General features: G+C 59.2%; 57 protein-coding genes, 2 tRNA genes and 1 riboswitch (2 of these 60 only partly in view). Of the genes, 32 read left to right on the forward strand and 27 right to left on the reverse strand.

What is annotated here, in order from left to right; all coding sequences use genetic code 11:
• A protein-coding gene (locus KGA82_RS02955; RefSeq protein WP_008034959.1) for a glutamine synthetase family protein crosses the window boundary here: on the reverse strand, window positions 1–812 show its 5' portion. It extends 571 nt beyond the left edge of the window; the window shows 812 of its 1383 coding nt (coding positions 1–812); the start codon lies at window positions 810–812; its stop codon lies off the left edge, out of view.
• A 539-nt stretch (window positions 813–1351) separates the two neighbouring features.
• Between KGA82_RS02955 and KGA82_RS02960 the strand changes: the two genes are divergently transcribed.
• From KGA82_RS02960 to KGA82_RS02970, 3 genes are all read left to right on the forward strand, one after another.
• Window positions 1352–2536 carry a cyanate transporter gene (locus KGA82_RS02960; protein WP_223449586.1) on the forward strand — a complete coding sequence of 395 codons (1185 nt, stop codon included), beginning with the start codon at window positions 1352–1354 and terminating at the stop codon, window positions 2534–2536.
• A gap of 15 nt (window positions 2537–2551) precedes the next feature.
• On the forward strand, window positions 2552–3472 hold the full coding sequence (locus KGA82_RS02965) for a DMT family transporter (protein ID WP_223449587.1): 921 nt from the start codon (window positions 2552–2554) through the stop codon (window positions 3470–3472).
• A gap of 105 nt (window positions 3473–3577) precedes the next feature.
• Complete coding sequence (locus KGA82_RS02970) at window positions 3578–4513, forward strand: LysR family transcriptional regulator (protein ID WP_223437295.1); 936 nt, start codon at window positions 3578–3580, stop codon at window positions 4511–4513.
• Window positions 4514–4516: 3 nt separating this feature from the next.
• On the opposite strand, the gene KGA82_RS02975 is transcribed toward KGA82_RS02970, so the two are convergent.
• The 3 genes from KGA82_RS02975 to KGA82_RS02985 all read right to left on the reverse strand — a co-directional run bounded on the left by KGA82_RS02975 (window position 4517) and on the right by KGA82_RS02985 (window position 6204).
• Window positions 4517–4882, reverse strand: coding sequence for a 5-carboxymethyl-2-hydroxymuconate Delta-isomerase (locus KGA82_RS02975; RefSeq protein WP_192228700.1), 366 nt, complete (start codon window positions 4880–4882; stop codon window positions 4517–4519).
• Between the two features lie 57 nt (window positions 4883–4939).
• Window positions 4940–5866: a LysR family transcriptional regulator gene (locus KGA82_RS02980; protein ID WP_008034933.1), complete on the reverse strand. Its 927-nt coding sequence runs from the start codon at window positions 5864–5866 to the stop codon at window positions 4940–4942.
• Between the two features lie 146 nt (window positions 5867–6012).
• A complete protein-coding gene (locus KGA82_RS02985; RefSeq protein ID WP_008034931.1) occupies window positions 6013–6204 on the reverse strand; it encodes a YegP family protein in 192 nt (63 codons plus the stop codon).
• A 486-nt stretch (window positions 6205–6690) separates the two neighbouring features.
• Here KGA82_RS02985 and KGA82_RS02990 point away from each other — a divergent pair, with 486 nt between their 5' ends.
• Entirely contained in the window at window positions 6691–7353 is a 663-nt protein-coding gene (locus KGA82_RS02990) for an acetyltransferase (RefSeq protein ID WP_223449588.1), read from the forward strand.
• A 29-nt stretch (window positions 7354–7382) separates the two neighbouring features.
• Complete coding sequence (locus KGA82_RS02995) at window positions 7383–8249, forward strand: 3-hydroxyacyl-CoA dehydrogenase family protein (protein WP_223449589.1); 867 nt, start codon at window positions 7383–7385, stop codon at window positions 8247–8249.
• 527 nt (window positions 8250–8776) lie between these two features.
• Here KGA82_RS02995 and KGA82_RS03000 read toward each other — a convergent pair.
• The 5 genes from KGA82_RS03000 to dapA all read right to left on the reverse strand — a co-directional run bounded on the left by KGA82_RS03000 (window position 8777) and on the right by dapA (window position 12467).
• A tRNA-Ser gene (locus tag KGA82_RS03000) sits at window positions 8777–8866 on the reverse strand.
• An 84-nt stretch (window positions 8867–8950) separates the two neighbouring features.
• Window positions 8951–9664 carry a phosphoribosylaminoimidazolesuccinocarboxamide synthase gene (gene purC / locus KGA82_RS03005; protein ID WP_008034929.1) on the reverse strand — a complete coding sequence of 238 codons (714 nt, stop codon included), beginning with the start codon at window positions 9662–9664 and terminating at the stop codon, window positions 8951–8953.
• A 28-nt stretch (window positions 9665–9692) separates the two neighbouring features.
• Window positions 9693–10451 carry an MBL fold metallo-hydrolase gene (locus KGA82_RS03010; protein WP_008034928.1) on the reverse strand — a complete coding sequence of 253 codons (759 nt, stop codon included), beginning with the start codon at window positions 10449–10451 and terminating at the stop codon, window positions 9693–9695.
• Between the two features lie 4 nt (window positions 10452–10455).
• Entirely contained in the window at window positions 10456–11571 is a 1116-nt protein-coding gene (gene bamC, locus KGA82_RS03015; RefSeq protein WP_008034927.1) for an outer membrane protein assembly factor BamC, read from the reverse strand.
• 17 nt (window positions 11572–11588) lie between these two features.
• Window positions 11589–12467, reverse strand: coding sequence for a 4-hydroxy-tetrahydrodipicolinate synthase (gene dapA, locus KGA82_RS03020; protein WP_008034926.1), 879 nt, complete (start codon window positions 12465–12467; stop codon window positions 11589–11591).
• A 329-nt stretch (window positions 12468–12796) separates the two neighbouring features.
• Here dapA and KGA82_RS03025 point away from each other — a divergent pair, with 329 nt between their 5' ends.
• Together KGA82_RS03025 and KGA82_RS03030 are read left to right on the forward strand one after the other, a co-directional pair.
• Window positions 12797–13357 carry a glycine cleavage system protein R gene (locus KGA82_RS03025; protein ID WP_008034925.1) on the forward strand — a complete coding sequence of 187 codons (561 nt, stop codon included), beginning with the start codon at window positions 12797–12799 and terminating at the stop codon, window positions 13355–13357.
• Window positions 13358–13367: 10 nt separating this feature from the next.
• Window positions 13368–13841 (forward strand): peroxiredoxin, encoded by a 474-nt coding sequence (locus KGA82_RS03030; protein WP_008034924.1) that lies wholly within the window; start codon window positions 13368–13370, stop codon window positions 13839–13841.
• 108 nt (window positions 13842–13949) lie between these two features.
• Here KGA82_RS03030 and KGA82_RS03035 read toward each other — a convergent pair whose 3' ends face one another.
• Complete coding sequence (locus KGA82_RS03035) at window positions 13950–15020, reverse strand: AI-2E family transporter (RefSeq protein ID WP_008034923.1); 1071 nt, start codon at window positions 15018–15020, stop codon at window positions 13950–13952.
• 31 nt (window positions 15021–15051) lie between these two features.
• Window positions 15052–15291 carry a sulfurtransferase TusA family protein gene (locus KGA82_RS03040; protein ID WP_008034921.1) on the reverse strand — a complete coding sequence of 80 codons (240 nt, stop codon included), beginning with the start codon at window positions 15289–15291 and terminating at the stop codon, window positions 15052–15054.
• Window positions 15292–15389: 98 nt separating this feature from the next.
• Between KGA82_RS03040 and KGA82_RS03045 the strand changes: the two genes are divergently transcribed.
• Window positions 15390–16823, forward strand: a complete 1434-nt coding sequence (locus tag KGA82_RS03045) for a M48 family metalloprotease (protein WP_008034920.1) — start codon at window positions 15390–15392, stop codon at window positions 16821–16823.
• Window positions 16824–16889: 66 nt separating this feature from the next.
• On the opposite strand, the gene KGA82_RS03050 is transcribed toward KGA82_RS03045, so the two are convergent.
• The 4 genes from KGA82_RS03050 to rpoE form a co-directional block, all read right to left on the reverse strand.
• Window positions 16890–18320: a DegQ family serine endoprotease gene (locus KGA82_RS03050; RefSeq protein ID WP_008034918.1), complete on the reverse strand. Its 1431-nt coding sequence runs from the start codon at window positions 18318–18320 to the stop codon at window positions 16890–16892.
• 181 nt (window positions 18321–18501) lie between these two features.
• Window positions 18502–19458 carry a MucB/RseB C-terminal domain-containing protein gene (locus KGA82_RS03055; protein WP_008036016.1) on the reverse strand — a complete coding sequence of 319 codons (957 nt, stop codon included), beginning with the start codon at window positions 19456–19458 and terminating at the stop codon, window positions 18502–18504.
• A gap of 8 nt (window positions 19459–19466) precedes the next feature.
• Window positions 19467–20054: a sigma-E factor negative regulatory protein gene (locus tag KGA82_RS03060; RefSeq protein WP_008036015.1), complete on the reverse strand. Its 588-nt coding sequence runs from the start codon at window positions 20052–20054 to the stop codon at window positions 19467–19469.
• 30 nt (window positions 20055–20084) lie between these two features.
• Window positions 20085–20666, reverse strand: a complete 582-nt coding sequence (rpoE, locus tag KGA82_RS03065) for an RNA polymerase sigma factor RpoE (RefSeq protein ID WP_007944079.1) — start codon at window positions 20664–20666, stop codon at window positions 20085–20087.
• A 558-nt stretch (window positions 20667–21224) separates the two neighbouring features.
• On the opposite strand from rpoE, the gene nadB reads away from it, so the two are divergent.
• Window positions 21225–22841, forward strand: a complete 1617-nt coding sequence (gene nadB / locus KGA82_RS03070; protein ID WP_008034915.1) for an L-aspartate oxidase — start codon at window positions 21225–21227, stop codon at window positions 22839–22841.
• On the opposite strand, the gene KGA82_RS03075 is transcribed toward nadB, so the two are convergent.
• Window positions 22810–23262, reverse strand: a complete 453-nt coding sequence (locus tag KGA82_RS03075; protein ID WP_223449590.1) for a protein YgfX — start codon at window positions 23260–23262, stop codon at window positions 22810–22812. The two genes, nadB and KGA82_RS03075, sit on opposite strands and share 32 nt — an antisense overlap.
• A complete protein-coding gene (locus tag KGA82_RS03080; protein ID WP_007944081.1) occupies window positions 23246–23500 on the reverse strand; it encodes a succinate dehydrogenase assembly factor 2 in 255 nt (84 codons plus the stop codon). Before KGA82_RS03080 ends, KGA82_RS03075 begins: the two co-directional genes overlap by 17 nt.
• Before the next feature lie 150 nt (window positions 23501–23650).
• Between KGA82_RS03080 and KGA82_RS03085 the strand changes: the two genes are divergently transcribed.
• Complete coding sequence (locus tag KGA82_RS03085; protein ID WP_223449591.1) at window positions 23651–24592, forward strand: YgfZ/GcvT domain-containing protein; 942 nt, start codon at window positions 23651–23653, stop codon at window positions 24590–24592.
• Between the two features lie 35 nt (window positions 24593–24627).
• Window positions 24628–25449, forward strand: coding sequence for an HDOD domain-containing protein (locus KGA82_RS03090; RefSeq protein ID WP_008034910.1), 822 nt, complete (start codon window positions 24628–24630; stop codon window positions 25447–25449).
• A gap of 88 nt (window positions 25450–25537) precedes the next feature.
• Here the strand turns inward: KGA82_RS03090 and KGA82_RS03095 are convergent, their stop codons facing one another.
• Together KGA82_RS03095 and KGA82_RS03100 are read right to left on the reverse strand one after the other, a co-directional pair.
• Window positions 25538–26926, reverse strand: coding sequence for a sensor histidine kinase (locus tag KGA82_RS03095; protein ID WP_008036011.1), 1389 nt, complete (start codon window positions 26924–26926; stop codon window positions 25538–25540).
• Window positions 26919–27590 (reverse strand): response regulator, encoded by a 672-nt coding sequence (locus KGA82_RS03100; protein ID WP_223449592.1) that lies wholly within the window; start codon window positions 27588–27590, stop codon window positions 26919–26921. The genes KGA82_RS03095 and KGA82_RS03100 overlap by 8 nt, the downstream gene beginning before the upstream one ends.
• Window positions 27591–27980: 390 nt before the next feature.
• On the opposite strand from KGA82_RS03100, the gene KGA82_RS03105 reads away from it, so the two are divergent.
• From KGA82_RS03105 to KGA82_RS03120, 4 genes are read left to right on the forward strand one after another with little or no spacing between them, the layout of a single operon-like run.
• Entirely contained in the window at window positions 27981–28958 is a 978-nt protein-coding gene (locus KGA82_RS03105) for a Bug family tripartite tricarboxylate transporter substrate binding protein (RefSeq protein ID WP_008036010.1), read from the forward strand.
• A gap of 58 nt (window positions 28959–29016) precedes the next feature.
• Complete coding sequence (locus KGA82_RS03110) at window positions 29017–29475, forward strand: tripartite tricarboxylate transporter TctB family protein (protein WP_008034905.1); 459 nt, start codon at window positions 29017–29019, stop codon at window positions 29473–29475.
• 1 nt (window position 29476) lies between these two features.
• Complete coding sequence (locus tag KGA82_RS03115; RefSeq protein WP_008034898.1) at window positions 29477–30991, forward strand: tripartite tricarboxylate transporter permease; 1515 nt, start codon at window positions 29477–29479, stop codon at window positions 30989–30991.
• Entirely contained in the window at window positions 30984–32024 is a 1041-nt protein-coding gene (locus KGA82_RS03120) for an AbrB family transcriptional regulator (protein ID WP_223415215.1), read from the forward strand. The genes KGA82_RS03115 and KGA82_RS03120 overlap by 8 nt, the downstream gene beginning before the upstream one ends.
• An 88-nt stretch (window positions 32025–32112) precedes the next feature.
• Here KGA82_RS03120 and ung read toward each other — a convergent pair whose 3' ends face one another.
• A complete protein-coding gene (gene ung, locus KGA82_RS03125; protein WP_008025785.1) occupies window positions 32113–32805 on the reverse strand; it encodes a uracil-DNA glycosylase in 693 nt (230 codons plus the stop codon).
• Between the two features lie 132 nt (window positions 32806–32937).
• Here ung and KGA82_RS03130 point away from each other — a divergent pair, with 132 nt between their 5' ends.
• Window positions 32938–34041: an enoyl-CoA hydratase/isomerase family protein gene (locus KGA82_RS03130; RefSeq protein ID WP_223449593.1), complete on the forward strand. Its 1104-nt coding sequence runs from the start codon at window positions 32938–32940 to the stop codon at window positions 34039–34041.
• A 124-nt stretch (window positions 34042–34165) separates the two neighbouring features.
• Here KGA82_RS03130 and KGA82_RS03135 read toward each other — a convergent pair whose 3' ends face one another.
• Window positions 34166–34633, reverse strand: a complete 468-nt coding sequence (locus tag KGA82_RS03135) for a hypothetical protein (protein ID WP_008025782.1) — start codon at window positions 34631–34633, stop codon at window positions 34166–34168.
• Window positions 34634–34800: 167 nt separating this feature from the next.
• Window positions 34801–35046, reverse strand: coding sequence for a hypothetical protein (locus KGA82_RS03140; protein ID WP_223449594.1), 246 nt, complete (start codon window positions 35044–35046; stop codon window positions 34801–34803).
• 276 nt (window positions 35047–35322) lie between these two features.
• Window positions 35323–35423, forward strand: a riboswitch (guanidine-I (ykkC/yxkD leader).
• A gap of 61 nt (window positions 35424–35484) precedes the next feature.
• Between KGA82_RS03140 and KGA82_RS03145 the strand changes: the two genes are divergently transcribed.
• From KGA82_RS03145 to KGA82_RS03220, 16 genes are all read left to right on the forward strand, one after another.
• Window positions 35485–36552, forward strand: a complete 1068-nt coding sequence (locus KGA82_RS03145; protein ID WP_008025779.1) for a putative urea ABC transporter substrate-binding protein — start codon at window positions 35485–35487, stop codon at window positions 36550–36552.
• Between the two features lie 15 nt (window positions 36553–36567).
• Window positions 36568–37383 carry an ABC transporter permease gene (locus tag KGA82_RS03150; RefSeq protein WP_223449595.1) on the forward strand — a complete coding sequence of 272 codons (816 nt, stop codon included), beginning with the start codon at window positions 36568–36570 and terminating at the stop codon, window positions 37381–37383.
• Window positions 37380–38168 carry an ABC transporter ATP-binding protein gene (locus KGA82_RS03155; protein WP_223449596.1) on the forward strand — a complete coding sequence of 263 codons (789 nt, stop codon included), beginning with the start codon at window positions 37380–37382 and terminating at the stop codon, window positions 38166–38168. Before KGA82_RS03150 ends, KGA82_RS03155 begins: the two co-directional genes overlap by 4 nt.
• A gap of 13 nt (window positions 38169–38181) precedes the next feature.
• Window positions 38182–38907: an urea amidolyase associated protein UAAP1 gene (locus KGA82_RS03160; RefSeq protein WP_008025773.1), complete on the forward strand. Its 726-nt coding sequence runs from the start codon at window positions 38182–38184 to the stop codon at window positions 38905–38907.
• Window positions 38908–38918: 11 nt separating this feature from the next.
• Entirely contained in the window at window positions 38919–39560 is a 642-nt protein-coding gene (locus tag KGA82_RS03165) for an urea amidolyase associated protein UAAP2 (protein ID WP_017336948.1), read from the forward strand.
• A 291-nt stretch (window positions 39561–39851) separates the two neighbouring features.
• A complete protein-coding gene (uca, locus tag KGA82_RS03170; RefSeq protein WP_223449597.1) occupies window positions 39852–43478 on the forward strand; it encodes an urea carboxylase in 3627 nt (1208 codons plus the stop codon).
• 25 nt (window positions 43479–43503) lie between these two features.
• Window positions 43504–45270, forward strand: a complete 1767-nt coding sequence (gene atzF, locus KGA82_RS03175; RefSeq protein ID WP_223449598.1) for an allophanate hydrolase — start codon at window positions 43504–43506, stop codon at window positions 45268–45270.
• A gap of 193 nt (window positions 45271–45463) precedes the next feature.
• Window positions 45464–46951, forward strand: coding sequence for a sensor domain-containing diguanylate cyclase (locus KGA82_RS03180; protein ID WP_008036200.1), 1488 nt, complete (start codon window positions 45464–45466; stop codon window positions 46949–46951).
• A 6-nt stretch (window positions 46952–46957) separates the two neighbouring features.
• A complete protein-coding gene (locus KGA82_RS03185; protein WP_008025763.1) occupies window positions 46958–47152 on the forward strand; it encodes a cysteine-rich CWC family protein in 195 nt (64 codons plus the stop codon).
• Window positions 47153–47209: 57 nt separating this feature from the next.
• Window positions 47210–47902, forward strand: a complete 693-nt coding sequence (locus KGA82_RS03190) for a pseudouridine synthase (RefSeq protein WP_008025762.1) — start codon at window positions 47210–47212, stop codon at window positions 47900–47902.
• Window positions 47903–48215: 313 nt separating this feature from the next.
• Entirely contained in the window at window positions 48216–49100 is an 885-nt protein-coding gene (locus KGA82_RS03195) for an alpha/beta fold hydrolase (protein ID WP_008025760.1), read from the forward strand.
• 174 nt (window positions 49101–49274) lie between these two features.
• A tRNA-Gly gene (locus KGA82_RS03200) sits at window positions 49275–49348 on the forward strand.
• A 314-nt stretch (window positions 49349–49662) separates the two neighbouring features.
• A complete protein-coding gene (locus KGA82_RS03205; protein WP_008036198.1) occupies window positions 49663–50208 on the forward strand; it encodes a PAAR domain-containing protein in 546 nt (181 codons plus the stop codon).
• Window positions 50209–50218: 10 nt separating this feature from the next.
• Window positions 50219–51001 carry a hypothetical protein gene (locus tag KGA82_RS03210; RefSeq protein WP_008036197.1) on the forward strand — a complete coding sequence of 261 codons (783 nt, stop codon included), beginning with the start codon at window positions 50219–50221 and terminating at the stop codon, window positions 50999–51001.
• Window positions 50986–51351, forward strand: coding sequence for a hypothetical protein (locus KGA82_RS03215; protein ID WP_008036195.1), 366 nt, complete (start codon window positions 50986–50988; stop codon window positions 51349–51351). Before KGA82_RS03210 ends, KGA82_RS03215 begins: the two co-directional genes overlap by 16 nt.
• Before the next feature lie 350 nt (window positions 51352–51701).
• Window positions 51702–52256, forward strand: a complete 555-nt coding sequence (locus tag KGA82_RS03220; protein ID WP_223449599.1) for a magnesium transporter — start codon at window positions 51702–51704, stop codon at window positions 52254–52256.
• Between the two features lie 52 nt (window positions 52257–52308).
• On the opposite strand, the gene KGA82_RS03225 is transcribed toward KGA82_RS03220, so the two are convergent.
• The 5 genes in view from KGA82_RS03225 to KGA82_RS03245 are tightly spaced (at most 54 nt apart) and all read right to left on the reverse strand, a layout consistent with a single transcriptional unit that may run on beyond the window.
• Window positions 52309–52626, reverse strand: coding sequence for a cytochrome C oxidase subunit IV family protein (locus KGA82_RS03225; protein ID WP_007988247.1), 318 nt, complete (start codon window positions 52624–52626; stop codon window positions 52309–52311).
• A 54-nt stretch (window positions 52627–52680) separates the two neighbouring features.
• Window positions 52681–53391: a heme-copper oxidase subunit III family protein gene (locus KGA82_RS03230; RefSeq protein ID WP_223449600.1), complete on the reverse strand. Its 711-nt coding sequence runs from the start codon at window positions 53389–53391 to the stop codon at window positions 52681–52683.
• 6 nt (window positions 53392–53397) lie between these two features.
• Window positions 53398–54090, reverse strand: coding sequence for a cytochrome c oxidase subunit 3 (locus KGA82_RS03235; RefSeq protein ID WP_008036190.1), 693 nt, complete (start codon window positions 54088–54090; stop codon window positions 53398–53400).
• Entirely contained in the window at window positions 54087–55862 is a 1776-nt protein-coding gene (ctaD, locus tag KGA82_RS03240) for a cytochrome c oxidase subunit I (RefSeq protein WP_223449616.1), read from the reverse strand. Before ctaD ends, KGA82_RS03235 begins: the two co-directional genes overlap by 4 nt.
• A 43-nt stretch (window positions 55863–55905) precedes the next feature.
• Window positions 55906–56363: the 3' portion of a cytochrome c oxidase subunit II gene (locus tag KGA82_RS03245; protein ID WP_223449601.1), read on the reverse strand. Its footprint extends 1021 nt past the window's final position; 458 of the gene's 1479 nt are visible here — the last part of the coding sequence; its start codon lies beyond the right edge, outside the window; the stop codon is at window positions 55906–55908.

Genomic DNA, 56363 nt, shown 5'->3' on the forward strand with positions numbered 1-56363 from the left:
ATATGCATGCCCGTGCCGGCCAGGTCATCGAACGGTTTGGCCATGAAGCACGCGGTCATCCCGTGCTTGTGCGCCACGCCCTTGACCAGGCGCTTGTAGCGCACGGCTTCGTCCATCGCCTGCAAGGCGTCGGTGCGATGCTCAAGAGTGATTTCCACCTGCCCCGGAGCGTATTCGGAAATCGCCGTGCGCGCCGGAATGCCCTGGAGTTTGCAGGCGTTGTAGAGATCCGCCAGAAACGGCTCGATCTGCTCCAGTTCACGCAAACCATAGACTTGAGTTGCGCGCGGGCGCCCGCCATCGACATCCCGCGCCGGTTGCGGCCGACCGTTGCTGTCGCGCTGCTGATCCAGCAGATAGAACTCCAGCTCCGCGGCCATCACCGGGTAATAGCCGTCCGCCTGCAAGCCTTCGATCACCTTCGCCAACAGGTGCCGCGGGTCGGCGATGGTCGCCGGCATGCCCTCCTTCGGGTGCATGCTGACCTGCACCGCCGCCGTCGGAATCAATCGCCATGGCATGCGCGTCAAGCTGCCGCTGATCGGGTAGGCCCGGCAATCGATATCCCCCACGTCCCAGACCAGACCCGAGTTTTCCACGTCATCGCCGTTGATGGTCAGGCCCAGGATGGTGCTTGGCAGGGGGCGACCGCTTTCGTAGACCGCCAGCAGTTCATCGCGATGCAACAACTTGCCCCGAGGCACACCGTTGTTGTCGAGGATGAACAACTCGAACATCTCGATATCCGGATTCTGTTCCAGAAAAGTCAGGGCTTCTTGTTTCGTGGCGAAGGAGGTCGTGGCACAACTCATAGGAATTCTCTTGTTTCCGCGTCAGGCAAACGCGTAGGCGCTGCCGGTTTGATCCCGGCGCACAGCGCAGGACCTGTAGGAACAATCAACGGGAAAGGCAGGAATCCGGTGGGCGCGCGTGACGGCAATGCCACAACGCCCAGAAGGCGAGTTCGGAAGGAAGTGCGACTGGACAATCGTCCATAAAGAAGACCGCAGTAGACAGATGAGCAGCAGCGTCACATGGCTGGTTAAGTCGTTAAATCGGGATTTGAAGAACTTTGGTTGTGGGTTGGCTAAACAATCAACCAGCCACCCTATACCCAATGTGGCTGCCGCCACACAAACCATTGTAGGAGCGAGCCTGCTCGCGATGACGGAGAGTCAGGCAACATAAATATTGAATGAAAAATTGCTATCGCCGGCAAGCCGGTCTCGCTCCTACAGGGTTCTGTGTTGCGGCAGAGGTATTTGATTTTTAAATACCGCGACAGACTTTCTGATTTGCGGCTTCCAGGCCGCTCGCGCCTAATCGGGCCCTGTCATTCAAGGTCCAATCGATGGAAAACGTCCGCGCCACTTCTCGCCCTGCCTTCTGGTTGATGGTCAGCATCATGCTCGTCGCCCTGAACCTGCGCCCGTCCATGGCCGCGGTCGGCCCTTTGCTCTCGGCGATTCGCGGCGACATCCCGCTGAGTTTCAGCCTGGCGTCGCTGCTGACCATGCTGCCGGTGATGGCCATGGGACTGGCGATGTTCTTCGGCCTCAGCGTCAGCCAATGGCTTGGCGAACAGCGCACGGTGGTGGTGTCGTTGCTGGTCATCGGCCTGGCGACGGTGTCGCGCCTGTTCCTCGACTCCGCGGCCGAACTGATCCTCAGCGCCGTTCTGGCAGGTGTCGGTATCGCGCTGATTCAGGCGTTGATGCCGACGCTGATCAAGTCGCGTTTCAGCGACAACGTTTCCGTGTGCATGGGCCTCTACGTCACATCGATCATGGGTGGCGCCGCCCTCGCCGCGTCCTTCGCGCCGCTGGTGATGATGCGCACCGGCAGTTGGCGGGGAGGCCTGGCGATCTGGTCGATCCTGGCGTTGGTGGCGCTACTCTTCTGGCTCGGCCAACGTGCGGCGATGCCGGCACTGCCCGCTCATGAGCAACGAAACAGGTCGTTCTTCGCCAATTCCCGCGCCTGGTTACTCGCCATCTTCTTTGGTCTGGGCACAGCGTCCTACACCTGTGTGCTGGCCTGGCTGGCGCCGTACTACATGGAAAAAGGCTGGAGCGAACAAAACGCCGGTTTGTTGTCAGGTTTCCTCACGGCCATGGAAGTACTGTCCGGCCTGGTGACGCCTGCGATCGCCAACCGCAGCCGTGACCGTCGCCTGGTGCTGGTGGTGTTGCTGGCGCTGATCATGGCCGGTTTCTGTGGGCTGATAGTGAGCCCGCAACACCTGAGTCTGTTGTGGCCGTGCCTGCTGGGGCTGGGCATCGGCGGACTGTTCCCGATGAGCCTGATCGTGTCGCTGGATCATCTGGACAACCCGCAACGTGCAGGCGGGCTGACGGCTTTCGTCCAAGGCATCGGCTACCTGATCGCCGGCCTCTCGCCGCTGATTGCCGGGATCATCCGCGATCAACTCGGCAGTTTCGAATGGGCCTGGTGGTCACTCACCGGCGTCATGGCGCTGATGATGTTGATGGTCCTGCGCTTCAACCCGCGGCACTACGCCCGCCACATTTACTGACCCGGAAACGCCCTCATGAAACACACCGGTTTCGCCGCCGCCCACGTCGGCATGCTGCTCTGGGCACTGTTGATCGCTGCTTCGTTTTCCGCAGCGGCGCAGGTCAGTCAGGCCATTGATCCGGTCCTGCTGACCGGCTTGCGCCTGCTGTTTTGCGCCCTGGTGTTTTTGCCGCTGCTGCTGATCAAGGGCGACACCGCCATGAATCGACGCGGGTTATTCGGCCATGCCGTCCTCGGCCTGCTGCTGGCGGTTTATTTTGGCTCGCTGTTCGAAGCGTTGCGCTACACCAGCGCGGTAAACACCGGCACGATGTTCACGCTGGTGCCGTTGCTGACCCTGCTTTTCGAAGCCGTGTTGATGCCGGACAGCAGCCTGAAACAACGGGTATTACCGATGTTGATCGCGGCCGCCGGGGCCGTGATGCTGGTGCTGAAAGGCACTGGGCCCGGCGAGTTGCCGTCGTTCTATGCGGTGTCGGTGTACGGGCTCGGTTGCCTAGCGATGGCGCTCTATTCGCCTCTGAGTCAGCGGCTGAAAACCAGCAGCCTCAAGGGTCGTGGCCCGGTGGGCATGACTTTCTGGAACATGCTGTTCGGTGCGTTGTTCCTGCTGGTGTTCTGTGGGGTCAGTGGAGGCTGGCGATCGGCATCGTTGCTGACCCTGAACGATTTTTACTGGCTGATTTACCTGGCGTTGTTCGCCACCCTGGCGACCTTCTGGTTGCTGCACCGGGCCATCGGTGTCATCGCCCCCTCATCGGTCATTTCGTACATTTACCTGAGCACGTTGTTCATCACGCTGTTTCATTGGTTCTGGTGGCGTCAATCGCCGATGCCGCTGGAAATCGTCGGTGCGGTACTCGTAGGCATCGGCATGCTGACGTTATTGATGTCCAGTCGTCGCACTGTGCATTTGGCACTGCCTCACAACTAAAAGGGAAACTTCCCACAAGGCATTCTCCTGGGACCATCGTTCCGCTAGGATCATTCGCACGAGTTTGCGCTCAGTCAGCGCAAGGATCACAGCGAGATGGAATGGATGCTGAACAGTAACTTGCTTAGAAAACTCGACATGCAGGACCTCATGGTGTTTATCGCCGTGTATGAACAAAGCAGCGTCACCGGAGTGTCCGAAACACTCTGCGTCAGTCAGTCCACCGTCAGTTACTGCCTGAAAAAGCTACGCAGCGGATTCGAAGACGAATTGTTCATCAACACCCGCGCGGGGATGCGCCCTACTTACAAAGCCAGCACCATGTACACCCACGTGCTGAAAATCCTCGACAGCATCAACCTCTGTCACGCCGGGACGCAGGCGTTCGACCCTACTCTGCAACCGGTCACCTTCAACATCTGCGCACCGGAATACTTCGAGCAGTTAATCCTGCCGCGGTTATTGAAAAGCTTTGATTTCGCCGACTTACCGGTGATGGTCAACATGCACAAGTTCGAAACCGACATCCCGGCCGAAGAACTGCGCGACGGCAGTCTCGACCTGGTGATTTGCTTTGGCCCGAATTTTCATCGCAGTCACACCGACTTCAAATCCCGCATGCTGCTGGAGGACGATCTGGTCTGCGTCTTCGATAAACGCGCCACGCCGCTGGAGCCGCGTTTAAGTCTGCAAGCCTTCACCGAACGCCGGCACGTGTTTCCTACACCCTGGACATCGACCACCAACATGGTCGACGGCTGGCTGGCGCAGCAAGCGCAAAAACGGCAAATCGTCGCACGCTCCAACAGCTACAGCGCAGCGCTGAAAATGATCACAGGCACCGACTTCATCGTTACCCTGCCCCGACGCATCCAGCATTTACTGGCCAGCGAGGCGATTTTCAATCACTGCGAAGCGCCCAACGGCCTGCCGGGTTTCACCCTCGACATGCAATGGAGTCAAGGCGCCGATCAGGACAGCGCCAATACCTGGCTGCGTGAACAAGTGGTCAAGGCCTGCACTGAACAGGCCACTGCCTGAGACTCAGTTGTTGATGGCGACTTTGCTGTAGGACTCCCGATCGATGTCGAGGATTTCTACAGCCAACTGCACTTCAACCCCCGCCGGCCATTCACACAAGTCCTGCACCACCGCCAGCAGGCTTTCGGATAACTGCTTTTTGATCTGCGGCGAGCGGCCACTCAACAACGCCAGTTTCACGTGCACAAATGCCCGCTCAGCCAATGCAGTACCGACCTTGAAGGTTTCGACCTTCACGGCTCGGCTTTTGATGTCGTATTCGGCAGCAAACTGACCGGAAGCCACCAGCGTATTGTTGAGCCGGATCAACGCCACGTCGGCGTTCAAATCAGGCAGGTTGGCGGTGTATTCCATGTGCAGGTGGGGCATGACGTGGCTCCTGAATGTAGGCGGAAAGGTCGTACATATAACACAGAGTGGTCCTGCTCACCGGGACGGCGGCGACGCTAAGCGCTCACTCATGAACGCCTCCAGTCGCGAACGCAACCAGCGCTCGGCGGGGTCGGTGTCGACGTGGCTGAGCCAGACCATCGACAGGTCAAGCGTCGGTGTCTTGAACGGAAAAGGCTCCATGAACAACTGACCGGATGCCGCCATCGCCTCGGCGGTGTAATCCGGCAGGCTGGCGATCAGATCGGTTCCGGCGAGCAAGGCTGGCAACGAACTGTACTGCGGCACGGATAACACTACGTGGCGTGTACGCCCGATCTCCGCCAGCCACTCGTCAGCGTAACCACTGATGTTGGCGGTGTGAGACACCAGCACGTGCGGGCGCGAGCAATATTCATCGAGGGTCAGCGGCGTGTCGGACGCATCGGCGCGCAGGATCCTGGGCTGGATGTGCCGCAACAATTTGCGCTTGGCATTGGCCGGCAGACCCCGGGTCTGGCTGATACCCACGGTGATGTCGCCGGATGCCAGCAAATCGGGAATTCGCCAGTAATCGACATGCTGCACTACAAACACCACCTTCGGTGCTTCCTGGCGCAAGGCACGCAGCAACGGCGGCAACAGGCCGAACTCGACATCGTCCGACAGCCCGATACGAAACGTCATGGTGCTGACGGTCGGGTCGAAATCATGGGTCAGGCTTAACGCCACCGACAACGAGTCCAGCGCCGGCGACAAATACTGAATCAGCTCCTCGGCCCTGGCGGTCGGCTCCATTCGATGGCCAACCCGGATGAACAGCGGGTCGTTGAACATCGTACGCAGGCGGTTGAGCGCCGAACTGATGGTTGGCTGCCCGAGAAACAACTTCTCCGCCACACGGGTAACGTTGCGTTCGAGCATCAAGGTTTCGAACACCACCATCAGGTTGATATCCGCCTTGCGTAGTTCGTTGCGATTCATCCACTGCCCCCAATCCCCAAATCTGCTGACAGTTTAGGTAGCTGTCGCAACGGGCGTCTATGCGACTCAAGCAGTTTGCATTTGATCGGGCTGCAAGGCTGCTTGAAACGAAGCTGCCCTGATTGAGCAGCTTCACCACTTGAGGCCTAGATTTCCTTCACCGGAGTCTGATCCTGAGTGCCCTTGATCAGGCTGATGGCATGCACGCAATCCGCCTTGTTGACGTAAGCCTCCCCGCTGGCAATCGTTTCATTGTTCCCCGCCCGTAAACGCCACCGCCATTGACCTTTGCCGGTGTGCGGGGTGCCACGGGTTTGCCTGTAAATCTCAAAGTACATTGATCGCTCCTTGCGATGACTGATAACGGCAGGTCAGTGACCTGCGAAACCAGAGTAGATGAGGTTTTTGGGCGGAGAGGTATTGCAATGTCAGGGGATATTTCGAGGGAAAACTCTTTACTCTCGGGGCGGCCAACACTCACGGGGGACAGGCATTCGAGCTACTTGCGTGAGTAACCTTTCCGCTGAATATGCTTATTTTTCTTACGCCAGAACGCTGATCGCTCCTACGAAAAAAGCTTGCGAAAATACGACAGGTGGAGCGCCGCCACCTGTGGACCAAGGGTACGTATAGAAAAACGGAACACTCCCCCCACACTGCCGGCTTCGATACGCCGCCCTTCTACCGCAATGAATGACAGCCCCCACTCCCAGGGCAGCCAACAATCCTACAATTAATCAACACAGGGTCGCGCGAAAGGGGGAACGCTCGCTACAATAGCGACCATTTTTTGGACGCGACTTCAGTCAGATCAAGGGTGTGTAATGAATATTTATGGAATTGTCGGTGCTGGCGGATTTGGCCGGGAAGTAGCCCCGCTCGCTACCGAGTTACTTAGCACGATCAGTAAGGAGCAATTCAAGTTAATCTTTGTCGATGACACGCCTAAAGAAACCTCGATAAATGGATACGAGGTAATAGATACCGCGTCCTTCCTGAAACTGGACGGGAACAAGTATTTCAACATTACGATTGCCAATAGCAAAGTAAGACAATTGATTGCAGAAAAATTAATCGCAGCAGGAATAAAACCATTCTCGATATCTGCGAGCAACTCGATAAAACTCAGCAACAACAGTATCGGCCCGGGCTCCATTTTCTGTCCGTTCACAATGGTTACTTCCAATGCGAAAATTGGCAAGTTCTTCCACGCGAACATTTATTCTTACGTCGCGCACGATTGTATCATTGGCGATTACGTAACGTTTGCGCCAAACGTGCACTGTAACGGCGGCGTAATCATTGAAGATCATGCCTACATCGGAACGGGCGCCCTGATTAAACAGGGCACGCCAGAAAGGCCAATCATCATCGGTGAGGGTGCCATTGTAGGTATGGGCGCAGTCGTCACCAAAAGTGTTCCTCCCTTTACTACGGTTTTTGGAAATCCTGCAAAGGCATTGAGACCTGCACCGTCCAACACATAAAACCATCAACTAAATCATGTGGTGCCGAATTGAGTACTCTTAGCAAGCCAAACACTGTTGCTGTTATCGGAACAGGAACCATGGGCAGAGGTATAATTCAAATCCTCGCGCAATCCGAGCACGTATCAACCGTCTACTGGAAGGGACGCGATGAACGTGGCTCAACTGAAGCCTACACGAGCTTAAAAACTCAATGGGACAGGCTCGTTGCAAAAAAGCGGCTTGCCCAGGAAAGCGCTGAGGCTTACGCGAGTAAAATTATATGCTGCAGTGAATACTCAGAACTTTCTGCCTCTGACTGCATTATCGAGGCAGTTGCAGAAAACATGAGCGCGAAGCGAGAGATATTCCAGCACCTCGTTCGAATTGCAAAGCCTGAAGCCATCCTCGCATCCAACACGTCCTCCCTGTCCATCACCGAGCTTTCGAGCATCGCCTCAAATCCAGGACAGGTAATAGGCCTACACTTTTTCAACCCGGCACCGGTCATGCGACTTGTTGAAGTAGTGGTCGGGATAGCCACGTCTCAACAGACTATTGATTGGGCGCTGGATTTTGCAAAAAAACTCGGTAAAGACCCGGTAGTGGTGAATGAAGCGCCAGGCTTCATCGTCAATCGGATGCTGATTCCGATGATCAATGAAGCTATCGGAATACTGGCGGAGGGCGTGGCCAGTGCCGAGGAGATCGACAAGGCAATGCGCTTCGGCGCAAACCACCCAATAGGCCCGCTGGCTCTGGCGGACCTCATTGGCAATGACGTCAACCTTTCAATTATGGAAACACTCCACAATGAAACTGGCGACCCCAAGTATCGAGCACATCCCCTCCTGAGAAAAATGGTTCGAGGGAACAGACTAGGAAGAAAAACCGGTTCCGGTTTTTTCGATTACTAGAGCGAACATCAGGGCGGCGCGTAGTTGCCGCCTCTTCCCACAAAAGCTCCAGGCACATCACCCATCCAACAATGGCTGACATGGCAAGTTTTCCACTCCAGTACTGCCATTCGCTTTACCTGCTTGCACTTGGCGTGACCGAACTCTGAAACAGCCTTGGTGGCGCGCGCAGCCTCCCCCCAACCCCTCCACCATCCCGTCCAGCGTTGTCCTGCTGCAGCCATGGCAACAGCCGCCATACCTCTTACCAACAACAACCTCCGCCACCGATCAGCTTTCACACCGATGCATTCATACGAACACCTGTGCAACGCGACCACACTGTGCCAAATGCAGCGCCTGGGGAACGAGCCAACGTCGCTGAGTCAGAGAACGTGGACACCACAAATTTGAAGCATGGCGCCGGGTGGACTAGAACGAGGCATGGAGCATGACTTATGCCCCTGGGAACGCCCTGAACAATGGGACAGAAACGAAAAAGCCCCTGAAATGTTTAACCATTTCAGGGGCTTAGTCGTATTCAATAATGGCGGAGAGATAGGGATTCGAACCCTAGGTACCGGTGAAGGTACAACGGATTTCGAATCCGTCCCATTCGGCCACTCTGGCATCTCTCCAACGGCGCGCATCATAACAACACTTTTGCCGGAAGCGAACCCCCAAAGCGAAATTTTTTCCGTGCTATCAGATGCTTGCGTCGATTAAAGCGGTACGCCCAGACGATTGGCGACTTCTTCGTAGGCTTCGATGACGTCACCGAGGCCCTGACGGAAGCGGTCCTTGTCCATTTTCTTGCCGGTGGCCTTGTCCCACAGACGGCAGCCGTCCGGGCTGAATTCGTCGCCCAGGACGATGGAGCCGTCGGAGAACACACCGAATTCAAGTTTGAAGTCGACCAGCAGCAGGCCGGCGTCGTCGAACAGTTTGCTCAGGACTTCGTTGACCTTGAGCGACAGTTCTTTCATGCGAACCAGTTGCTCGGCGGTGCCCCAACCGAACGCCACGACGTGGGATTCGTTGATGAACGGGTCGCCCTTGGCGTCGTCCTTCAGGAACAGTTCGAAGGTGTAAGGGTTGAGCTTCATGCCCTCTTCGACGCCCAAGCGCTTGACCAGGCTGCCGGCGGCGTAGTTACGCACAACGCACTCGACCGGGATCATGTCGAGTTTTTTCACCAGGCATTCGTTGTCGCCCAGCAGTTTGTCGAATTGAGTCGGCACGCCGGCTGCTTCGAGTTTCTGCATGATGAAGGCGTTGAACTTGTTGTTCACCATGCCTTTGCGGTCGAGCTGCTCGATGCGCTTGCCGTCGAACGCCGAGGTGTCGTTGCGAAACAGCAGGATCAAGCGGTCAGCGTCATCGGTCTTGAAAACCGATTTGGCTTTGCCGCGGTAGAGTTCTTCACGTTTTTCCATGATGGGCTCCGCTTGCTAAGTAGGTGGGCTAGGCGATGTGTCGCCAGTCGAGCCCTGAATCTTGATCGGCCAGTTGCAGCCAGTCCGGGTCGCACCCGAGGGTGTCGACAAAACATTGCCGGGCCAGCTGCGGCAGGTTGTTCTTGCTGCTCAGATGGGCCAGGACCAGGTGTTGCAGGCCTTGCCAGCCCAACTCGGACACCAGGAATGCCGCCTGGTGGTTGTTCAAATGTCCCAGTTCACCACCCACCCGCTGCTTGAGAAAGTACGGGTAGTGACCGCGAGCCAGCATGTCACGGCAATGGTTGGCCTCGATCATCAACGCATCGAGGTCACGATAGCCGTCCAGCACCTTGTTGCAGTACGAGCCCAGGTCGGTCAACAGGCCGAAGCGCCGCTCACCGTCACTGAACACATATTGCGTCGGCTCCTGTGCATCGTGGGCCACGGCAATGACGCCGATGCTCAGTGCGCCGATCTGCAGTTGCTCGCCGCCAGCCAGAAGGCCGGCCGGTTCAATCGGTTTGCGCATCCCGCGCAGGGTGCCGCGACTGAGGTAGACAGGCAGATTGTAGCGCCGAGACAGCAAACCCACGCCATGCACGTGGTCGGCATGTTCGTGGGTCACGAGTATCGCGCTCAACTGTGCCGGGTTCACACCCAGGCGCAGCAAGCGTTTTTCGGTTTCCCGCAAGGAGAAACCACAATCCACCAGCACATACGTATCAGCGCTGGCTATCAGCGTGCCGTTCCCTTGGCTACCGCTGCCGAGAACGGCAAAACGCATGTGATCAGCCCAGGTTGTCCTGAATCACGCTCAACACTTTGCGCGCCACGTCAGCCGGCGCCACGGTGTTGATGTTTTTCTCGACGGTGACCTGAACGGTATCGCCTACCTTGCTCAGGCGAACCTGATAACGCTCGGCACGGGCTTCAACTTCTTCCTTGTCCGGCTTGCTGCCGAACAAACCGCTGAGGAAACCAGGCTTCTCGTCTTTCTTCTCGGCTTTTTCGGCCAGGTTGATGTAGTACAGGCCCAGGCTGCGGTTGATGTCTTCAACGCGCCATTCGCCCTGCTCCAGCGCACGACCGACGCTCGACCAGGCACGATCCAGGTCGGTGCCGACGTTCAGAACCGGGTTGCCGCTGCCGTCTTCGCTCAGGCTGACACGGCTTGGCGCATCAAAATCACGCGAGGCCAGCATGGAGACCGAACCGCCCTTCTCCGACGTGCGGCTCATGCTTGCCAGCATGTCGTCGACCAGCGCTGCGTCCAGGCCCGTGTTGACCGAACGGTTGGTGAAGGCCACATCGGCGGTGCTGCCGGCAGGACGCTCGGCGCTGACCACATAGACTTCACTGGTGTTGCGCTGCACGCCTGGCTCGATACGGACCCGCACGCGGGTTTCGCTGTCGGCGCCGACACCGGCTGCGCTCAGGCGCTTGGCCATCGCTGCGGACAGTTCGTCGGAATGCTGCCAGGTGGTGGTGAACTCGCCGGTTTGCGGGCGCTGTTCATCCAGACGGAAACCGTTGTCCTGGAAGAACTGCACAGCCACTGGCCAGACTTCGGCTGGCGGGTTTTGGGCCAGGATCGACCTCGAATCACCGCTCTTCTGCAGCGAGTAGGCACTGGCATCGGCAGCAGCGGACAGCGGCTGCGGACGCGGCACGATGTATTCGCCCTTGACGGTGTCATCGGCCACGTTGCGCGGGATCGGCAGCAGCGGATCCAGACGCTTGGCAGTGCTGACGTCCGTTGGCAATTGCATAGGTGCAGTCTGTTGCGCTTCCAGGTAATCGCTACCACGGTCACGGAAATAACCTTCCGGGCCCCAGACCCATCCACAGCCACTGGTGCTGGAGATAATCAAGGCAAGTGCGGAAAGTCCGGCCAATCGCTTCATGCGTAGTGCTTCCTCAATTAAACCAGTACGCCGGACTGGCGCATGGCCTGCCGCAGCGGTTCGTGACAGGCAGCGCTGAGCCAGGTGAGCGGCAGACGGATACCGTCCGGCATCAAGCCCATTTCATGCAGCGCCCATTTCACGGGGATAGGGTTGGATTCGATAAACAGGGTTTTATTGAGCGGCATCAGCTTTTCGTGAATCGCGCGGGCCGTGACGGCATCGCCTTTCAGAGCAGCGTTGCACAGGTCGGCCATGTCGCGCGGGGCAACGTTGGCGGTCACCGAAATGTTGCCTTTGCCGCCGAGCAGGATCAGCTCGACCGCTGTCGCGTCGTCGCCGGAAAGCACCACGAAGTCTTCGCTCACGCCGTCGATGATCGCTTTGGCACGGGCCAGGTCGCCGGTGGCTTCCTTGATACCGATGATGTTTTTCACGGTCGACAGGCGGATCACGGTTTCGGTCAGCATGTCACACGCCGTACGGCCCGGTACGTTGTACAGGATTTGCGGAATGTCGACGGCTTCGGCGATGGCCTTGAAGTGCTGGTACAAGCCTTCCTGGGTCGGCTTGTTGTAGTACGGCGTCACCAGCAGGCAAGCATCGGCGCCGGCGGTCTTAGCATTGGTGGTCAGCTCGATGGCTTCGCGGGTCGAGTTGGCGCCGGTACCGGCGATCACCGGAATGCGCCCTGCAACCTGCTTGACCACGTAACGAATCACTTCGATGTGTTCGTTCACGTCTAGCGTGGCCGATTCACCTGTCGTGCCGACCGCCACGATGGCGTGGGTGCCGTTTTGCAGGTGAAAGTCCACCAGTTTGCTCAGGCTGTCCCAGTCGAGACGACCCTGTGCATCCATGGGTGTGACCAGTGCCACCATACTGCCCGCAATCATGCAACCGCTCCTGCCGGAAAAAGAGAGCCGTAATGGTACTGGCGCCAAGATGCTTGTACAAGCGAAGTACTGCGCTGCTGCCATTCCCCTTGGCGCTGCTTTTCGCTACCCTTCAGACTTTGATCGGTACTGACAAGCTCGTACGCCGGGTTTCAGCCTCCATTTTCGGCATCACAAGCCCCGATCCAGCGTTGCCACCCCTCGCTCTTGCCTTGATGGAGCACGTTGCAACCTTCCGGCTCGGGTTTTCTGAATTCGCATCCGCAGGCTCGCCCCCGGCAATAAAAGCCCGTAGAAGTATCGACCGCTCATCGCTTTAGGAATGCTGCATGTCCACCCCCACAGTTCGCGAACAATTCCTTGTCATCAGTGCCCTCGGCGCCAACCCCATGGAGCTGACTAACGTCCTGTGCCGCGCCAGCCATGAAAATCGCTGCGCCGTGGTCACCTCTCGCCTGACCCGTCATGGCGAGTGCAGTGCGTTGATCCTCGAGATCTCCGGTAGCTGGGACGCCCTGGCGCGCCTGGAAGGCAGCCTGCCGAGCCTCGCCAAGAAGCACGCCTTCACGGTCAACGTGGTGCGCAGCGCGGCACTGGAGAACCGTCCCCAGGCCCTGCCGTACGTTGCCTATGTCAGCTCGGCTTACCGCTCGGACATCATCAACGAGCTGTGCCAGTTCTTCATGGACCATAACGTCGAGCTGGAAAACCTGACCTGCGACACCTATCAGGCACCGCAAACCGGCGGGACCATGCTCAACGCCACGTTCACCGTGACCTTGCCGGCTGGCGTGCAGATCAGCTGGTTGCGCGACCAGTTCCTGGATTTCGCCGACGCGCTGAACCTGGATGCCCTGATCGAACCGTGGCGCCCACAAAACCCAATGTAAGGAAGCTTTCATGGCCGTAGCCATCGACCAACCGGTTGCCGACTTCGAAGCACCCGCCACCAGCGGACAGACCGTCAGCCTCGCGAGCCTTAAAGGCAAGCAAGTGGTGATCTACTTCTATCCGAAGGACAGCACACCGGGCTGCACGACCCAGGGCCAGGGCTTTCGCGATCAGCTCGATGCCTTTAAAGCGGCGAACACCGAAGTCTTCGGCGTGTCCCGCGACAGCCTGAAATCTCACGAAAACTTCAAGGCCAAGCAAGCGTTCACCTTCGAGCTGATCAGCGACAAGGAAGAGGCGCTGTGCCAGCTGTTTGATGTGATCAAGCTGAAGAAGCTTTATGGCAAGGAATACATGGGTGTTGATCGCAGCACGTTTTTGATCGACAAGAACGGTGTGCTGCGTCAGGAATGGCGCGGCGTGAAAGTGCCGGGGCATGTGGATGCTGTTTTGGCTGCTGCACAGGCATTGAACAAAGCCTGATTTTGATGGCGCCTGTTCTGGCGCCTTCGCGGGCAAGCCTCGCTCCTACAGGTTTTGAGTCGCGTAGGAGCGAGGCTTGCCCGCGAAAGGGGCCATCAAGCCTGAACGTTAAAGCAGAGGTGCCACAACAGGCTCCTTGCGCGGCCAAGCGTCGAGTACCGCCTTGAACAGCGTCGCCAGCGGAATCGCAAAAAACACCCCCCAGAATCCCCATAACCCGCCAAACAACAACACCGCGCAGATGATCGCCACCGGATGCAGGTTGACCGCTTCCGAGAACAGCAGCGGCACCAGCACATTGCCATCCAGCGTCTGAATAATTCCGTAGACCGCCATCAAATAGATGAACTGATCGCTCCACCCCCACTGGAACAACGCAATCAGCAGCACCGGCACGGTAACCACCACGGCCCCGACATAGGGCACCACCACCGACACGCCTACCAGCAACGCCAACAATGCCGCGTAGTTGAGCCCCAACACGACAAACGCGATGTAGGTCACGCCACCACAGATGAAAATCTCAATGACCTTGCCGCGAATGTAGTTGGCGATCTGCCGGTTCATTTCGTGGGCAACACGGGTGATCAGCGCGCGCTCACGAGGCAGATAACCGCGAACCCACTGGCCGATCATTTCCCGGTCCTTGAGAAAGAAGAACACCAGGATTGGCACCAACACCAGGTAAATCATGATGTTGACCAACAGCGGCAGACTGGACAGCGAGAACGTCAGCGCCCACTGGCCGAACTTGCCGATCTCACCGCGTGCCGCCTCGATGGCCTGCAACACCTGCTCGTCGGACACCAGATGCGGATATCGCTCGGGCAGCAGCAACAACAATGATTGCCACTTGGCGAGCATGCCGGGCAATTCGTTGAACAAGGTGATCAATTGGTGCCAGAGCAACGGCACCACGACAATAATGAACACCAGTAAAACGCCCATGAACAAGGCAAAGACCGCTCCGACGGCCACCCCGCCCGGCACCCGCAGGCGCTCAAGTGTCACCACCAATCCCTGCATCAGATACGCCAGCACCATCCCGGCGAGCACCGGCGCAAGCATGCCGCCCAAGGTGAGTACGGCGGTAAACGCCAGAAACAGCAGGACCGCCAGCACCACCGCTTCTTCATCGGAGAAATAGCGCTGAATCCAGTCGCGTAACACTTTGAACATCAATAATCCTTAGAAACGAACGCAGCAATTTTCAGGCTTTTTTCAGCCAGTAGCGGTAAACACCCGCTTCATCTTCTTCGCGAAGCAGCGTATGACCGGCCAAACGGGCAAAGGTGCGGAAGTCGCGCTGCGAACCCGCATCGGTGGCGATCACCTTGAGTACTGCGCCGCTGGCCATCTTGTTGAGTTCCATCTTGGCCTTGAGCAGCGGCAATGGACAATTCAGGCCGCTGGCGTCCAGTTCGGCGTCATGGGCTACAGCGTCGGTCATTGCGTTACTCCGGGTCAGGTGGTCGAGCGGCTTAGAATATCTGGTCCGAAGCGTACTGTCCGGCTACAGTAAGGTCTTTGTCGACTAAGGCTTTGTGCATGACTTTTTTGCGCCCTACCCTGCTGACGCTCGCTTGCCTGCTCGCCTCACCGGGCTTCGCCGACGACCTGCCGTCACTCGGTGACGCCAGTTCTGCAATCGTCTCGCCACAACAGGAATATCAGTTGGGCCGCGCCTGGCTGGCGCTGCTGCGCAGTCAGGTTGACCAGCTCAATGACCCGCAGCTCAAGGACTATGTCGAGTCCAGCGTCTACCGGTTGGTTGAGACCAGCCAGGTCAATGACCGGCGTCTGGAGTTCATCCTGATCAACAGCCCGCAGCTCAACGCCTTTGCGGCACCGGGCGGAATTGTCGGGGTCAACGGTGGTTTGTTCCTTAATGCCCAGACCGAAGGCGAATATGCCTCGGTACTCGCTCACGAACTGGCTCACTTGTCGCAGCGCCACTTTGCCCGTGGCGTCGAAGCGCAACAACGCATGCAGGTGCCGATGATGGCCGCACTGCTGGCCGGGATCGTGATTGCCGCTGCCGGTGCCGGCGATGCCGGGATCGCGGCCATTGCGGGCACGCAGGCGGCAGCAATTCAGGAACAACGACGTTTCTCGCGCCAGAACGAGCAGGAGGCCGACCGCATCGGCATCCTCAACCTTGAAAAAGCCGGTTACGACCCACGCTCGATGCCAACCATGTTCGAGCGGTTGGCGCGCCAATACCGCTTCGACGCCAAGCCACCAGAGTTCTTGCTGACTCACCCGGTGACTGAATCGCGTATCGCCGACACCCGCAACCGCGCCGAGCAGGCCAAACCCGGCGGCATTGAAGACAGCATGCGTTATCAACTGATCCGTGCGCGAGTCCAGCTGATCTACGAAGAAACCCCAGGCCTGGGCGCCAAGCGCTTCCGCGCACAGCTGGATGAAAACCCGAAAAACGACGTTGCGCGTTATGGCCTGGCGATCGCCCAGATAAAGGGCGGCCAACTGAACGAAGCACGGGAAAATCTCAAGTTGCTGCTGGCCAAGTCGCCAAACGAGATCATCTACAACCTGGCGCAGATCGATCTGGACATCACCAACAACCGCCTGCCAGACGCCCAAACCCGGGTGGACCGGATGCTGACTCAGTATCCGGGCAACTATCCACTGAATCAGGTGCGCGTCGATTTGCTGCTCAAGCAAAACCGGGCGCCCGAAGCGGAAAAAGCGCTGGAGAACCTGCTCAAAAGCCGTCCCGATGATCCGGATGTCTGGTACATGGTGGCGGAAACCCGTGGCCTTTCAGGCAACATCATCGGCTTGCATCAGGCGCGCGCCGAGTACTTTGCGCTGGTTGGCGACTACCGTCAGGCCATTCAGCAACTGGACTTCGCCAAGCGCAAGGCCGGGACCAACTTCCCGTTGTCATCGCGTATCGACGCCCGCCAACGGGAGCTGATGGAGCAGGAGCGCATGATCAAGGACATGATGGGCTGACACTTTTCACCAGGCATAAAAAAACCGCCTCTTTCGAGGCGGTTTTTTATTCAGCCGACAACCGGTTTATTCAGCCAGTTTGAAGGTGATGAAGCTGGCGCGATTCTGACGCAGAACCCGCATCGACACCGAGCGGTTCTTCGGCAGCGCCTTGGCGATATCGGTGAACTCCTTGGCGGAACCAATCGCCTGATTGTTCAGGTGAGTGATGACGTCGCCTGGCTGCAAGCCGATCAGGGATGCAGGACCGTCCTGAACTTCCTTGATCACCACGCCACCTTTGAGGTCGTAGGTTTTCTTCTGCTCGTCAGTCAGCTCGACCACGGAAACACCCAGGCGATTGCTGCTGCGCTCGGTGGCCGATTTCGGCAGGGCATCCAGCTCTTTGCCTTCTTCAGGGATGGCACCGACCGTCAGCTCGACATTCTGGCGCTTACCTTCACGAATCACTTCGAGGTTTGCCTTGGCACCAGCCTTCAGCGCGCCGACCAGATGCGGCAGATCGGCAGACATGACGATCGGTTGACCGTTCATGCTCAGGATCACGTCACCCACTTGCAGGCCGCCCTTGGCAGCCGGACCGTCATCCTGGATCTGCGCCACCAGTGCACCGGCCGGTTTATCAAGACCGAACGACTCGGCCAGATCCTTGCTCACTTCCTGAATCACGACACCCAACCATCCACGGCTGACCTTGCCGCCGCTTTTCAGCTGGTTGGAAACGTCCATGGCCACATCGATCGGGATTGCGAACGACACGCCCATGAAACCACCGGAACGGGTGTAGATCTGAGAGTTGATCCCCACCACTTCGCCCGCCAGGTTGAACAGCGGACCACCAGAGTTACCCGGGTTGATCGGCACGTCGGTCTGGATGAACGGCACATAGTTTTCGTTCGGCAGGCTGCGACCGATGGCACTGACGATGCCTTGGGTCACAGTGTGGTCGAAGCCGAATGGCGAGCCGATGGCCACGACCCACTGACCAGCCTTCAGGTCCTGGGATTTACCCAGTTTCAGGACCGGCAGATCCTTGCCTTCGATTTTCAGCAGCGCCACGTCGGAGCGTGGATCGGTGCCGACCAGTTTGGCTTTCAGCTCACTACGGTCAGCGAGACGGACGAGAATTTCGTCGGCATCGGCGATCACGTGGTTGTTGGTCAGGATGTAGCCGTCAGACGAGATGATGAAACCCGACCCCAACGACTGGGCTTCGCGCTGACGATCACCGCGCGGCGTACGCGGTTGTGGCGGCATGCCGCGCTCGAAGAACTCGCGCAACATCGGCGGCAAGCCTTCCAGGTCTGGCATCTGCTGGCTCGACACTTTGCGGTCCGGCAGTTTCTGCGTGGTACTGATGTTTACCACCGCGGGCGAGGCCTGCTCGACCAGCTGCGTGAAGTCAGGCAACTCGGCCGCTTGTACAGCGACCGCCTGACCGAGCACCAGCACGGTGGCAAATATGGAGAGGTAAGACTTCAAGCGTGGTATCGACATACGGCTCCCGTTACGACGAGCATGGTTAAGCGATATGGAGCAAGGAACACCGGGAACGATACGCCGGTATTTTTGTTCCGGGAACAACAAACAAGGCCAGAGCCGAGGGGCTCTGACCTATAAAAAATTTCGGGGATATTTGCAAATTGAAATGCTCACCAAACATTTCGGTTTCAGCTCACTACTGGGTTGCAGTGGCATCGGAGCGCATGGACAGCGCAATCCGTTCAGCGGTGCCTACCGGGATTTCACCGACGACGGTGACCATCATCTCGCCTTGCGGGGTGGTCAAGCGCCGGGATACCGCGACGGTCGGGCCCAACTGAGTGCGGGTATCGGTGACGGGGGCACCATTGAGCGGCTCAAGGAACACCGAAAAACGTGCGAGACCATCGTCATACATCAGACTGCTGACCTGGGTTTTGGTCGCGGGATCCTTGCGTGAAGTGCTGCTGGTCAGCTCAAAGCCGGCAGGCAACCAGTCCGAATGCCAGGTCTGGGCAGCCTTGACGGCTGAAGCCTTGTCGCTGTCGAGGGTGATGGCTTTGCAATCCGGGCCTGCCTGCAAATCGTCGTCGGAGGGCAAATCGGAGGTATCCAGCTGCGTGAACTGGAACCGCTCCAGCAACTGCCCTTTCTCATTCAGAAGCAATGATTTGAGCGGCAGGCCGGTTTCTTTATCCAGATGCAATTCAAAACCGTAGCGATGTTGATCGCGAGGCGTCAGGGTAACGATGACTGCCGCACGTCCGGCCACACGCGACTTGCCGATGACGGCAAGGTCGTACCAATTCTTGAGCTTCTGTGGATCGAGTGTACGAGCAGCGGAATTGGGGGAATCCCCAAGCCCTGCAATCAGAAGACCGCTGACGCATTGAGTATGCCCATCAATGCGCACAACTTCCTGAGCCTGGCCGTCGAGCTGGAGTAAACGCTCATGGACCTTGCCATCCTGGACGCGGTGCCAGATGTTGTGGGTAGAAAAACTACCGTTTCGCTCGTAGACAAAAGTACCGTGAAAGCTTTGCTGCTGCTCGGCCTGACCAAGACGGGTCAACCAGTCTTGTGCCTCATCGGCATGGGCTGGAACAATGAACCAGCCACTAAGCAGAAGCGAAAGTAGAGGTATGGCGCGCATGATCCTCCTTAACGGTTTTCCAGGCTCGCTGCACGAGCGTAAGGCAGAGCGCTCTCAGTACCTTTCAGTGCAGCCTGTTGAGCATGTTGGCGCAAGTAGCCCGGCAAACGCTGATCGTGCCAGCCCGGCTGAGCTTGCAATACGCCGTTGGCCATAGGACCAGTGGCTTCCGAGCTCTCATTATAGCCTGCCAAAACAGCTGGACCCTTGACCTGAGGAACGGCCAGACCCGGTTGAGTGGAGTGCTGAGCCAGCTCGACACCCGCGATCTCGTCCTGGTTGTACAGACGAACACCTGCCAACACGGCGACGGTAACCGAAGCGGCTACAGCGAGGCGACCCAGGCTGCGCCATGGACCACGGGAGGCTTTCGCCGGTACGGCTTCATCAGCCAGCGCAGCAGAAACGGCCGCTGCAATGTCCAGACGTGGAAGCAGCAGATCCTTGTGCATCACTGCCCGAGCGATTTGATAACGAGCCCATGTTTCACGGGTTTCAACATCGTCAAAGGCATTCAATACCCGACGCAATTCCAGTTCGTCCGCTTCGTTATCCATCACTGCGGACAGCGATTCCTGCAGGGCTTCACGACTCATGGCGTTCCTCTCTTGGCTGTCGCCGCTGTCTCAGTTTTCCTGCAACAACGGCTGCAGGGCTTTATCGATGGCCTCCCGAGCGCGGAAAATCCGGGAGCGCACGGTACCCACCGGACACTGCATGACTGCCGCAATGTCCTCGTAACTCAGACCATCAAACTCACGTAAAGTTAAAGCCGTACGCAAATCTTCCGGCAGTTGCTGAATGGTTCGATGGACGGTGCCTTCGATCTCATCCCGCAGCAATGCGCGCTCAGGCGACTCGAGATCCTTGAGGCCATGATCGCCATCGTAGAACTCTGCATCTTCGGAACTGACATCGCTATCCGGCGGCCGACGGCCGCGTGAAACCAGATAGTTTTTCGCCGTGTTGATGGCGATGCGGTAAAGCCACGTGTAAAACGCGCTGTCCCCGCGAAAATTTCCAAGCGCACGGTACGCCTTGATAAAGGCTTCTTGTGCCACATCCTGGGCTTCATGGGTGTCGTGCACGAAACGCACGATCAACCCGAGAATTTTGTGCTGGTATTTCAGCACTAGCAGATCGAAAGCTCGCTTGTCGCCGCGCTGAACGCGTTCGACCAGCTGCTGATCCTCTTCCTGGGTTAGCATGAACTCTCCTCGATAAGCTCGGAGGAAGCTTGCATAACTAAACGACCAGACTTGCAAACATAGACTCGGGCTTTTCGCAAAAGTTCTCCCCCTCCAAGCAAGTTTCCTGCGGGCTCTGATTTGGCACGCACGAAAAGCGCAGCTCGGCATAACCCGGCTGCGCGAATAATCTTGTCATCGGATTCGCCGGCAAGGATCAAACCGCAATCCTGCATTGAAGCCGACACTGTCCCTTGATTCAGGCAACGGTCTATTGATCTTGGGCCTTTGGCAAAAGTTCCAAATATTTATAGCTGCGCAAGACCGATATTGTGCAACCGTGAATGGAAAAAGACTGTTAAATCGACGATACAGTCTTCTTGTCGCCGAACCGGTCGAAAAATCATCCGACGAAGCGTCAAGTCTTTTCCGTCACAGTAGTTTCACAATGCCATGTGACCTCGGCTATTGTGCCGCTCCCCCCCTCTATATACTAGTGCGCTGTGTGGCCGCCTTGACTCGCCGTTGCGGGAGTCATGCGCCAACCCCGACCCGGGTCGCTTTGAGCGGAATCCTGAAATGAGCCAACAGTTTCAACACGATGTTCTGGTGATTGGCAGCGGTGCTGCCGGTTTGAGCCTTGCGCTGACCTTGCCCGATCATTTGCGCATTGCCGTACTGAGCAAAGGCGACCTCGCCAATGGCTCGACCTTCTGGGCCCAGGGCGGTGTCGCTGCCGTGCTGGATGACACCGATACCGTTGAATCCCATGTCGATGACACCCTGAATGCCGGCGGTGGCCTGTGCCACGAAGACGCCGTGCGCTTCACCGTCGAGCACAGCAAAGAGGCCATTCAATGGCTGATCGATCAAGGCGTGCCGTTCACTCGCGATGAACAATCCGGTACCGAAGATGGCGGTTTCGAGTTTCATCTGACCCGCGAAGGCGGTCACAGCCATCGGCGCATCATTCACGCCGCCGATGCCACCGGCGCAGCGATTTTCAGAACCCTGCTCGACAAAGCCAGACAGCGGCCCAACATCGAGTTGCTGGAACAGCGGGTCGCCGTCGATCTGATCACCGAGAAGCGCCTGGGCCTTGAAGGCGACCGCTGCCTCGGCGCCTACGTGCTCAACCGCGGCACCGGGGAAGTCGACACCTACGGCGCACGCTTCGTGATCCTCGCGTCCGGCGGTGCCGCCAAGGTCTACCTCTATACCAGCAACCCCGACGGCGCCTGCGGTGATGGCATCGCCATGGCCTGGCGTTCGGGATGCCGGGTGGCGAACCTGGAGTTCAACCAGTTTCACCCGACGTGCCTGTATCACCCGCAAGCCAAGAGTTTCCTGATCACCGAGGCCCTGCGCGGCGAAGGTGCGCACCTGAAACTGCCCAATGGCGAACGCTTCATGCAGCGTTTCGACCCGCGCGCCGAATTGGCGCCACGGGACATCGTCGCCCGGGCCATCGACCATGAGATGAAACGCCTGGGTGTCGATTGCGTTTATCTGGACATCAGTCACAAGCCGGAAGCGTTCATCAAGACGCACTTCCCGACGGTGTACGAGCGCTGCCTGGAGTTTTCCATCGACATCACCAAGCAACCGATTCCGGTGGTTCCCGCGGCGCACTACACCTGTGGCGGCGTGATGGTCGACCAGCAGGGCCGCACCGACGTGCCGGGGCTGTATGCAATTGGCGAAACCAGTTTCACTGGCCTGCACGGCGCCAACCGCATGGCCAGCAACTCGCTGCTGGAATGTTTCGTTTACGCACGCTCGGCGGCAGAAGACATTCTTGAGCAGCTGCCGCAGGTTTCGATTCCGGTCGCCCTGCCCGTCTGGGATGCCAGCCAGGTCACCGACTCGGATGAAGACGTGATCATTGCGCACAACTGGGATGAACTGCGGCGATTCATGTGGGACTACGTCGGCATTGTGCGCACCAACAAGCGCCTGCAACGTGCGCAGCACCGCGTGCGGCTGTTGCTGGACGAAATCGACGAGTTCTACAGTAACTACAAGGTCAGCCGGGACTTGATCGAGCTGCGTAACCTGGCCCAAGTGGCGGAACTGATGATTCAGTCAGCCATGGAACGCAAGGAAAGTCGCGGCCTGCATTACACCCTCGACTACCCGAACCTGCTGCCGGAGGCGCTGGACACTATTCTGGTGCCGCCCACCTACGCCGACTGAACGTGAGCCGAACCCGCAGGCGTCGGTGCACATCCGCCGCCTGCGAATCCCTGGGCACACAGATCGCCCGGACCCGCCGCTCGCCCTGCAGGCGAAAACGCAGGACTACGACCAGCGGCAGCGCGAGGCTGTCCGGCCGTAGCTGAACCGCCTGCCAACCCGCCGCCTGATTCCACAACTGCCAGCCATCCGCATCGCGACGCAAGCCACGAAACGCCTGTGGGTGTGTCAGTAAAATCTGGCGCGGCAATGCCAAAACGCAATGAGCCAGGCAGCAAAAAGCGCCGAGCAAGCTGGCCCAGACCGGTATGGCAAGCAGAAACAACGCACCCAGCGCGAACAGCTGGGCCAACAGATACGCCGCCAGCAACTGCCCAGAGGCATGCCAGCGGCATTCGAACGCATTACTTGGGCTGGACACGATCCAGGATCATGCGAACCATGCGCTGCAGCTCCGGATCTTCCGACTCGGCGCGTTCCATGAACCAGCCGAACATGTCCTGATCTTCGCATTCGAGCAGCTTGCGGTAGCAATCGCGGTCGACATCATTGAGGTGCGGGTAGACCTCTTTCACGAACGGCACCAGCAACACGTCAAGTTCAAGCATGCCGCGGCGGCTGTGCCAGTAGAGGCGATTCAGTTCAACATCTTCGACCATGGAGCGCTCCTCAAATAGGCGGCAAGTATACAGCCCCGGACACCATCGAACAGTCGGCTTTGGTCGGGCACTGTCGACCTTTTGTGAACTACCCATTTCATGGGCGCCCCCTTATGATGTCCCCCAGACTCTTTTACCCTGCGATCTCCCATGGCCGATTCTGCTTTTTTCTGCACCCTGTCTCACGAAGGCGTTCTCGCGGTCCGCGGCGCGGATGCCAGCAAATTTCTGCAAGGCCAACTGACCTGCAACCTCAATTACCTGAGCGACACCCAGGCCAGCCTCGGCGCGCGCTGCACCCAGAAAGGCCGGATGCAATCGAGCTTCCGCATTCTGCTGCAAGGTGATGGCGTGCTCATGGCCATGGCCACCGAGCTGCTGGAGCCGCAACTGGCGGACTTGAAGAAGTACGCGGTGTTCTCCAAATCGAAATTGACCGATGAAAGCGCTGCCTGGGTCCGCTTCGGCGTTGACCATGGCGATGCCGCCCTGATCGCCCTGGGTCTCGAACTGCCGGCGGACACCGACAGCGTGGCGCGCAATGACGGGCTGATCGCCATCCGCGTTTCACCGGACCGCGCCGAACTCTGGGTTGCCGCCGATCAGGCCGACGTCATCAAGGGCCGGTTATCTGCTTTGCTGACCGAGGGCGATCTCAATCAATGGCTGCTGGGTCAGGTCCGCGCAGGGATCGGCCAGGTGATGCCGGGCACACGCGAATTGTTCATTCCGCAGATGCTCAATCTGCAGGCCGTCGGCGGCGTGAGCTTCAAGAAAGGTTGCTACACCGGCCAGGAAATCGTTGCGCGGATGCAGTACCTGGGCAAACTCAAGCGCCGCTTGTATCGTCTGAAGCTGGACGCCAGTACATTGCCTGAGCCCGGCACGCCCTTGTTTTCCCCGACACACGGCAGTTCCATCGGCGAAGTGGTGATTGCCGCGCACGCCGGACAAAACATTGAACTCCTGGCCGTCTTGCAAGCCGAAGCGGCGGAAGGTGGCGACGTCCATCTCGGCGCGATCGAAGGGCCGGCCCTGCATCTGCTTGACTTGCCTTATGAACTGGATCGCGATCGCGAGATCCAGCGTTAACAGCAGTACTTGTTGCAACACCCTAGAGAAAAGAAATGAGCGATTTGGCGGATAAGGTCCAACAGGATTTGGTTGAGGCCATCGATAACGATGACCTGGTTCTGCCAACGTTGCCGGAAGTGGCCCTGCAGATTCGCAAGGCCGCTGAAGACCCGGAAATAAGTGTCAGCACCCTGAGTAAAGTGATTGGCCGTGATACGGCGCTGTCGGCGCGCCTGATCAAGGTGGTCAATAGCCCGCTGCTGCGCGCGACCCAGGAAGTCACTGACTTGCACACGGCAATCACGCGCCTGGGCGTCAATTACAGCAGCAACCTGGCCATCGGTCTGGTCATGGAGCAGATTTTCCATGCGCGCTCTGACGTGGTGGAGAAAAAGATGCGCGATGTCTGGCGCAAAAGCCTGGAAATCGCCGGGGTCAGCTACGCGCTGTGCCGCAGTTACACGCAGCTCAAGCCTGATCAGGCGGCGCTGGGCGGGCTGGTGCATCAGATTGGTGTACTGCCGATCCTGACCTACGCCGAAGACCACTACGAGCTGCTGTCGGACCCGGTCAGCCTGAACCATGTGATCGACCACATTCACCCGCTGCTCGGCGATAAGCTGCTCAGGGTCTGGGAGTTTCCGGAAATGCTGGTACAGGTGCCGGGGCTGTATCTGGACTTCAAGCGCGAGTCCGAGCGCGTCGACTATGTGGATCTGGTGCAAGTGGCCAGTTTGTATTGCCACAAGGACACCGACCACCCCATCGCCCGTATCGACCCGCTCGGCGTGCCGGCCTTCAAGAAGCTGGGAATCGACCCGGAGAATGAGTCGATGTGCAGGGATCTGGAAGAATCGCGGTCGATGTTCTATTAAAAGCTTCGCGGGCAAGCCTCGCTCCTACAAGTTCGATGACGACCTGTAGGAGCGAGGCTTGCCCGCGAAGGGGCCAGTACGAACACCATCACTCTCCCGCGATAAAACTCACCCGCACCTTCAACCCCGCCTGCTCGCCATCGTGCAGGCTGATCTGCGCCAGGTGCGCGCGGCAGATCTCGCCGACAATCGCCAACCCCAACCCCGACCCGGCCACCTGCTGGTTGCGCCGATAGAAGCGCTCGAACACCCGATCACGCTCTTCCAGCGGAATCCCCGGCCCGTCATCCTCGACCTCCAGCACCGCCGGTGCCGAGACCCGCAGGATCACGTTGCCGCCGGGCGGCGTATGGGCCAGTGCGTTGTCCACCAGATTGCTCAACAGTTCGTTCAGCAGCGTCGGCTCACCGCGCAGCCACACCGGTTCGTCGGCCTCCAGCGCCAGCGCCACACCGCGGGCATGGGCCAGCGGCGCCATCGCCATGCCCAGTTCCCGGGCCAGCTGACTCAGATCGAGTAATTGTGCACCGCCCTCGGCAATCGCCCGGGCACCGTTTTCGACACGCGCCAGCGACAGCAATTGGTTGGCCAGATGGGTCAAACGATCCGTGCCTTGCGCTGCCGTTTCCAGCGTATTGCGCCAGGTTTCGGGTTCGCCCGAACGCAGGCCGAGTTCAAGTCGCGCCTTGAGCGCCGCCAGTGGCGTACGCAGTTCATGCGCAGCATCGGCAATGAACTGCGCCTGACGTTCGAACTGCCCGCGCAGACGCTCGGTAAAGTGATTGAGCGCACGCACCAACGGCCACAACTCTCGCTGCACCTCCACCAGCGGCAGCGGCCGCAAGTCATCGGACTGGCGCTCTTCCACCGCCGTGCGCAAGCGTTCCAATGGGCGCAACGCGGCACTCACCGCAAACCACACCATCAGCAACGCGCCGACCGCCAGCATACCCAGCCGCAACAACGTGTCTGCCGCCAGGCTACGGGCCATGCTGACGCGTGCCTCGTCGGTTTCCGCCACGCGAATTTCCGCCATGCCGTTCATGTTCGGCTCGCTCACGGGTTTGAGCAGGCTGACCACCCGCACGTTCTGCCCTCGATACGTCGCGTTGTAGAAACGGGCAAGCGCCGGATAGTCATCGGTGCGCGGCGTTCCCGGTGGTGGAGCGGGAAGGTTTTCGTAGCCGGAAATCAGGTTCTGGTGAATGTCGTTGACCAGGTAAAAAATTCGCCCGGCACTGTCATAGGCAAACGTATCCAGCGCCACGTAAGGCACATCGGCACTGAGGGTTCCGTCACGCTGGGACACCCCGGCGGCGATGGTTCGCGCCGAGGCAAGCAAGGTCCGGTCATACGCGGTGTCGGCGGCTTCGCGACCATTCCAGTACGCGCTCAATCCACTGGCCAGCATCAACACCACCAGCAACAGCGCGAGGTTCCACAACAACCGCCAGCGCAGGCTGCTGGGCTTATGCATCGCGGCTTTCCAGCAAATAGCCGAGGCCGCGGAACGTCACGATGGCGACCGGTTGGCCGTCGAGTTTCTTGCGCAAGCGGTGGACGTAGATTTCGATGGCGTCGGGGCTGGCTTCTTCGTCGAGACCAAACACCTGGGCGGCCAGTTGTTCCTTGCTCATCACCCGACCGGGGCGCGCAATCAGCGCTTCGAGCACCGCTTGTTCGCGGGAGGTCAGGGTCAGCATTTCGTCGCCGAGGGTGAAGCGTCGGGTGTCCAGATCGTAAGCCAGCACGCCGCAGGTCTGCTGACGTTCGCCGCCGAGCACACTGCGACGCAGCAAGGCTTTGACCCGGGCTTCGAGTTCGGTCAGCTCGAATGGTTTGGCCAGGTAATCGTCAGCGCCGAGGTTCAAGCCATGCACACGATCCTTGACGTCGCTGCGGGCGGTCAGCATCAGCACCGGCAGGTTCTTGCCCCGGGCCCGCAAGCGCGCCAGCACCTCGAAGCCATCCATGCGCGGCAGGCCGACATCGAGGATCGCCATGGCGTATTCCTCGCTGCTCAGCGCCAGGTCGGCGGCCACGCCGTCGTGCAGCACATCCACGGTCAACCCGGTGCTCTTGAGCGCCTGGGCGACACTGTCGGCGAGTTGCAGATGGTCTTCGACGAGCAGAACACGCATGGATCTTTACCTCATTCAGGGATGTTCGACGCCATTCTTTGGCGCGGAGTTTACAGCCGCATCCGCCGCTGTGAAGCCCGAAAACCGTGAAAGTCCGCTGAAAGGTTAGTGAAAGGTTCGACCGTTAGAGTCGGCCCACGGATGGTTTCGTCTGTAAGACATCTCCCACGCTTTGAAATGTAGCTCCCGAAAAACGCCTCGATGCGTTTTCGCCAATAAGAACAATAACGAGGTACTTCGCCATGCTGTCCACACAGCCCCAGGTTTGCCCGCCTCATCTCTTTTTTCAATTCCCGTCGTTTACGTTTGTCAGCGCCATCAACGGCTGCGCGACGCGAAACTGCCGCACCTGAAACATCCCCAAAAACAACAACTCCCGTGGAGACAACAATGAATCGATCACTGCGCCGTTTCGCCCTCGCCGCCAGCTGCATGCTGTTTGCCGGCCAACTGATGGCCGAGCCCAAGCGCCCGGAATGCATCGCCCCGGCCTCGCCCGGCGGCGGTTTCGACCTGACCTGCAAACTGGCGCAAAGCGCGCTGATGAACGAGAAACTGCTGAGCAAACCGATGCGCGTGACCTACATGCCCGGCGGTGTCGGTGCAGTGGCGTACAACGCGGTGGTCGCTCAGCGTCCGGCCGACGCCGGCACGCTCGTGGCGTGGTCCAGCGGTTCGTTGCTGAACCTGGCCCAGGGCAAGTTCGGTCGCTTCGATGAAACCAACGTGCGCTGGCTGGCAGCGGTCGGCACCAGCTACGGCGCCATCGCGGTGAAAAGCGATTCCCCTTACAAGACCCTCGACGATCTCGTTCAGGCGCTGAAGAAAGATCCAAGCAAAGTGGTGATCGGTTCCGGCGGCACCGTCGGCAGCCAGGACTGGATGCAAACCGCGTTGATCGCCAAGGCCGCCGGGATCAACCCGCGCGATCTACGATACGTCGCCCTCGAAGGTGGCGGCGAAATCGCCACCGCTCTGCTCGGCGGCCACATCCAGGTCGGCAGCACCGACATCTCCGACTCCATGCCGCACATCCAGAGCGGCGACATGCGCCTGCTGGCGGTGTTCTCCGATAAGCGCCTGGACGAGCCGGAAATGAAAGACATTCCGACCGCCAAAGAGCAAGGCTACGACATCGTCTGGCCAGTGGTTCGCGGTTTCTACCTCGGGCCAAAAGTCAGCGATGAAGACTACGCCTGGTGGAAAGACTCCTTCGACAAACTGCTGGCGTCCGATGACTTCGCCAAGCTGCGCGATCAGCGTGAACTCTTTCCGTTCGCCATGACCGGCCCGGAACTGGACACCTACGTGAAGAAGCAGGTCGCGGACTACAAAGTGCTGGCCAAAGAGTTCGGCCTGATTCAGTGATCGCCTCTGTCTAGCGGCTGCGACCCCGCACTGCGGGGTCGCGGCACAGGAGTTCCCCATGCTCGTACAACGCATTTTCGCATCGGTGCTGCTGCTGGCCTGCGCCAGCCTGGTGCTGATGGCCTGGCCCTACCAGGCGCCTTTTTCCTACGAACCGATCGGCCCTCGCGCCTTCCCCTTGCTGATGCTGGGGCTGATGGGAATGGGCCTGATCTACATGGTATTTCGCCCGTCCCCGATCAAACACTCCGAAGAAGACCCGCCGCTGGACCGTGAAACCCTCCACAAGATCGGCCGCTGCGTGGTGCTGCTGCTGGTGTTCGCCGGCCTGTTTGAACCGTTGGGTTTCATCCTCAGCAGCATTTTGATCGGCATTCCGATGGCGCGCCTGTACGGCGGACGCTGGTTGCCAAGCGCAGTGATCATCAGCCTGATGAGCATCGGTCTGTACCTGCTGTTCGACAAAGTGATGGACGTGCCGCTGCCTCTGGGCCTGCTCGACGTTCTGGAGAACTGAAATGGATACGCTTGGTTATTTGAGTCACGGCTTCGGCGTCGCACTGACCCCTTACAACCTGGTCACCGCACTCAGCGGCACGCTGATCGGCACCGTCGTCGGCCTGCTGCCCGGCCTCGGTCCGATCAACGGCGTGGCGTTGCTGATCCCGATTGCATTCGCCCTCGGGCTGCCACCGGAATCGGCACTGATCCTGCTGGCTGCGGTTTACCTGGGTTGCGAGTACGGCGGCCGGATCAGTTCGATCCTGCTGAACATCCCGGGCGAAGCGTCCACCGTCATGACCACCCTCGACGGCTACCCGATGGCCCGTCAAGGCATGGCCGGTGTCGCGCTGTCGCTGTCGGCGTGGAGTTCGTTCATCGGCGCCTTTATTGCCACGTGCGGGATGGTGGTGTTCGCGCCGATCCTGGCGAAATGGGCGATTGCCTTCGGTCCGGCGGAATATTTCGTCCTGATGGTGTTCGCGATTGTCTGCCTCGGAGGCATGGCCGGTGATCGACCGCTGAAGACCTTTATCGCGGCGCTGATCGGCCTGTTCCTGTCGACCGTCGGCATCGACGCCAACAGCGGTGTCTACCGCTTCACCGGCGACAACATCCACCTCACCGACGGCATTCAGTTCGTGGTGTTGGTGCTGGGCCTGTTCTCCATCAGCGAAATCCTGTTGCTGCTGGAAAAAACCCATCGCGGCCAGGAAGCGTTCAAAGCCACCGGCCGCATGATGTTCAACTTCAAGGAAGCTGCGTCGGTGTTCTGGGTGAACATGCGGTGCGGTGTGCTGGGTTTCATCATGGGCGTTTTGCCTGGCGCCGGTGCAACACTTGCCAGCGCCGTGGCCTACATGACCGAGAAACGCATCGCTGGCCCAAGCGGCAAATTCGGACAGGGCGACAAGCGCGGTCTGGCCGCTCCGGAAACCGCCATCGGTGCTGAAGCCTGCGGTGCGCTGGTGCCGATGCTGACCCTGGGTGTTCCCGGTTCGGGCACGACGGCGGTGATGATCGGTGCGTTGTCGCTGTACAACATCACGCCGGGCCCACTGTTGTTCCAACAGCAACCGGACATCGTCTGGGGCCTGATCGCATCGTTGTTTATCGCCAACATCATGCTGGTGATCCTCAACATTCCGATGATCCGCATCTTCACCCGCATCCTCGCCGTACCGAACTGGGCGCTGGTGCCAATGATCGCGATCATTACCGCCATCGGCGTGTTCGCGGTGCATGCCACCACCTTCGACCTGTTCCTGATGATCGGCATCGGCATCTTCGGCTACATTCTGCGCAAGCTGGATTTCCCGTTATCGCCGGTTTTGCTGGGTTTCATTCTCGGAGGTTTGATGGAACAGAATCTGCGCCGTGCACTGTCGATCTCCAACGGTTCGCTGGAGATTCTCTGGTCGAGCGGGATCACGCTGGGTGTCTGGGCGTTGATCGTGGTGATGTTGCTGGTGCCGATCCTGCGGATCTGGCGCAAACGTTCGGTCGCTCGTCGCGCGGTCGCCGATGTCTGATCGAACACCCTTCAAGGCCTGGTGGGGTACGCCGCTGGTCGGCGCGCTGGGCGGTTACCTGGCCAGCCAGATCGGCTGGCCACTGCCATGGATGGTCGGCTCGTTGCTGGCGATCATCCTCGTGCGTTGCCTGACGCCCTGGCAATTGGCCGAAATCCCTGGCGGCCGCAAGGTCGGCCAGTGGGTCGTCGGCATCGGCATCGGCCTTCACTTCACCCCGGTGGTGATGGAGCAGGTGTTGAGCCACTTTGGCCTGATCTTCTTCGGTGCGTTGATCACCAGCCTGTCCGCCGTGGTCGGGGTCTGGTTGATGCGCCGTACCGGTGAGGATCGCGCCACCGCATTTTTTTCCAGCATGCCCGGCGGCTCCGGGGAGATGGTCAACCTCGGCGCACGCAATGGCGCGGTGCTCAGTCGCGTAGCGGCCGGGCAAAGCCTGCGGGTGCTGGTGGTGGTGCTTTGCGTACCGGCGGCGTTCAAGTATTTGCTGGGCGACGGCGCACCGGTTTTTCATCCGACGGCCGTCAACTGGTGGTGGCTGGCCCTTCTATTTCCAGCGGGCGCCTTGGCGGCGTGGATTTGGGAGCGTTTGCGTCAACCCAACCCGTGGCTGTTCGGGCCGTTGCTGGTGAGTGCGGCGGTGAGCATTGGTTGGGATCTGCACATTGGTTTGCCCAACGGCGGTAGCCAGATTGGCCAATGGCTGATCGGCAGTGGCTTGGGCTGCCACTTCAATCGGCAGTTTTTCCGGCGTGCGCCTTCGTTTATGGGGCGGACGTTGATTGGTACGGTGTTGACCATGTTGATCGCCACGGCGGCAGCCTTGGGATTGAGTGCGCTGACACATCTGGATTTGCGTTCGCTGACCCTGGGCATGATGCCCGGCGGGATTGCGGAGATGAGCCTGACGGCGGAGACCCTGCAATTGTCGGTGCCGCTGGTGACGGCGATGCAGGTGATGCGGTTGTTGTTTGTGTTGTTTCTGGCGGAGCCGTTGTTCAAGTATTGGAACCGTAATCCGGATTCGGTCTGATAGACCGAGGTGTTCCCTTCGCGGGCAAGCCTCGCTCCTACAGGTTTTGCACGAAATCTGTAGGAGCGAGGCTTGCCCGCGAAGCTTTTTAGACTGGCGGCAACCGCCAATCAATCGGCGTCTCGCCATTCTGCTCAAGAAACTTGTTGGTCCGGCTGAAGTGCCCGCACCCGAGAAACCCGCGATAAGCGGACAGCGGTGACGGATGCACCGACGTCAGCACCAGATGCTTGGTCGCGTCGATCAGCTTCTGCTTGCTCTGGGCATGGGCGCCCCACAGCATGAACACCAGATGCGGTTGCTGTTGGCTGACCACTTCAATGATCCGGTCGGTAAAGAACTGCCAGCCCTTGTCCTTGTGCGCATTGGCGTTGGCGCGCTCGACGGTCATGGTGGTATTGAGCATCAACACGCCCTGGTCGGCCCAGCTCTGCAGATAACCGTGATTGGGAATGTCGATGTTCAGGTCGCGTTTCAACTCCTTATAGATGTTCACCAGCGACGGCGGCGCCGGCACGCCCGGTTGCACCGAGAAGCACAAGCCATGGGCCTGGCCTGGCCCGTGATACGGATCCTGACCGAGAATGACGACCTTGACCTTGTCCAGCGGCGTCGAGTTGAGCGCGTTGAAAATCATCGGGCCCGGTGGATAAATCTCCTTGCCGGCCGCACGCTCCTGTTGCAGGAAATCGCGCAACTCTGCCATGTAGGGCTGGTCGAATTCGGCACGCAGTGCCTCCTTCCAGCTCGGTTCGAGTTTGATACGGTCGTCAGCAGTCATGGTTACATCCGGCAAAAACAATGGGGCGAACCCTAGGAAAGCCCATCACGCTTGTCAATTGATCTGACGCAGATCCGGCACTTTCCTGCATTGCGATCATACTGAACGCTCAAATTCCCGATCGAGGTCACGATGAATCTGCACTTCGAAGAACTCACCGGCACCGACGGCGCCCGCATCGGCGTTGCCAGCCTGGATGCCGAAAAGTCCCTGAACGCACTGTCCTTGCCGATGATCAACGCCCTGCGCGATCAACTGGACGCGTGGGCCAAGGATCCGCAAATCGTCTGCGTACTATTGCGCGGTCATGGCGCCAAGGCCTTTTGCGCCGGTGGCGAAGTGCGCAGCCTGGTAGAAGCGTGTCGCGCGCACCCCGGCGTAGTGCCCCCGCTGGCCGCAACTTTCTTCGCGGCGGAATACCGGCTGGACTTCAGCCTGCACACTTACCCGAAACCGCTGATCTGCTGGGGTCACGGTTATGTCCTCGGCGGCGGCATGGGCCTGCTGCAGGGCGCGAACATCCGTATTGTCACGCCGAGCAGCCGTTTGGCGATGCCGGAAATCAGCATTGGTTTGTATCCGGATGTCGGTGCCAGTTGGTTCCTGTCGCGCCTGCCCGGCAAGCTCGGCTTGTTCCTCGGCCTGACCGGCGCGCACATGAACGGTCGCGATGCGATCGATCTGGGCCTGGCCGACCGCTTCCTGCTCGATGAACAGCAAGAAGAGCTGATCGAAGGCTTGCTGCAATTGAACTGGCAGGAACAGACGCCGATGCAGCTCAACAGCCTGCTCAAGGCCCTGCAGCAGGAAGCGCTGGCGCGAATGCCCGAAGCCCAGTGGCTGCCGCGCCGCCAGCAGATCGACGAATTGCTGGACGTCAGTGATGTGCGCTGCGCCTGGAAAGCCATCAGCCAACAGCGTGATAGCACGGACCTGGTACTTAGCCGCGCGGCGCGGACCCTGAGTGAAGGTTCGCCGCTGACTGCTCATCTGATCTGGCAACAGATATCCCGCGCCCGGCATATGTCGCTGGCTCAGGTTTTCCAGATGGAATACACCTTGAGCCTCAACTGCTGCCGGCATCCGGAGTTCAGCGAAGGCGTGCGTGCGCGGTTGATCGACAAAGACCAGAAACCGCATTGGCATTGGCCTGATATCAATCACGTGCCGGATGCGGTGGTGGAGGCGCATTTTCGCAAGGTCTGGGAAGGCCGGCATCCGCTGGCGGATTTGTAAGGTCACAAAACGAAATGTGGGAGCGAGCCTGCTCGCGATGGCGGTTTGTCATTCATCAATGATGTGACTGACAATCCGCCATCGCGAGCAGGCTCGCTCCCACAGGTATTGCATTCAACTCATGTTATCGGTGGCTGCCTCGGCCAGAGTGATCGCCGCGACCGTAGTGGTCACCTCGTCCACCGTGATTGCGTCCGCCACCACGGTAATCATTGTTCCAATTGCCACGGTTACGGCCATCCCAACCGCCCCGGCCATTGCCGTCCCAACCGCGCCCCTGGTGCGCCCGGTAATCGCTTCGTGGCGAAGGCTGGTAATAACGCGGTGCCGGTTGATACACCCGCGGCTGGTAGTAGTACCGCGGCGTTGGCTGGTAATAGCGGGCCGGCGGTGAGTAATACCGGCGCGGCGAGGTGTAGTAACCGCCACTGGAGTAGTAACCGCCGCCATCTGAGTAGTACGGCGCGGGGGACGTGTAAACCTCGGAACTGTAGTAGCTGCCTCCTCCATCGGCATAGGGCACGCACGCGCCAAGTGACAATCCTAATACAGCCATCAGAAGAATTGGGCGGAGCTGTTTTCGACAGAGCATGGCGGCCTCCTGGACCGCGAGTGAGCCACACCAGCGACGCTGGCGAGCGACAGTCAATTATTCGGTGACTGTCGAAAGATCAGACATCGTTTTCGACATCCGGTGCGCCCCTGAAACAAGTTGAAACATCTAGCCGATGAAAGGTTTTTCATCTATTCACCCGCTGATTAATGGTGCCGCCCATGGTATCCACCGCCGTAATAACGAGGGTGATGCCCGCCCCAATAGTAGTAGCGATAGCCACCGTAAAAGCGCGGTCCATAGTAATAACGCGGGCCGTAATAGTAGGAATACGGCGCATAGCCGGGGTAGTAATAAGGCGTGGAATACACGTCGTAGGTGCCGGCGTAGTAGTAGTAGCAGCCGGACAACCCGACACCGAGCACAACGCCCAGTAACAGTCGACGAAACATGGCGGCCTCCTGAAAGACCACAGCCGATACAGCCGGCTGACACCTGTTTTGACTGGCAATACGATGGCGAGTGCCGGACGACGCCTGACCTTCGGATCAGCGGCCAGCCACGCTGCATCTCAGTGCACGGGCGCACCATCACAAAGCAGCGAACGGCCCTTGCGCCCTCCCGAAAAATGGCAATCCCCCGGCCCAGAGCGCTTCTAGCGACTTGGCACGGCTCTCGCTTTAGCAAACCCGTGCAGGAGTCATCACAGGTTCGCGGCACCACAATTTGCAATGGCTGACTAGGGTTCCGGCTCGCTAAGGCGAGTGACTGGTCCGAGAGTTGGCGACCTCCAGTTGAGGTTACACGGCGGGACAAAAGCCCGGGAGACAAGCCACCGTTCGCGGTGCCGCGTTGACTCCTGTCCGCCCTTGATCAACTGGAGAACCACCATGTCCCGACTTCGTTTACCCGCCCTCCTCGCCGCTGCCTTCGCAGCCATCGTGAGCGTCTCGTCCCAGGCCGCGCCAAAAGACCACTTCAGCGTCTGCTGGACCATTTATGCCGGCTGGATGCCCTGGGAATACGCCGGCAGCCAAGGCATCGTCGACAAATGGGCGAAGAAGTACGGCATCAAGATTGATGTGGTGCAGCTCAACGACTACGTCGAATCCATCAACCAATACACCGCCGGCCAGTTCGACGGCTGCACCATGACCAACATGGACGCGCTGACCATTCCGGCCGCCGGCGGCGTCGACAGCACCGCGCTGATTGTCAGCGACTTTTCTAACGGCAACGACGGCATCGTGCTCAAGGGCGACGGCAAGAAAGTCGCCGACCTCAAGGGCATGGACGTCAATCTGGTCGAGCTCTCGGTGTCCCATTACCTGCTGGCCCGGGCCCTGGATTCGGTGGACCTCACCGAGAAAGACCTGAAAGTGGTCAACACCTCCGACGCCGACATCTCCGCCGCGTTCAACACGGAGCAGGTCAACGCCGTCACCACCTGGAACCCGATGCTCTCGGACATCAAGGCCAAGCCGGGCGTGACCGAAGTGTTCAATTCCAGCCAGATCCCCGGCGAGATCATGGACATGATGGTGGTCAACAGCGCCACCCTCAAAGACAACCCCGCCCTGGGCAAGGCACTGACCGGCGCCTGGTTCGAAGTGGTCGAGTTGATGAACGCGAAAAACGCCGCCAGCAAGGCTGCGCTCGAACACATGGCCAAGGCCTCGGGCACTGACCTCGCGGGTTTCCAGGCGCAACTAGACACCACCAAACTGTTCGCCACACCGCAAGAAGCCCTGGCGTTTTCTACCAGCAAGCAACTGCCGGAAACCATGCGCAAGGTCGCGGAGTTTTCCTTCCAGCACGGCTTGCTCGGTGAAGGCGCCAAGGACACCAGCGCAGTGGGCATGGCCTTCGCCAACGGCGTGACCAGCGGCGACAAGAGCAACCTCAAGCTTCGCTTCGATCCGAGTTACGTGCAGATGGCTGCCGACGCCAAGCTGTAACAAGAGGACCTGGCCATGCGCCTGATCAATCGTCACCCGGATCGCCCGAGTCGCCTGTTGTTGGTGATCCTGCCGTTCGCCCTGGTGCTGTTCGCCTACTTCATGGGCTCGGCCGAACGGCTGCTGGACAACCCTAACGACAAGCTGTTGCCGAGCACCGTGCAAATGACCGACGCGGTGAAGCGCCTGGCGTTCACCGCCGACAGTCGCACCGGCGAATACGTGCTGTGGCAAGACACCGCGTCCAGCCTGCGGCGCCTGGCCATTGGTCTGGGCATCAGCGCGTTGGCCGGGCTGTGCCTGGGCATCGCCGCCGGCACGTTGCCGCTGTTCGGCGCGCCGTTGTCGCCGTTGCTGACGGTGCTGTCGATGGTGCCGCCGCTGGCGATCCTGCCGATTCTGTTCATCGTCTTTGGACTGGGGGAGTTATCGAAAGTGATGCTGATCGTGATCGGCATCACCCCGTGCCTGGCGCGGGATCTGGAGCAGCGCGCCCGAGAAATACCGGTCGAGTTGCTGATCAAGGCCCAGACCCTCGGTGCCTCGACCTGGACGCTGATGCTGCGCGTGGTGCTCCCGCAATTGTTGCCGCGCCTGCTGATCTCGCTGCGGCTGATGCTGGGCTCGGCGTGGTTGTTCCTGATCGCCGCCGAAGCCATCGCCTCCACCGACGGCCTCGGCTACCGGATTTTCCTCGTGCGCCGCTACCTGGCGATGGACGTGATCCTGCCGTACGTGGTGTGGATCACCCTGCTCGCCTGGCTGATGGATTGGGGCCTCAAGCGCCTGACTCAACGTGCGTTCCCTTGGTATGAAGGAGCCCGCGCATGAGCTTCATCACGGTAAAAAACGTCTGGCAGCAATACGCCGATCAAGTGGTGCTCGAAGGCTTGAACCTGAACGTCAACGAGGGTGAGTTCTGCACCCTGGTCGGCGCGTCGGGCTGCGGCAAATCGACCTTCCTGCGCCTGTTGCTCGGCCAGGAACGCGCCAGTCGCGGCGAGATTCTGCTGGACGGTCAACTGCTGGCCGGCGAACCGGATTCGAGCCGTGGCGTGGTGTTCCAGCGCTACTCGGTGTTCCCGCACCTGACGGTGCTGGACAACGTCGCCCTCGGCCTCGAACTGCCGCGCTCACCGCTGCTTGGGCGCCTGTTCGGCAGCGCCAAAAAAGACGCTCGCGAACAGGCCTCGGTGCTGCTGCAAAAGGTCGGCCTCGGCCACTCGCTGGACAAATACCCGGCGCAGCTGTCCGGCGGCATGCAGCAACGGTTGGCCATCGCCCAGGCGCTGATCATGAAACCGCGGGTGTTGCTGCTTGACGAACCGTTCGGCGCGCTCGACCCGGGCATCCGCAAAGACATGCACGCCTTGCTGCTGGAGCTGTGGCGCGAGACGCAACTGACGGTGTTCATGGTCACCCACGACCTGTCCGAAGGTTTCAGCCTCGGCACGCGATTGCTCGTATTCGACAAGGTCCGCGTCGACCCGCACGCCCCCGGCGCCTATGGCGCGCGCATCACTTACGACATCCCTTTGAACAGCGACCGCCGCACCACTCGTGCCGCCGTCGATGCCTTGCCGGAAACACTGGCAGGCGCGCTTCGCACCGCTTAAGAGGATTTTGCACATGACTGATTCGACCCAACTGTTCCCCCCCTTCGCCGAGGAAATGCTCCCCGGCGGCGGCCATCGTTCCTTCGTCCTGAAGCGCGGCCAATTGCTGCGCCTGACCGACCTGCGCGGTGGCGCCAACGTCAGCCTGACGCTGCTCAACGCCAACGAAAAAACCGAACGCCTGAACCTGCCCGACAGCCTCAAATGCCAACACACCGCCAAGCTCACCACCGGTCATTGCCTGTATTCGGACATGGGCCGCGTGCTGGCGGCGATCACCGCCGACACCTGCGGCTGGAGCGACAGCCTCGGCGGTGTGCTGTGCGCTGAAGAAGTCGCGGAAAAATACGGCGCGGGCCGCTATCAGGAACTGCGCAACGGCTTCTTCCGCAACGGCACTGACAACCTGTTGGTGGAACTCGGCAAGTGGGGTTTGGGCCTGTCGGACTTGCTGATGACCCTCAACCTGTTCAGCCGCGTAAACGTCGATGAGGCCGGGCGTTTCCACTTCGTCGAAGGCAACTCCAGGGCCGGCGACTACATCGAGTTGTACGCGCCGATGGACACGCTGGTGGTGCTCACCGCCCTGCAACATCCGATGGACCCGTCGCCGGAATATGCACCAAAACCGTTGAAGCTGAGCTGGATGAACGCCGACGCCAGTGTCGCCGAACACTGCCGCACCTCGCGCCCGGAAAACGAGCGCGGCTTCATCAACACCGACCGCCTGTTCGCCTGAGGATCGCTGCCATGTCACTCGCAATCGCTACCGCTCAAAAGCATCCAGAAACAGCGGTCTACCGCGCCACCATTCCCGCCGGCGAACCGTGGCTGATGGAGGTCAAGGCCGGCCAGACCCTGCGCATCCTCGACCTGGAAGGCAATCAGGCGGTTGATACGTTGTTCTACAGCGTCGCCAACCCGAAAGAACGCTACGACGTGCAACGCACCTTGCGCCGGCAGAACAGCGTCTACCTGAGCACCGGCAGCGTGCTCTATTCCAACCTCGGCAAACCGATGCTGACCATCGTCGCCGACACCTGCGGGCGCCACGACACCCTCGGCGGTGCCTGCGCGCAAGAGAGCAACACCGTGCGCTACGCCCTGGAAAAACGCTACATGCACAGCTGCCGCGACAACTACCTGCGCGCCTGCGTCCACGACGGGCGACTGGGCAAGGGCGACATCGGGCCGAACATCAACTTCTTCATGAACGTGCCGGTCACGGCGGATGGCGGGCTGACGTTTGAGGACGGTATTTCGGCGCCGGGCAAGTACGTGGATTTGCGAGCGGAGATGGACGTGATCGTGCTGATTTCCAATTGTCCGCAACTGAATAATCCGTGCAATGCCTACAACCCTACGCCTGCGGAGCTGCTGGTATGGAACTGAAACTGAACCGTCTGCGTCGCTGGTTGTTTGCCTTGTGCCAGGCCCGTTCCGGGCAGTGCCTCAAACCTCAGGAACACCACTAACCCCCTGTGGGAGCGAGCCTGCTCGCGAAAAACCCAAGTGCACCGCGGGGCATCTGGTTTTACGCGTAATCGTTCACGACCATCGCGAGCAGGCTCGCTCCCACAGGGTTCAGCGGTGTTCTGAAGACTTGTGATTTTCCGCCGGGGACGACCCCGGCGCCCAACGAAAAACTGCGGGACGGCCCGCATCCCCTCCAGGGGTTATGCCATGTTCGAAAAAGTCCTGATTGCCAACCGTGGCGCCATTGCCTGCCGCGTCCTGCGCACCTTGCGTGAACTGCACGTCAAAGGCGTCGCCGTTTATTCCGAAGCCGATGCCGCGAGCCTGCACATCCTGCATGCCGATGAAGCCCACAGCCTTGGAGAAGGCGCCGCCGCCGGCACCTATCTGGCGGTCGATAAAATCCTCGCCATCGCCAAAGCCACTGGCGCCACGGCGATCCATCCCGGCTACGGTTTCCTCTCGGAAAACGCCGCATTCGCCGAAGCCTGCGAAACCGCCGATATCGCGTTCATCGGCCCGACGCCAGAACAGCTGCGCGTGTTCGGCCTCAAACACACCGCGCGCGCCCTGGCCAAGCAACACGGCGTGCCGATGCTCGAAGGCACCGAGCTGCTCGACAGCCTCGACGCGGCATTGATCGCCGGCGATCAGGTCGGCTACCCGGTGATGCTCAAAAGCACTGCCGGTGGTGGTGGCATCGGCATGCGCGTGTGCCGCAACGCTGGCGAGTTGAGTGAATCCTTCGAAGCCGTAAAACGCCTCGGCCAAAACAATTTCAGCGATGCCGGCGTGTTCATCGAGAAGTACATCCAACGCGCCCGACACCTGGAAGTTCAAGTGTTCGGCGACGGTCGCGGTGAAGTGATCGCCCTCGGCGTGCGCGACTGTTCGGTACAACGGCGCAACCAGAAAGTCCTCGAAGAAACCCCGGCGCCGAACCTGCCCGACGGCATGGCCGATGAGCTGTGCGCGGCGGCGATCAAACTGGCAAAAGCGGTGAACTACCGCAGCGCCGGCACCGTGGAATTTGTGTTCGACAGCGCAGACCAGCGCTTCTACTTTCTGGAAGTGAACACCCGTTTGCAGGTGGAGCACGGCGTCACCGAACAGGTGTGGGGCGTGGACCTGGTGCGCTGGATGGTGGAACTGGCGGCGGGTGATTTGCCGCCGCTGAGCGTATTGAGCCAAGGCTTGAAAGCCGAGGGCCATGCGATTCAGGCGCGGCTTTATGCGGAAGATCCGGGGCGCGATTTTCAGCCAAGCCCAGGTTTACTGACCGCTGTAAATTTCCCTGTCGCCGACGGCAAACAGCTGCGGATCGACACCTGGGTCGAGGCCGGTTGCGAGATACCGCCGTACTTCGACCCGATGATCGCCAAGGTCATCTGCTGGGCGCCGACCCGCGAACAAGCGCGTGCGGATTTGCATCAAGCACTGGGCGACAGCCAGCTCTACGGCGTGGAAACCAACCGCGATTACCTGCGGCAGATTTTGCTCGACGCGCCGTTCACCAGCGGCCAACCGTGGACCCGTTGCCTCGAAGGCCTGGTGTATCAGGCCAACACTTTTGAAGTGCTCAGCGCCGGTACGCAGACCAGCGTTCAAGACTATCCGGGGCGACTCGGTTACTGGGCCGTGGGCGTGCCGCCGTCAGGGCCGATGGACAGTCGCGCATTGCGATTGGGCAACCTTTTGCTGGGTAACGACGAAGGCGCCGCCGCCCTGGAGATCACCATGAGCGGGCCGTTGCTGCGCTTCAATTGCGAGGCGGTGGTGGCGGTCACCGGAGCAGTGATTCCGCTGACGTTGAACGGCGAAACCGTGGCGATGAACACGGCGCTGTTGATTCCGGCAGGCGCTACGTTGAGTCTCGGCACGATTGGCGGCGCAGGCGCCCGCAGCTATCTGTGTGTGCGCGGCGGGCTGCAGGTGCCCGATTATCTGGGCAGCAAAAGCACCTTCACCCTTGGACAGTTTGGCGGCCATGGTGGTCGCGCATTACGGGCCGGCGATGTGTTGCATGTGCCGGCGTTGACCGATCACAGCGTCGGTGAGCAACTGCCTGCAATCGCTGAGCTGCCTGCCGTGCGGCAGATCCGGGTGATCTACGGCCCCCATGGCGCACCGGAGTATTTCACCGAAAACTACATCGGCACGTTTTTCGAGACTCAGTGGGAAGTGCATTTCAACTCCAGCCGCACCGGCGTGCGTCTGATCGGGCCGAAGCCGGAATGGGTGCGTGCGGACGGCGGTGAGGCGGGGCTGCACCCGTCGAATATCCACGACAATCCGTATGCGATTGGCGCCGTGGATTTCACCGGGGACATGCCGGTGATTCTGGGGCCCGACGGCCCGAGCCTCGGCGGGTTTGTGTGCCCGGTGACAGTGATCGAGGCGGATCTTTGGCAACTCGGCCAGCTCAAGGCCGGGGACAAAGTGCAGTTCCTTCCCGTCGATCTCAAAACCGCCCGCAACCTAGCCTTGAAATGGAACCCTTGTAGGAGCCGGCTTGCTGGCGATGGGGCCCTAACAGACACCGCGTCAACTTCATCGCCAGCAAGCCGGCTCCTACAGGGGGTTGTATCGCCTGTTGTTATGGAGATTGGCCAGGACGATACGCGGTTGGTTGCGCGACTGTCGGGGGATACGCACCTGTTGCTTGAGATCGGCGCACCGGAACTGGACCTCGTCCTGCGCTTCCGCGCCCACGCCCTCATGCAAGCCCTGGAAAGCAAACACCTGCACGGCGTGATCGACCTCACACCCGGCATCCGTTCGCTGCAAGTGCACTACCAACCCGAGCAACTGCCGCTGGCCGATCTGCTCGGTATCGTCGCCGGTGAATGGGACGCGGTGTGCGCCGCCAAGGATCTGCAAGTGCCGTCGCGCATCGTGCATCTGCCGCTGTCCTGGGACGATCCGGCCTGCCAATTGGCGATCGAGAAATACATGACCACCGTGCGCAAGGACGCACCGTGGTGCCCGAGCAATCTGGAGTTCATCCGCCGCATCAACGACCTGCCGAACCTCGATGAAGTGCAGCGCACGGTGTTCGACGCCAGCTATCTGGTGATGGGGCTGGGCGACGTCTACCTCGGTGCGCCGGTCGCCACCCCGCTCGACCCGCGTCATCGTCTGGTGACCACCAAATACAACCCGGCTCGCACCTGGACTGCGGAAAACTCGGTGGGCATCGGCGGCGCGTACATGTGCGTGTACGGCATGGAAGGCCCCGGCGGTTATCAGTTCGTCGGTCGCACGTTGCAGATGTGGAACCGCTACCGCGAAGTCGCCGCGTTCGATGGCAAACCGTGGCTGCTGCGTTTCTTCGACCAGATCCGTTTCTACCCGGTGAGCGCCGATGAACTGCTGCGCATCCGTCGGGACTTCCCCCTCGGGCGCTTCGATTTGAACATCGAACACAGCCAGTTGAACCTCGCGGATTACCAGGCGTTCCTGACCAAAGAGTCCTCGAGCATTGCAGCTTTTCGGGATCAACAGAAAGGCGCGTTCAACGCCGAGCGCGAGCGCTGGATCGCCAGCGGCCAGGCCCACTTCGACAGTGAGGAAGCGGCCCCGGAAACGACCGAAGACGCACCGTTGGCCAGTGGCGAAATGAGCGTCGACAGCCACATCGCCGGCAACCTCTGGCAGGTCCAGGTGGAGACCGGCAGCCGCGTCGCTGCCGGCGATGTGCTGGTGATTCTGGAGTCGATGAAGATGGAAATCCCGCTGCTCGCACCGATGGCCGGCGTGGTGCGCGAAATCCGCGTGCAACCGGGTTCGGCCGTGCGCGCCGGACAGCGCGTCGTGGTGCTGGAACTCGACTGAACCCATTTTGCAAAGGACTCACTTCATGACCATCAATCTGCAACTCGACGCCCTGCGCAGCGCCTACCGCGATGGCAGCATCACACCGCGACAACTGCTGCTGAACCTGCGCGATAAAGCCGCCGCCCTGAACCCGGACTATCACCTGTTCATTCATTTGCTCAGCATTGAAGAACTGGAGCCGTACCTCGCCGCGCTCGACGGCCGCGATATCGACAGCCTGCCGCTGTACGGCGTGCCGTTCGCGATCAAGGACAACATCGATCTGGCGGGCATTCCGACCACGGCAGCGTGCCCGGCATTTGCCTATGTGCCGCAGCAGTCGGCGACCATCGTCGAGCAATTGCTGGCGCTGGGCGCGATTCCGCTGGGCAAGACCAATCTCGACCAGTTCGCCACCGGCCTCAATGGCAGCCGCTCGCCGTATGGCGCGTGCCCGAACAGCGTGTTGCCAGAGTATCCGTCAGGCGGTTCCAGTGCCGGTTCCTCGCTGGCGGTGGCGCTGGGCGTGGCGAGTTTTTCGTTGGGCACGGACACGGCGGGCTCGGGGCGAGTGCCGGCGGGGTTGAACAATCTGGTGGGGATGAAAGCCACCAAAGGGTTGATCTCCACGGCGGGCGTGGTGCCGGCGTGTCGTACGCTCGATTGCGTCACGACCTTTACCGCGACGGCTCGGGAAGCCAGTCAGTTGCTGGCGCTCACCGCGCATCTCGATCCACGGGACGAATACAGCCGCCGTAATCCGCTGTGGAATGACGGCTCGGCGTTCGGCACACCGCGCCCCTTCCGCTTCGGCGTACCGCGTGCGCAAGACCTGGAATTCTTCGGTTGCCCTGAAGGTCCGCTGTTGTTCGGCGATGCCATCGACCGGCTCAAGGCGTTGGGCGGTGAAGCCGTGGAACTGGATTTGTCGCCTTTCCTTGAAGCGGCACGCCTGCTGTATGAAGGCCCGTGGGTGGCGGAGCGCTACAGCGTCGCCGGCGAGTTGATGGAGCAAAATCCTCAAGCGGTGTTGCCGGTGATTCGTGCGGTGTTGGCCAAGGCGCCGGCGGTGAACGGTGTGCAAACCTTCCGCGCCCAATATCGGCTGCAAGCCTTGAAAGCGCTGTGCGACAAGGCGCTGGAAGGACTCGATTGCGTGGTCACGCCGACCATCGGCCGTCCCGTCACACTGGCGGAGCTTGAGGCTGAGCCGGTGCTGCGCAATTCGGAACTGGGTTACTACACCAACTTCATGAACCTGCTGGACTACGCCGCCGTCGCGGTGCCGAGCGGGTTCATGGGCAATGGTTTGCCGTGGGGCGTGACGGTGTTTGGCCGGGCGTTTACCGATCAGTATTTGTTGAGTGTGGCGGATGCGTTTCAGCGTCGTTCTCCTGCGCCCGCAACGGTCGCGCGTAACGATCGTGCAAGGCTGGTGGTGTGCGGCGCGCATCTGGATGGGCTGGCGCTGAACTGGCAGTTGAAGCGGCGCGGTGCAACGTTGGTCGAGACGACGTTCAGCTCGCCGGACTATCAACTGTATGCATTGGCCGGTGGCCCGCCGTTTCGTCCGGGGATGGTGCGGGTGAAGGATGGCGGCGTAGCGATTGCGGTGGAGGTCTGGGAGTTGCCGAGCAGTGAACTGGGGTCGTTTTTGACCGGGATTCCTGCACCGCTGGGGTTGGGCAAGGTGCAACTGGCGGATGGGCGTTGGGAGAGTGGGTTTATCTGCGAGGCGTATGGGTTGGAGGGTGCGGTGGATATCAGTCATTTGGGTGGATGGCGTGCGTACCTGACAGATTCGAGGTGATCTTTCGATTCGCGGGCAAGCCTCGCTCCTACAGGTTTACGCAATCCCCTGTAGGAGCGAGGCTTGCCCGCGATGGCGTCAGCGCAGACGCCACCGCACCTGACCCTCGCCGATTCACCCCACAAATCCCGCAGTTATTTCCCCGCAGTGCCACTAGAATGCTCTCCAACGGGCCACTGCCAACGGAATCGCCATGCTGCTTCACTCGCCGCTGTATTCGCAACGTTCGCTGGTCCTCACGCTGATCGCGCTGCTGGGCGCAGGTTTTCTCGCCACGTCATTTCTCAGCTACTACGCCTCGCGCGCCTCGATCCGCGACAACATCGTCAATACTGAGCTGCCGCTGACTTCGGACACGGTCTACTCGGAAATCCAGAAAGACCTCGTCAGACCGATCCTGATTTCCTCGATGATGTCCCGCGACACCTTCATGCGTGATTGGGTGGTCAACGGCGAACACGACCCCGACCAGATGACCCGCTACCTCAACGAGGTCATGACCCACTACGGCGCCTACACCGCATTTTTCGTCTCCAACGGCACGCTCACGTACTACCACGCCAAAGGCGTGCTCAAACAGGTCAAGGTCACTGAGCCGCGCGATGCCTGGTATTTCCGCGTGCGTGACATGGCTGCCCCTTACGAGATCAACGTCGACCCGGACCTGGCCAACAAGGACAACCTGACGTTCTTCATCAACTACAAGGTCTACGACTACAACAACCGTTTCATCGGCGCGGCAGGCGTTGGTCTGACCGTCGATGCGGTGATCAAGCTGATCGACAAGTATCAACAGCGCTATCAACGCAGTGTGTATTTCGTCGACAGCTTCGGTCGATTGGTGCTTACCGGCGCCGAGGGTGGCCCGCAGGGCGCGCATATCGGCCAGAAACTCAACGACCTGGAAAGCATGAAAGGCCTGGTCAACCAGCTGCCCAAGCCCCACAGCGGCAGCTACGAATATTCCGTCCAGGGCCAGGGCCATTTCCTCAACGTGCGCTTCATCCCGGAACTGAACTGGTACCTGTTCGTCGACAAACGCGAAGACGGCGCCCTCAGCGAAATCCGCCAGTCGCTGTACCTCAACCTGCTGATTTGCCTGCTCGTGACCTTGACTGTGCTGGCCCTGCTCAATCGGGTGATCAAACGTTATCAGGGCAAGATCCAGGCGCAGGCGACCCTCGACAGCCTGACCGAACTGCCGAACCGTCGCGGCTTCGATCTACTGGCCGCACAAGCCATGCACGAAGCCCAACGCGAACCGAAACCGCTGACCGCCTTGCTGCTGGATCTGGACCACTTCAAGGCCTTGAACGACACCTACGGTCACCTCGCCGGCGATCAGGTGCTGATCGGCTTCGCAAGGGATCTGGAGAGTTGCCTGCGCCATTCCGACATCGTCTGCCGTTGGGGCGGCGAAGAATTCATCGTGCTGCTCAAGGACACGGACGGTGAGACCGGTCTGATGATTGCCGAGAAAATTCGCCAGCATGTCGAAGAACAGCTTTATGCCTACAACGGTCACACCTTGCATCTGACGGTCAGCATTGGCTTGACCACGCTGCAACCGGATGACACCTTGCACACCCTGCTCTCCCGCGCCGATCATGCGATGTATCGGGCCAAGCAATCCGGCCGTAACCGTACCTGCGCGGAAATGCCTCACACCAGTTATGCATAGTCCTACATGAACAAGCCTGAATTCTGCCCGGCCTGCGGCGCCTCCAACGACTGCACCCTGGCCGACCCGCGAACCGCCGATCGGGCCTGCTGGTGCTACGGCGTCAGCATCGACCCGGCGGTGCTCGAAGCACTGCCGCCCGAACTGCGCGACAAATCCTGCCTGTGCCCGCGCTGCGCGCAGGTCGAGGCGCAGTTGTAAGCATCCTTGTGGCCGATCACGTAAGATGCGCGGCCCGTTTCCTGCCGATCTCACTTCATGCGCGTTGACCGTTTCCTCAGCAACCTGCCCCGCTTCAACCGTAAGCAGGTTCGCCTGTTGCTGGTGGAAAAGCGCGTGCGGGTCGACGGAAAAATCGTCAGCGACCCTCACACAGAGGTGCTGGAGTTCAGCCGCGTCGAAGTCGATCAAGAAGTGCTTCAACTAGGCAAACCCGCCCGCTATTTCATGCTGCACAAGCCCCCTGGTTGCGTCAGCGCCACCCGCGATCCGGAGCACCCGACGGTGCTCGATCTGTTCGACGAGCCGGACAAGGAAGACCTGCACATCGCCGGCCGCCTGGATTTCAACACCACCGGCCTGATGCTGATCACCAACGACGGCAGCTGGTCACGACGCCTGACCCAGCCGCAGACCAAATTGCCCAAGGTCTACTACGTCGAGACCGAGCAGGACATCGGCCCGGAATATGCTTTGAAATTCAGCGAAGGCCTGTACTTCGCCTTCGAAGACCTCACCACGCTGCCGGCCGAGCTGGCGCTGCTCGGGCCGAAGTCAGCGCGGCTGAGCATCGTCGAAGGTCGTTATCACCAGGTGAAGCGGATGTTCGGCCACTTCGACAACAAAGTGCTGCGCCTGCACCGCGAACGCATGGGGCCGCTGGTGCTCGACAGCACGTTGAAACCGGGCGAATACCGCCCTTTGAGCGATGAAGAGATCGGATTGATCTAAGCAGCCTACCGCTCAGCAGAAGTTGTCGAACAATTTACGAATGGCACTTGCGCGATGCCAACTCCCCTGCTTGAATCAGGTCGTCAGCCGAAATGTGACTGACGAGTCACAACATACGTCTAAGAAACTTTTTGTCGGTTAGAGAACCTCAAGGTTCCGCCTCAGACCGACAGACTGCCCGCCAATAACAACACCCGTCGACCGGACTGCAATGGATCGACATGGGCCTTCAAATTCCAGGCATATGCCTACCTGTCACAAAGCTCGTGCAATCTCATTTGCGCGCATACCCGCTTGCCAGGAGTCTTATGACATGAGGCCAGAAATCGCTGTGCTGGATATACAAGGTCAGTATCGGGTTTACACGGAGTTCTATCGCGCAGACGCCGCAGAGAAGACCATTATCTTGGTCAACGGCTCGATGGCCACGACTGCGTCGTTTGCACAAACCGTGAAAAACCTCCACCCGCAGTTCAATGTGGTCTGCTACGACCAGCCCTACGCGGGCAAGTCAAAAGCCCACAACCTGCATGAAAAATTGCTGACCAAGGAAGTCGAAGGGCAGATCCTCCTGGAGCTGATCGACCACTTCGCCGCCGAACACGTGCTGTCGTTTTCCTGGGGCGGCGCCGCGACCCTGGTCGCCCTCGCCCAACAACCGCGACGGATCGAAAAAGCCGTGATCAGCTCGTTCTCCCCGGAGATCAACGCGCACATGCTCGACTACCTCGAGCGCGGCGTCGACTACCTCGGCAGCCGTGACGGCGACCGGGTCGGCAACCTGGTGAACAGCACCATCGGCAAACACCTGCCGACCCTGTTCAAGCGCTTCAACTATCGTCACGTCAGCAGCCTGGCCGATCATGAATACGGGCAGATGCACTTCCACATCAGCGACCTGCTGCACAGCGACCGCCAGTGCTTCTTCAAGGCGGCAGAGAAAATCAACGTGCCGGTGCTGTTCATGAACGGCGAATGGGACGAATACACCGCCGCCGATGGCGCGGCTTTGTTCGCCAACCACGTGCAACACGCCACGTTCACGACGCTGGATGCGACGGGCCACTTTCTCGACATGGAACACAAAGCCGCCTGCCGAGACAGTCGCAATGCGTTGCTGGGTTTCCTGAAACCTGAGCAACAGGCAAGCCGACCGCGTTACCACTACGTCCAGGACCAACATGCATTGTCCATTTGAAACAGCGTCATCGCGAGCAAGCTTCGCAGCCTAATGCAGTCCTGTAGGAGCGAGGCTTGCCCGCGAACGACCGTCACCCGGTCCGATGTCTTGTTTCACCTGCGCCAAAGCCCTCACGCGCAAAGAAAAACTTCATTTTCATGCGCACATCTGGTACAAAGTCAGCCGCTCTGAGCGGGTGTCGTATAATGGCATTACTCCAGCTTCCCAAGCTGATAACGAGGGTTCGATTCCCTTCACCCGCTCCACTATTTTCAAGGCCTCCAGCCTACCCCGCGTCAACAAGGTATCTGTTTCTGTTTTTTCAGAACACGAACAAACTAAAAACAGATACCAGTGCTTAGTCGACTTAGACCTATTGCGCCCCTCCTGCACGCTGGCAACTGGCCAACACACCACTATTCGCATGCCACCCACAGCTGATCAGGCTTAGTCATATAACTCTGGTTCATCATCTCCCATCCCATGCCCAGGCATGACCCCGCGAACATCCGCGCGGGCTATTTTCCAGCACAAGTCTGATACAGTCGCCCTCGTTAAATTCGTTGACAGGGAGTCAAGCATGGCAAAGCCAGCTGCACGAATCACCGACCCAACCAGTTGCCCCATACCTGGGCACGGCTCCAAAGCTATCGCCTCCGGCTCTCCTGATGTGTTCTTCGACGGCCTTGCAGCCGCTCGCAAAGGGGACACGTGTACTTGCGGTAGTGCGTTAGCCTCGGAAGTGTCCGGCACAGTGTTTATCAACGGCAAAAACGCCGCATTGGTCGGCACTGTCGGAACCCATGGCGACGTCGTAATCGGCGGTTCGGGTACGGTCATCATCGGAAGCTCCCACACCCCTGCCCCCTTTACTCCGCCTACGCCCATGGTCATTCACGGGAACTGGATCGGTTTTAAGATTTCCGCAGAAGAAAGCTACAAAGGATTTGCTTGCACGGCTCACTTTGACGATGGGTCTTCCATGCCCGGCGTCTTTGACGCAAACAACTCGGTCAAATTTTCCAACCCCACCGGAAAGGCATGCCATACCTTGGCATTTGCCCAACACGAGAACACCTGCACAACCGCAGGTATCGACGGACTGCTGAACGATATTTTGGGATAAGGATATTCTCGTGACGGAACCGAACCTGGTAACCGGAAGTTATGTTGTAAAAAGTGAACATACGCTCGACCGATCCCCCCTTGAGATGGCGGTTGCAGGCATGGAGGGGGCGGCCAGTCGTTTTTCCATCGATGCCATAAAGGACGAACGCGTCCGCGCAAGCTACGAGGGCAATATTCGACGAATGTCACAGCAGATATTCGCCGAGGTGCGGGCCGGCAACATAAGCGTTGAGGACGCGACAAAGTTCAGCAATGAGATGCGCAACAAAATCATGCTCGAACACCGCAAGCTGACCTCTGCGCAGGGCCTGGCCATCGTGCAAAAAAAGAAGAAAACCGGGAAAACACACAGCGAAATCCTGAACGAAAAATCTCAAACCCAGTTCAACAAAAATTACGAACAACTTTCAAAGGCCCAACAAAAAGAAGTCCTGTACAAAGCGCTGGAGCGGTCCGGAAGTGCCAATGCCAAGTTCACCTCTGGCACCAAAATCATGTCTGTTATGGGCAAGGTTGGCATCATCATGACAGCGGTGCTGGCCACTTACCAAATACTGAACGCAGACGACAAGGCCAAGGAAACGGCTCGTCAAGCCACGATCCTGGGTGGTGGTGCGGCGGGTGGATTTCTGGCGGGTTTGGGCATATCCGCACTTTGTGGTCCTGGAGCTCCGGCTTGCGCCATAGCCGTTGTTCTCATCGGTAGCATTGCTGGTGGCATTGCAGGCGGGGTCGCGGCTGATACGTTCGACGCAGAGCTAGAGGAGCTGGCCCATTGGGACATATTCTGACCCCCGCGGAACGAGCCAGCATCCAGATCGCGCTGGCAGAGGCTTTTGTAGACAGCACTGTCGACTACGCCTCTATTGCAGAACGAATCCGGGGCTATGACCCAAAGGTCGTTGAAGACATCTTGTACTCAGAGGTCGCGCCTGTGTGTTTCAGCAACCTTGAAACGCCCGTCCCTCCTGTTTGGACTGGTTTTCAGGATGAATGGTTACTAGATGAAATAGCCAAAGAACTCAAAGCGCGAGAAAACAGTTGGCTGCGACGTAGCTTCGACCTGTTAAAAGTTACATGGCTACGCTACAGCTACGGTTACATTTGGAAGGAGCTCATGAAATTTAATCAATTCCAGTAGCCCACCTGCACCAGCTTCCCAAGCTGATAACGAGGGTTCGATTCCCTTCACCCGCTCCAATCGAATTTATGTCTCACGTCAGGATGGTTTTGACGGGGGATGCAGGAACACAAAAAACCGGTCCAAGTGACCGGTTTTTTTGTGCCCTGAATCTGGAATCCCGCGAGCCAGCCGCAAGGCCAGCCGACCCGATGCCCCTACCCTGCCCGCACGCCATGCGGTGCTATACTTTTTCATGGCTTGAACGAAGTGAGAAGCGTTGCCCACGGGTACCGAAACCGACTGCAAATTCCGGCAAACGGCTGCAAGACAAAGGAGGTCTACGGCAAGCACGGGATGGGAGGTGTGGCATGAATCGACACTATTACATCAGTGACAATCTCGACGACCTTGAAGCCGTTGAAAATGAACTGGAAGCCAACGGCATCAACTCCGAACAAATCCATGTGCTCAGCGAACGTGTGGCTGATGTTGAACAACATCACCTGCACGAGATCAACTCGCTGATGGAGCAGGATGTCGTTCACTCTGGCGAAATCGGTGCGGTGATCGGTTTGCCACTCGCCGCGTTGGTCCTTGGCGGCGCCTACTGGCTGGGCTGGACCGAATCCGTCGCAGGCTGGATGCCTTTTATCTTTCTCGCCGTTGTTATATTCGGCTTCTGCATCTGGGAAGGCGGTTTTTTTGGTATTCAGGTGCCAAACGCTCACTTCCGCAGTTTTAAACAGGTGGTAGAAGAGGGAAAACACATTTTCTTTGTGGACGTCGAGCCGAACCAGGAGCCGGTATTGGACGGGGTTATCGAACACCATCCACTGCTGAAGATCGCCGGCACGGGCACGGCAGCCCCTCACTGGACAGTCGCCTGGCTGCACAGGTGGCATCAGTTCAAACGAACGATATAACGGCATTGGTTGCCGATCAGTCCCCGGAGGCTCAAGGTCGTCCGGGCGTTTCCTATTGACCGAAGAAAATCACCCGGCTGAGAAACACATAGTCCGCCTCGGTGGCCATCAGTCCGACAAGCACCAGCAAACACAACGGTGGCACCAGGATGGCGTAGACCATGGCCAATCGCTCCCAGGCCATGTGCATGAAGATGGAGACGATCAAACCGGCCTTCAGCAACATGAAAGTGATGATCAGGGCCCAGCGAAGGTAGCCGTGGAAGTGAAAGTAATCGACCAGGTACGACAGGGTACTGAGGACGAATAACAGCCCCCAGATTTTCAGGTACAGGCTGATCGGATGTTGCTGACCTTGAGCATGCGCCATCATCAGTGCTCCTCTGCGGATCCTGCTCTCCCCTTCATGAACAGCGTCCCGGACTTACCATAAGTAGAAAAACGCAAAAATAAACACCCACACCAAATCCACGAAGTGCCAGTACAGCCCGGCTATCTCGACGTTTTGATAGTTTCCGGAGCGCTCATAATCGCCCCGCAATACTTTCCTCGCCACGATGCTGAGGTAGAGGGCGCCGATGGACACGTGCAGGCCGTGAAAACCGGTAATCATGAAAAAGCTGGCGCCAAATTGTGCCGCTCCCATGGGGTTCCCCCAGGGACGTACCCCTTCTGCGATGAGCTTGCTCCATTCAAATGCCTGCATGCCGACGAAGGTCACGCCCAAGGCAGCGGTCGCCAACATCAGGGCCGTGGTTTTCGCGCGATCACGGCGATAGGCATAGTTCACGGCCATGGCCATGGTGCCGCTGCTGCTGATCAGCACAAACGTCATGATGGCGATCAGAATCAGCGGAATTTCTCGACCGGCGATGGTCAAGGCGAACACTTCACTGGGGTTTGGCCAGGCCGTGGTGATGGTCATGCGAACCGACATGTAGCCGGTCAAGAAACAGGTGAATATAAACGTGTCGCTGAGCAGGAATATCCACATCATCGCCTTGCCCCAAGGGACCTGCTTGAAAGCCTCCTTGTCCGAGGCCCAATCATTGGCGATGCCTTGCCATCCTGGTGCAGACGGCGAGCCGAGGGTATTGGAAGAGCTTTCGCCTGGAGCTTGTGGATGCGATGCCATGGCTGATCACCTCAAGCCGCAGAGTCTGGCGATGGCTTCATAAGTCTGTGGCGTGCTGGTCAGCAAAGCGAATAACACAATCCACAGACCCAATAAGTAATGCCAGTAGATGGCACAGAGTTCGACGCTGGCGCTGAGTTGCGGCAACGGCACGCGACTCAGGAATCTGGCGACGGTCCTGCCCCAGGCAAACAACCCGCCCAGCAGGTGGAGCCCGTGCACACCGGTCAACAGGTAGAAGAAGCTATTGGCCGGGTTGCTGGCGACAAAGTAGCCCCAGGCGACAAACTGCTGCCAGACCCAGAACTGCCCCGCCAGAAAGGCAATTGCAAATACGCCTCCCACTACAAAGCCAATGACCGTTGCGTTCAGCCGGGCCTGGCGAGCGGCCATGCGCGCCCACTGCAACGCGATGCAACTCAACACCAGAAATGCCGAATTCACCCAGAGTTGCCATGGATTGGCTAACGGCGCCAAGGGCTCTGTCAGCGGTAGCCAGTCGGACATTTGTGAACGGGCGATAAATGCCAGCAGAAAGAGAAAGAACAACGAACTCACCACGACCAGAAACAGGCGCAGGCCTATTTTTGCGGTCTGGTTTCGATTGGCACCTTCAGCGGACTGAATCCCTTCGGGATCACGACTCCAGCTGCCGTTAGGGTCCGCGCCATCGGCGTTTTTCAACAGCAGTCTGTTCATGTTTTAACGTCCGCTGCCCGGGTTCCGGCACTGAGCTGCCGCATCTGTTCCAGCTCCTCGGCGGAGACTGTTTGCGGCACGAAATCCTGTTCGATCCCCGGTACGCTGTAGTCATAGGCCCAACGATGCACGACTGGCAGCTTCGCGCCCCAGTTACCGTGTATCGGCGGAGTGTTCGGCGTTTGCCATTCCAGGCTGGCTGCGCCCCAAGGGTTGCCGCCGGCGGGCTTGCCCTTGAAAGTGCTCCAGGCCAGGTTGAACACAAACAGCAACTGGGAAACGCCGACGGTCAAGGCCACCACCGTAATGAAAGCATTCAACTCTTGCGCCGACTGCGGGATGAACGCGTAGTTGTCATAAGCGTAATAACGGCGCGGCATGCCCTGGAAACCCAGGTAGTGCATGGGGAAGAAGATGGCGTAGGTACCCAGGAAAGTAATCCAGAAATGCAACTTGCCCAGCGTGTCATTCAACAGGCGACCGGTGACTTTCGGGAACCAGTGATAAATGCCGCCAAACACCACCAGTACCGGCGCGACGCCCATGACCATATGGAAATGGGCGACGACGAAATAGGTGTCCGAGAGCGGAATGTCCACGATCACATTGCCGAGAAACAACCCAGTCAGGCCACCGACCAGGAAGGTGACGATAAAGGCCAGGGCAAACAGCATCGGCACGGTCAGATGAATGTCGCCGTGCCACAGGGTCAGCACCCAGTTGTAGACCTTCAATGCAGTCGGCACCGCGATGATCAAGGTGGTGACGGCGAAGAAAAAGCCAAAGTACGGGTTCATTCCGCTGACATACATATGGTGCGCCCAGACCACAAAGCTGAGTACGCCAATCGCGATAATGGCCCACACCATCATTCGGTAACCGAAGATATTTTTCCGCGCATGGGTGCTGATCAGGTCCGAGACCAGGCCAAACGCCGGGAGTGCAACGATGTAGACCTCCGGGTGGCCAAAGAACCAGAACAGGTGCTGGAACAAGATGGGGCTGCCCCCTTGATGATCGAGTTGCTGCCCCAGCGAGATGATCGCCGGCATAAAGAAACTGGTGCCCAACAGTTTGTCGAACAGCATCATGACGGCGCTGACAAACAACGCCGGGAACGCCAGCAAGGCCATGATCGAGGCCATGAAAATTCCCCACACGGAGAGCGGCATGCGAAACAACGTCATGCCGTGGGTGCGCGCCTGCAACACCGTGGTGACGTAGTTCAACCCGCCCATGGTGGCGGCAACAATAAAAATCGCCAGAGAGACGAGCATCAGGACGATGCCCCACTCGACCCCCGGTGTCCCCTGAGTAATGGACTGTGGCGGATAGAGCGTCCAGCCCGAACCGGTGGGGCCGCCCGGGACAAAGAAACTGGAGAGCAACACCACGACTGCCAGCAGGTAAAACCAGTAGCTGAGCATGTTGACGTAGGGGAAGACCATGTCGCGGGCGCCCACCATCAGCGGGATCAGGTAGTTGCCGAAGCCCCCCAGAAACAAGGCTGTCAGCAAATAAATAACCATGATCATGCCGTGCATGGTCATCGCCTGGTAATAAGCACTGGCGTCCATGAACGCCAAACTGCCGGGGAAGCCAATCTGCATGCGCATCAAGCCGGACAGCACCACGGCGATAAGACCCACGAACAGCGCCGTCAAGGAATATTGAACGGCAATGACCTTGTGGTCCTGACTCCAGATGTATTTGGTCAGGAAACTTTTCGGCTCGTGCAGTGCATCTGTTTCGGCTTGCTCCGCATAGGCCATCACGTCATCCTCCGGCCGAAGTTTCAGTGTGTTTCTGGCGGCTTTACGGCGACTTCCCTGGCTCAGCCTTGCTCGATTCAGCGTCAGCATTCGCTTTGGATTTGATAAAAGCGATCAGGGCGTTCAGCTCCTTGTCGCTCGGCGTGAAGGGCGGCATGACAGCTGCGTAGCCCTTGACGATTTTGGCAGCGGGATTGAGAACCGAGTCTTTCAAATAGCCCTCATCGACCTTGATGCTCGTACCGTCGGCAAGGGTTTCTGCCTTGCCATACAGGCCCTGCCAACCGGGGCCGATACCCTTGCTGCCATCGACACTGTGACAGGCCAGACAACCGAGCGACTGCGCCAGCCGCTGTCCCTGTGCCACCAGGTCGTCACCTGAGCCCGACACGTCGCCGGTAGACGGTTCTTCGGCTGGCTGCCCGGCACCCAGCGATTTGATCAGGGTGATGAGAGCAGCCAATTCATCATCCTTGAGAGTATAGGCCACCATCACCGGCG

The sequence above is a fragment of the Pseudomonas sp. BF-RE-22 genome (genome assembly GCF_019956155.1).
Classification (GTDB): Bacteria; Pseudomonadota; Gammaproteobacteria; order Pseudomonadales; family Pseudomonadaceae; genus Aquipseudomonas; species Aquipseudomonas migulae.

Bases quoted from the DNA above. Each gene is read 5' to 3' on its own strand.
- KGA82_RS02960 (WP_223449586.1), top strand. From the start codon at position 1,352: ATGGAAAACGTCCGCGCCACTTCTCGCCCTGCCTTCTGGTTGATGGTC.
- KGA82_RS02965 (WP_223449587.1), top strand. From the start codon at position 2,552: ATGAAACACACCGGTTTCGCCGCCGCCCACGTCGGCATGCTGCTCTGG.
- KGA82_RS02970 (WP_223437295.1), top strand. From the start codon at position 3,578: ATGCTGAACAGTAACTTGCTTAGAAAACTCGACATGCAGGACCTCATG.
- KGA82_RS02975 (WP_192228700.1), bottom strand. From the start codon at position 4,882: ATGCCCCACCTGCACATGGAATACACCGCCAACCTGCCTGATTTGAAC.
- KGA82_RS02980 (WP_008034933.1), bottom strand. From the start codon at position 5,866: ATGAATCGCAACGAACTACGCAAGGCGGATATCAACCTGATGGTGGTG.
- KGA82_RS02985 (WP_008034931.1), bottom strand. From the start codon at position 6,204: ATGTACTTTGAGATTTACAGGCAAACCCGTGGCACCCCGCACACCGGC.
- KGA82_RS02990 (WP_223449588.1), top strand. From the start codon at position 6,691: ATGAATATTTATGGAATTGTCGGTGCTGGCGGATTTGGCCGGGAAGTA.
- purC (WP_008034929.1), bottom strand. From the start codon at position 9,664: ATGGAAAAACGTGAAGAACTCTACCGCGGCAAAGCCAAATCGGTTTTC.
- KGA82_RS03010 (WP_008034928.1), bottom strand. From the start codon at position 10,451: ATGCGTTTTGCCGTTCTCGGCAGCGGTAGCCAAGGGAACGGCACGCTG.
- bamC (WP_008034927.1), bottom strand. From the start codon at position 11,571: ATGAAGCGATTGGCCGGACTTTCCGCACTTGCCTTGATTATCTCCAGC.
- dapA (WP_008034926.1), bottom strand. From the start codon at position 12,467: ATGATTGCGGGCAGTATGGTGGCACTGGTCACACCCATGGATGCACAG.
- KGA82_RS03025 (WP_008034925.1), top strand. From the start codon at position 12,797: ATGTCCACCCCCACAGTTCGCGAACAATTCCTTGTCATCAGTGCCCTC.
- KGA82_RS03030 (WP_008034924.1), top strand. From the start codon at position 13,368: ATGGCCGTAGCCATCGACCAACCGGTTGCCGACTTCGAAGCACCCGCC.
- KGA82_RS03035 (WP_008034923.1), bottom strand. From the start codon at position 15,020: ATGTTCAAAGTGTTACGCGACTGGATTCAGCGCTATTTCTCCGATGAA.
- KGA82_RS03040 (WP_008034921.1), bottom strand. From the start codon at position 15,291: ATGACCGACGCTGTAGCCCATGACGCCGAACTGGACGCCAGCGGCCTG.
- KGA82_RS03045 (WP_008034920.1), top strand. From the start codon at position 15,390: ATGACTTTTTTGCGCCCTACCCTGCTGACGCTCGCTTGCCTGCTCGCC.
- KGA82_RS03050 (WP_008034918.1), bottom strand. From the start codon at position 18,320: ATGTCGATACCACGCTTGAAGTCTTACCTCTCCATATTTGCCACCGTG.
- KGA82_RS03055 (WP_008036016.1), bottom strand. From the start codon at position 19,458: ATGCGCGCCATACCTCTACTTTCGCTTCTGCTTAGTGGCTGGTTCATT.
- KGA82_RS03060 (WP_008036015.1), bottom strand. From the start codon at position 20,054: ATGAGTCGTGAAGCCCTGCAGGAATCGCTGTCCGCAGTGATGGATAAC.
- rpoE (WP_007944079.1), bottom strand. From the start codon at position 20,666: ATGCTAACCCAGGAAGAGGATCAGCAGCTGGTCGAACGCGTTCAGCGC.
- nadB (WP_008034915.1), top strand. From the start codon at position 21,225: ATGAGCCAACAGTTTCAACACGATGTTCTGGTGATTGGCAGCGGTGCT.
- KGA82_RS03080 (WP_007944081.1), bottom strand. From the start codon at position 23,500: ATGGTCGAAGATGTTGAACTGAATCGCCTCTACTGGCACAGCCGCCGC.
- KGA82_RS03085 (WP_223449591.1), top strand. From the start codon at position 23,651: ATGGCCGATTCTGCTTTTTTCTGCACCCTGTCTCACGAAGGCGTTCTC.
- KGA82_RS03090 (WP_008034910.1), top strand. From the start codon at position 24,628: ATGAGCGATTTGGCGGATAAGGTCCAACAGGATTTGGTTGAGGCCATC.
- KGA82_RS03095 (WP_008036011.1), bottom strand. From the start codon at position 26,926: ATGCATAAGCCCAGCAGCCTGCGCTGGCGGTTGTTGTGGAACCTCGCG.
- KGA82_RS03100 (WP_223449592.1), bottom strand. From the start codon at position 27,590: ATGCGTGTTCTGCTCGTCGAAGACCATCTGCAACTCGCCGACAGTGTC.
- KGA82_RS03105 (WP_008036010.1), top strand. From the start codon at position 27,981: ATGAATCGATCACTGCGCCGTTTCGCCCTCGCCGCCAGCTGCATGCTG.
- KGA82_RS03110 (WP_008034905.1), top strand. From the start codon at position 29,017: ATGCTCGTACAACGCATTTTCGCATCGGTGCTGCTGCTGGCCTGCGCC.
- KGA82_RS03115 (WP_008034898.1), top strand. From the start codon at position 29,477: ATGGATACGCTTGGTTATTTGAGTCACGGCTTCGGCGTCGCACTGACC.
- KGA82_RS03120 (WP_223415215.1), top strand. From the start codon at position 30,984: ATGTCTGATCGAACACCCTTCAAGGCCTGGTGGGGTACGCCGCTGGTC.
- ung (WP_008025785.1), bottom strand. From the start codon at position 32,805: ATGACTGCTGACGACCGTATCAAACTCGAACCGAGCTGGAAGGAGGCA.
- KGA82_RS03130 (WP_223449593.1), top strand. From the start codon at position 32,938: ATGAATCTGCACTTCGAAGAACTCACCGGCACCGACGGCGCCCGCATC.
- KGA82_RS03135 (WP_008025782.1), bottom strand. From the start codon at position 34,633: ATGCTCTGTCGAAAACAGCTCCGCCCAATTCTTCTGATGGCTGTATTA.
- KGA82_RS03140 (WP_223449594.1), bottom strand. From the start codon at position 35,046: ATGTTTCGTCGACTGTTACTGGGCGTTGTGCTCGGTGTCGGGTTGTCC.
- KGA82_RS03145 (WP_008025779.1), top strand. From the start codon at position 35,485: ATGTCCCGACTTCGTTTACCCGCCCTCCTCGCCGCTGCCTTCGCAGCC.
- KGA82_RS03150 (WP_223449595.1), top strand. From the start codon at position 36,568: ATGCGCCTGATCAATCGTCACCCGGATCGCCCGAGTCGCCTGTTGTTG.
- KGA82_RS03155 (WP_223449596.1), top strand. From the start codon at position 37,380: ATGAGCTTCATCACGGTAAAAAACGTCTGGCAGCAATACGCCGATCAA.
- KGA82_RS03160 (WP_008025773.1), top strand. From the start codon at position 38,182: ATGACTGATTCGACCCAACTGTTCCCCCCCTTCGCCGAGGAAATGCTC.
- KGA82_RS03165 (WP_017336948.1), top strand. From the start codon at position 38,919: ATGTCACTCGCAATCGCTACCGCTCAAAAGCATCCAGAAACAGCGGTC.
- uca (WP_223449597.1), top strand. From the start codon at position 39,852: ATGTTCGAAAAAGTCCTGATTGCCAACCGTGGCGCCATTGCCTGCCGC.
- atzF (WP_223449598.1), top strand. From the start codon at position 43,504: ATGACCATCAATCTGCAACTCGACGCCCTGCGCAGCGCCTACCGCGAT.
- KGA82_RS03180 (WP_008036200.1), top strand. From the start codon at position 45,464: ATGCTGCTTCACTCGCCGCTGTATTCGCAACGTTCGCTGGTCCTCACG.
- KGA82_RS03185 (WP_008025763.1), top strand. From the start codon at position 46,958: ATGAACAAGCCTGAATTCTGCCCGGCCTGCGGCGCCTCCAACGACTGC.
- KGA82_RS03190 (WP_008025762.1), top strand. From the start codon at position 47,210: ATGCGCGTTGACCGTTTCCTCAGCAACCTGCCCCGCTTCAACCGTAAG.
- KGA82_RS03195 (WP_008025760.1), top strand. From the start codon at position 48,216: ATGAGGCCAGAAATCGCTGTGCTGGATATACAAGGTCAGTATCGGGTT.
- KGA82_RS03205 (WP_008036198.1), top strand. From the start codon at position 49,663: ATGGCAAAGCCAGCTGCACGAATCACCGACCCAACCAGTTGCCCCATA.
- KGA82_RS03220 (WP_223449599.1), top strand. From the start codon at position 51,702: ATGAATCGACACTATTACATCAGTGACAATCTCGACGACCTTGAAGCC.
- KGA82_RS03225 (WP_007988247.1), bottom strand. From the start codon at position 52,626: ATGGCGCATGCTCAAGGTCAGCAACATCCGATCAGCCTGTACCTGAAA.
- KGA82_RS03230 (WP_223449600.1), bottom strand. From the start codon at position 53,391: ATGGCATCGCATCCACAAGCTCCAGGCGAAAGCTCTTCCAATACCCTC.
- KGA82_RS03235 (WP_008036190.1), bottom strand. From the start codon at position 54,090: ATGAACAGACTGCTGTTGAAAAACGCCGATGGCGCGGACCCTAACGGC.
- ctaD (WP_223449616.1), bottom strand. From the start codon at position 55,862: ATGGCCTATGCGGAGCAAGCCGAAACAGATGCACTGCACGAGCCGAAA.